The 55586-nt window shown below is 72.2% G+C and carries 54 protein-coding genes (1 of these 54 running past the window's edge); 26 read left to right on the top strand and 28 right to left on the bottom strand.

Features of this window, described 5'->3' with window-relative positions; genetic code table 11:
* The first annotated feature begins 27 nt into the window (after window positions 1–27).
* The 4 genes from LWJ43_RS05200 to LWJ43_RS05185 all read left to right on the top strand — a co-directional run bounded on the left by LWJ43_RS05200 (window position 28) and on the right by LWJ43_RS05185 (window position 2381).
* Entirely contained in the window at window positions 28–1029 is a 1002-nt protein-coding gene (locus LWJ43_RS05200; RefSeq protein ID WP_277331100.1) for a TIGR03842 family LLM class F420-dependent oxidoreductase, read from the top strand.
* Between the two features lie 389 nt (window positions 1030–1418).
* Window positions 1419–1646, top strand: coding sequence for a hypervirulence associated TUDOR domain-containing protein (locus LWJ43_RS05195; RefSeq protein WP_277331099.1), 228 nt, complete (start codon window positions 1419–1421; stop codon window positions 1644–1646).
* Window positions 1643–1984: a DUF3140 domain-containing protein gene (locus LWJ43_RS05190; protein ID WP_277331098.1), complete on the top strand. Its 342-nt coding sequence runs from the start codon at window positions 1643–1645 to the stop codon at window positions 1982–1984. The genes LWJ43_RS05195 and LWJ43_RS05190 overlap by 4 nt, the downstream gene beginning before the upstream one ends.
* 163 nt (window positions 1985–2147) lie before the next feature.
* Window positions 2148–2381, top strand: coding sequence for a cold-shock protein (locus LWJ43_RS05185; protein ID WP_277331097.1), 234 nt, complete (start codon window positions 2148–2150; stop codon window positions 2379–2381).
* Between the two features lie 50 nt (window positions 2382–2431).
* Here LWJ43_RS05185 and LWJ43_RS05180 read toward each other — a convergent pair whose 3' ends face one another.
* The 6 genes from LWJ43_RS05180 to LWJ43_RS05155 form a co-directional block, all read right to left on the bottom strand.
* Window positions 2432–4051 carry a phytoene desaturase family protein gene (locus LWJ43_RS05180; RefSeq protein WP_277331096.1) on the bottom strand — a complete coding sequence of 540 codons (1620 nt, stop codon included), beginning with the start codon at window positions 4049–4051 and terminating at the stop codon, window positions 2432–2434.
* A 68-nt stretch (window positions 4052–4119) separates the two neighbouring features.
* Window positions 4120–4602: an SRPBCC family protein gene (locus tag LWJ43_RS05175; RefSeq protein ID WP_277331095.1), complete on the bottom strand. Its 483-nt coding sequence runs from the start codon at window positions 4600–4602 to the stop codon at window positions 4120–4122.
* Window positions 4603–4777: 175 nt separating this feature from the next.
* Window positions 4778–5962, bottom strand: coding sequence for an alcohol dehydrogenase catalytic domain-containing protein (locus tag LWJ43_RS05170; protein ID WP_277331094.1), 1185 nt, complete (start codon window positions 5960–5962; stop codon window positions 4778–4780).
* 353 nt (window positions 5963–6315) lie between these two features.
* Complete coding sequence (locus tag LWJ43_RS05165; RefSeq protein ID WP_277331093.1) at window positions 6316–8145, bottom strand: ABC transporter ATP-binding protein; 1830 nt, start codon at window positions 8143–8145, stop codon at window positions 6316–6318.
* A complete protein-coding gene (locus LWJ43_RS05160) occupies window positions 8142–9923 on the bottom strand; it encodes an ABC transporter ATP-binding protein (protein WP_277331092.1) in 1782 nt (593 codons plus the stop codon). Before LWJ43_RS05160 ends, LWJ43_RS05165 begins: the two co-directional genes overlap by 4 nt.
* Window positions 9924–10279: 356 nt before the next feature.
* Window positions 10280–11041, bottom strand: a complete 762-nt coding sequence (locus LWJ43_RS05155) for a hypothetical protein (protein WP_277331091.1) — start codon at window positions 11039–11041, stop codon at window positions 10280–10282.
* 198 nt (window positions 11042–11239) lie between these two features.
* Between LWJ43_RS05155 and LWJ43_RS05150 the strand changes: the two genes are divergently transcribed.
* Together LWJ43_RS05150 and LWJ43_RS05145 are read left to right on the top strand one after the other, a co-directional pair.
* Window positions 11240–11599 (top strand): hypothetical protein, encoded by a 360-nt coding sequence (locus LWJ43_RS05150; protein WP_277331090.1) that lies wholly within the window; start codon window positions 11240–11242, stop codon window positions 11597–11599.
* Between the two features lie 237 nt (window positions 11600–11836).
* A complete protein-coding gene (locus tag LWJ43_RS05145; RefSeq protein WP_277331089.1) occupies window positions 11837–13318 on the top strand; it encodes an amidase in 1482 nt (493 codons plus the stop codon).
* A gap of 142 nt (window positions 13319–13460) precedes the next feature.
* On the opposite strand, the gene LWJ43_RS05140 is transcribed toward LWJ43_RS05145, so the two are convergent.
* Entirely contained in the window at window positions 13461–14441 is a 981-nt protein-coding gene (locus LWJ43_RS05140; RefSeq protein WP_277331088.1) for a carboxymuconolactone decarboxylase family protein, read from the bottom strand.
* Between the two features lie 168 nt (window positions 14442–14609).
* Here LWJ43_RS05140 and LWJ43_RS05135 point away from each other — a divergent pair, with 168 nt between their 5' ends.
* The 3 genes from LWJ43_RS05135 to LWJ43_RS05125 all read left to right on the top strand — a co-directional run bounded on the left by LWJ43_RS05135 (window position 14610) and on the right by LWJ43_RS05125 (window position 18754).
* The gene (locus LWJ43_RS05135; protein WP_277331087.1) at window positions 14610–15746 is read left to right on the top strand and encodes a sensor histidine kinase; all 1137 of its coding nucleotides are present in this window, start codon (window positions 14610–14612) and stop codon (window positions 15744–15746) included.
* Complete coding sequence (locus tag LWJ43_RS05130; RefSeq protein ID WP_277331086.1) at window positions 15743–16435, top strand: response regulator; 693 nt, start codon at window positions 15743–15745, stop codon at window positions 16433–16435. Before LWJ43_RS05135 ends, LWJ43_RS05130 begins: the two co-directional genes overlap by 4 nt.
* A 99-nt stretch (window positions 16436–16534) precedes the next feature.
* Window positions 16535–18754, top strand: a complete 2220-nt coding sequence (locus LWJ43_RS05125) for an NADP-dependent isocitrate dehydrogenase (RefSeq protein WP_277331085.1) — start codon at window positions 16535–16537, stop codon at window positions 18752–18754.
* Window positions 18755–18849: 95 nt separating this feature from the next.
* Here LWJ43_RS05125 and LWJ43_RS05120 read toward each other — a convergent pair whose 3' ends face one another.
* The gene (locus LWJ43_RS05120) at window positions 18850–19914 is read right to left on the bottom strand and encodes a lipoate--protein ligase family protein (RefSeq protein ID WP_277331084.1); all 1065 of its coding nucleotides are present in this window, start codon (window positions 19912–19914) and stop codon (window positions 18850–18852) included.
* A gap of 298 nt (window positions 19915–20212) precedes the next feature.
* Between LWJ43_RS05120 and LWJ43_RS05115 the strand changes: the two genes are divergently transcribed.
* The 3 genes from LWJ43_RS05115 (at window position 20213) to LWJ43_RS05105 (ending at window position 23841) form a co-directional block, all read left to right on the top strand.
* Window positions 20213–21052, top strand: a complete 840-nt coding sequence (locus tag LWJ43_RS05115; RefSeq protein ID WP_277331083.1) for a maleylpyruvate isomerase family mycothiol-dependent enzyme — start codon at window positions 20213–20215, stop codon at window positions 21050–21052.
* An 86-nt stretch (window positions 21053–21138) separates the two neighbouring features.
* Window positions 21139–22944 (top strand): gamma-glutamyltransferase family protein, encoded by a 1806-nt coding sequence (locus LWJ43_RS05110; RefSeq protein WP_277331082.1) that lies wholly within the window; start codon window positions 21139–21141, stop codon window positions 22942–22944.
* Between the two features lie 45 nt (window positions 22945–22989).
* Window positions 22990–23841 (top strand): inositol monophosphatase family protein, encoded by an 852-nt coding sequence (locus LWJ43_RS05105; RefSeq protein WP_277331081.1) that lies wholly within the window; start codon window positions 22990–22992, stop codon window positions 23839–23841.
* A gap of 310 nt (window positions 23842–24151) precedes the next feature.
* Here LWJ43_RS05105 and LWJ43_RS05100 read toward each other — a convergent pair whose 3' ends face one another.
* Window positions 24152–24973: a nucleotidyltransferase domain-containing protein gene (locus tag LWJ43_RS05100; RefSeq protein WP_277331080.1), complete on the bottom strand. Its 822-nt coding sequence runs from the start codon at window positions 24971–24973 to the stop codon at window positions 24152–24154.
* Window positions 24974–25058: 85 nt separating this feature from the next.
* On the opposite strand from LWJ43_RS05100, the gene LWJ43_RS05095 reads away from it, so the two are divergent.
* The gene (locus LWJ43_RS05095) at window positions 25059–26474 is read left to right on the top strand and encodes a phytoene desaturase family protein (protein WP_277331079.1); all 1416 of its coding nucleotides are present in this window, start codon (window positions 25059–25061) and stop codon (window positions 26472–26474) included.
* Window positions 26475–26478: 4 nt separating this feature from the next.
* Here LWJ43_RS05095 and ssuE read toward each other — a convergent pair whose 3' ends face one another.
* From ssuE to LWJ43_RS05045, 10 genes are all read right to left on the bottom strand, one after another.
* The gene (ssuE, locus tag LWJ43_RS05090) at window positions 26479–27036 is read right to left on the bottom strand and encodes an NADPH-dependent FMN reductase (RefSeq protein WP_277331078.1); all 558 of its coding nucleotides are present in this window, start codon (window positions 27034–27036) and stop codon (window positions 26479–26481) included.
* A 66-nt stretch (window positions 27037–27102) separates the two neighbouring features.
* Entirely contained in the window at window positions 27103–27873 is a 771-nt protein-coding gene (locus LWJ43_RS05085; protein WP_277331077.1) for an alpha/beta hydrolase, read from the bottom strand.
* A 48-nt stretch (window positions 27874–27921) separates the two neighbouring features.
* Window positions 27922–29262, bottom strand: coding sequence for an NtaA/DmoA family FMN-dependent monooxygenase (locus tag LWJ43_RS05080; protein ID WP_277331076.1), 1341 nt, complete (start codon window positions 29260–29262; stop codon window positions 27922–27924).
* Between the two features lie 56 nt (window positions 29263–29318).
* On the bottom strand, window positions 29319–30179 hold the full coding sequence (locus LWJ43_RS05075) for an ABC transporter ATP-binding protein (RefSeq protein ID WP_277331075.1): 861 nt from the start codon (window positions 30177–30179) through the stop codon (window positions 29319–29321).
* On the bottom strand, window positions 30176–31075 hold the full coding sequence (locus LWJ43_RS05070; protein WP_277331074.1) for an ABC transporter ATP-binding protein: 900 nt from the start codon (window positions 31073–31075) through the stop codon (window positions 30176–30178). The genes LWJ43_RS05075 and LWJ43_RS05070 overlap by 4 nt, the downstream gene beginning before the upstream one ends.
* Window positions 31072–31959, bottom strand: a complete 888-nt coding sequence (locus LWJ43_RS05065) for an ABC transporter permease (RefSeq protein WP_277335814.1) — start codon at window positions 31957–31959, stop codon at window positions 31072–31074. Before LWJ43_RS05065 ends, LWJ43_RS05070 begins: the two co-directional genes overlap by 4 nt.
* A 2-nt stretch (window positions 31960–31961) precedes the next feature.
* Entirely contained in the window at window positions 31962–32990 is a 1029-nt protein-coding gene (locus tag LWJ43_RS05060) for an ABC transporter permease (RefSeq protein WP_277331073.1), read from the bottom strand.
* 32 nt (window positions 32991–33022) lie between these two features.
* A complete protein-coding gene (locus LWJ43_RS05055; protein ID WP_277331072.1) occupies window positions 33023–34594 on the bottom strand; it encodes an ABC transporter substrate-binding protein in 1572 nt (523 codons plus the stop codon).
* A 483-nt stretch (window positions 34595–35077) separates the two neighbouring features.
* On the bottom strand, window positions 35078–35986 hold the full coding sequence (locus tag LWJ43_RS05050) for a DsbA family oxidoreductase (RefSeq protein ID WP_462100863.1): 909 nt from the start codon (window positions 35984–35986) through the stop codon (window positions 35078–35080).
* On the bottom strand, window positions 35983–36417 hold the full coding sequence (locus tag LWJ43_RS05045; protein ID WP_277331071.1) for an RrF2 family transcriptional regulator: 435 nt from the start codon (window positions 36415–36417) through the stop codon (window positions 35983–35985). Before LWJ43_RS05045 ends, LWJ43_RS05050 begins: the two co-directional genes overlap by 4 nt.
* Window positions 36418–36570: 153 nt before the next feature.
* On the opposite strand from LWJ43_RS05045, the gene LWJ43_RS05040 reads away from it, so the two are divergent.
* Window positions 36571–37083: a cupin domain-containing protein gene (locus LWJ43_RS05040; RefSeq protein ID WP_277331070.1), complete on the top strand. Its 513-nt coding sequence runs from the start codon at window positions 36571–36573 to the stop codon at window positions 37081–37083.
* A 211-nt stretch (window positions 37084–37294) separates the two neighbouring features.
* Window positions 37295–37663 (top strand): nuclear transport factor 2 family protein, encoded by a 369-nt coding sequence (locus LWJ43_RS05035; RefSeq protein WP_277331069.1) that lies wholly within the window; start codon window positions 37295–37297, stop codon window positions 37661–37663.
* 7 nt (window positions 37664–37670) lie between these two features.
* On the opposite strand, the gene LWJ43_RS05030 is transcribed toward LWJ43_RS05035, so the two are convergent.
* The 5 genes from LWJ43_RS05030 to LWJ43_RS05010 all read right to left on the bottom strand — a co-directional run bounded on the left by LWJ43_RS05030 (window position 37671) and on the right by LWJ43_RS05010 (window position 42582).
* Complete coding sequence (locus LWJ43_RS05030; protein ID WP_277335812.1) at window positions 37671–38489, bottom strand: helix-turn-helix domain-containing protein; 819 nt, start codon at window positions 38487–38489, stop codon at window positions 37671–37673.
* 135 nt (window positions 38490–38624) lie between these two features.
* Complete coding sequence (locus LWJ43_RS05025; protein WP_277331068.1) at window positions 38625–39233, bottom strand: SUKH-4 family immunity protein; 609 nt, start codon at window positions 39231–39233, stop codon at window positions 38625–38627.
* 284 nt (window positions 39234–39517) lie between these two features.
* Complete coding sequence (locus tag LWJ43_RS05020) at window positions 39518–39856, bottom strand: P-II family nitrogen regulator (RefSeq protein ID WP_277331067.1); 339 nt, start codon at window positions 39854–39856, stop codon at window positions 39518–39520.
* On the bottom strand, window positions 39853–41175 hold the full coding sequence (locus LWJ43_RS05015) for an ammonium transporter (protein WP_277331066.1): 1323 nt from the start codon (window positions 41173–41175) through the stop codon (window positions 39853–39855). The genes LWJ43_RS05020 and LWJ43_RS05015 overlap by 4 nt, the downstream gene beginning before the upstream one ends.
* Window positions 41176–41388: 213 nt before the next feature.
* Window positions 41389–42582, bottom strand: coding sequence for a right-handed parallel beta-helix repeat-containing protein (locus LWJ43_RS05010; RefSeq protein WP_277331065.1), 1194 nt, complete (start codon window positions 42580–42582; stop codon window positions 41389–41391).
* A gap of 308 nt (window positions 42583–42890) precedes the next feature.
* On the opposite strand from LWJ43_RS05010, the gene LWJ43_RS05005 reads away from it, so the two are divergent.
* Complete coding sequence (locus LWJ43_RS05005; RefSeq protein ID WP_277331064.1) at window positions 42891–44363, top strand: AlkA N-terminal domain-containing protein; 1473 nt, start codon at window positions 42891–42893, stop codon at window positions 44361–44363.
* 20 nt (window positions 44364–44383) lie between these two features.
* The gene (locus LWJ43_RS05000; protein ID WP_277335811.1) at window positions 44384–44899 is read left to right on the top strand and encodes a methylated-DNA--[protein]-cysteine S-methyltransferase; all 516 of its coding nucleotides are present in this window, start codon (window positions 44384–44386) and stop codon (window positions 44897–44899) included.
* A 47-nt stretch (window positions 44900–44946) separates the two neighbouring features.
* Here LWJ43_RS05000 and LWJ43_RS04995 read toward each other — a convergent pair whose 3' ends face one another.
* Window positions 44947–45531, bottom strand: coding sequence for a TMEM165/GDT1 family protein (locus LWJ43_RS04995; RefSeq protein ID WP_277331063.1), 585 nt, complete (start codon window positions 45529–45531; stop codon window positions 44947–44949).
* Window positions 45532–45848: 317 nt separating this feature from the next.
* Between LWJ43_RS04995 and LWJ43_RS04990 the strand changes: the two genes are divergently transcribed.
* The gene (locus tag LWJ43_RS04990) at window positions 45849–46262 is read left to right on the top strand and encodes a (2Fe-2S) ferredoxin domain-containing protein (protein WP_277331062.1); all 414 of its coding nucleotides are present in this window, start codon (window positions 45849–45851) and stop codon (window positions 46260–46262) included.
* 128 nt (window positions 46263–46390) lie between these two features.
* A complete protein-coding gene (locus LWJ43_RS04985; protein ID WP_277331061.1) occupies window positions 46391–46822 on the top strand; it encodes a hypothetical protein in 432 nt (143 codons plus the stop codon).
* Between the two features lie 11 nt (window positions 46823–46833).
* Here the strand turns inward: LWJ43_RS04985 and LWJ43_RS04980 are convergent, their stop codons facing one another.
* Entirely contained in the window at window positions 46834–47643 is an 810-nt protein-coding gene (locus LWJ43_RS04980; RefSeq protein ID WP_277331060.1) for an SIR2 family NAD-dependent protein deacylase, read from the bottom strand.
* A gap of 70 nt (window positions 47644–47713) precedes the next feature.
* On the opposite strand from LWJ43_RS04980, the gene LWJ43_RS04975 reads away from it, so the two are divergent.
* Window positions 47714–47914, top strand: a complete 201-nt coding sequence (locus LWJ43_RS04975) for a type II toxin-antitoxin system VapB family antitoxin (RefSeq protein ID WP_277331059.1) — start codon at window positions 47714–47716, stop codon at window positions 47912–47914.
* A 4-nt stretch (window positions 47915–47918) separates the two neighbouring features.
* Here LWJ43_RS04975 and LWJ43_RS04970 read toward each other — a convergent pair whose 3' ends face one another.
* Window positions 47919–48416 (bottom strand): NUDIX domain-containing protein, encoded by a 498-nt coding sequence (locus tag LWJ43_RS04970; RefSeq protein WP_277331058.1) that lies wholly within the window; start codon window positions 48414–48416, stop codon window positions 47919–47921.
* 294 nt (window positions 48417–48710) lie between these two features.
* Here LWJ43_RS04970 and LWJ43_RS04965 point away from each other — a divergent pair, with 294 nt between their 5' ends.
* Window positions 48711–49826: a glycerate kinase gene (locus tag LWJ43_RS04965; protein WP_277331057.1), complete on the top strand. Its 1116-nt coding sequence runs from the start codon at window positions 48711–48713 to the stop codon at window positions 49824–49826.
* A 121-nt stretch (window positions 49827–49947) separates the two neighbouring features.
* On the opposite strand, the gene LWJ43_RS04960 is transcribed toward LWJ43_RS04965, so the two are convergent.
* Window positions 49948–50703 (bottom strand): PucR family transcriptional regulator, encoded by a 756-nt coding sequence (locus LWJ43_RS04960; RefSeq protein WP_346771971.1) that lies wholly within the window; start codon window positions 50701–50703, stop codon window positions 49948–49950.
* A 183-nt stretch (window positions 50704–50886) separates the two neighbouring features.
* Between LWJ43_RS04960 and LWJ43_RS04955 the strand changes: the two genes are divergently transcribed.
* The 5 genes in view from LWJ43_RS04955 to LWJ43_RS04935 are tightly spaced (each overlapping or abutting the next) and all read left to right on the top strand, a layout consistent with a single transcriptional unit that may run on beyond the window.
* Window positions 50887–51684: an ABC transporter ATP-binding protein gene (locus LWJ43_RS04955; protein WP_277331056.1), complete on the top strand. Its 798-nt coding sequence runs from the start codon at window positions 50887–50889 to the stop codon at window positions 51682–51684.
* Window positions 51672–52457 (top strand): ABC transporter ATP-binding protein, encoded by a 786-nt coding sequence (locus LWJ43_RS04950; protein ID WP_277331055.1) that lies wholly within the window; start codon window positions 51672–51674, stop codon window positions 52455–52457. Before LWJ43_RS04955 ends, LWJ43_RS04950 begins: the two co-directional genes overlap by 13 nt.
* Window positions 52454–53344, top strand: a complete 891-nt coding sequence (locus tag LWJ43_RS04945) for a branched-chain amino acid ABC transporter permease (protein WP_277331054.1) — start codon at window positions 52454–52456, stop codon at window positions 53342–53344. Before LWJ43_RS04950 ends, LWJ43_RS04945 begins: the two co-directional genes overlap by 4 nt.
* Window positions 53337–54455, top strand: coding sequence for a branched-chain amino acid ABC transporter permease (locus tag LWJ43_RS04940; protein ID WP_277331052.1), 1119 nt, complete (start codon window positions 53337–53339; stop codon window positions 54453–54455). The genes LWJ43_RS04945 and LWJ43_RS04940 overlap by 8 nt, the downstream gene beginning before the upstream one ends.
* Window positions 54452–55586 carry the 5' portion of an ABC transporter substrate-binding protein gene (locus tag LWJ43_RS04935; RefSeq protein ID WP_277331051.1) on the top strand. The gene runs 125 nt beyond the window's last position, so the window shows 1135 of its 1260 coding nt (coding positions 1–1135); it begins with the start codon at window positions 54452–54454; its stop codon lies off the right edge, out of view. The genes LWJ43_RS04940 and LWJ43_RS04935 overlap by 4 nt, the downstream gene beginning before the upstream one ends.

The raw sequence follows: 55586 nt of genomic DNA, 5'->3' as shown, positions 1-55586 counted from the left end.
CGCCAGCACCGGACCAGGAGCATCTGTATGGATTTCGGACTCGTCCTCCAGACCGATCCGCCCGCCTCGGCCGTCGTCGGACTCATGCGCCGCGCGGAACGTAACGGCTTCCGCTACGGCTGGACCTTCGACTCGACCGTGCTGTGGCAGGAACCCTTCGTCATCTACAGCCGGATCCTGGAGCACACCGACCGGATGATCGTCGGGCCGATGGTGACGAACCCGGGGACCCGCACCTGGGAGGTCACGGCCTCCACGTTCGCCACGCTCAACGAGATGTACGGAAACCGCACCGTCTGCGGCATCGGGCGCGGCGACTCCGCGATGAGAGTGGCGGGCCGCAGACCGAACACCCTGGCCAGACTGGGTGAGGCCATCGAGGTGATCAGGGACCTCGCCGAAGGGCGCGAGGCCGTCGTCGACGGACAGCCGGTCCGGATCCCATGGGTGAAGGACGGCAGACTGCCCGTCTGGATGGGTGCGTACGGGCCCAAGGCCCTCGCCCTGGCGGGGGAGAAGGCGGACGGCTTCATCCTCCAGCTGGCCGACCCCTACCTCACCGAATGGATGGTGAAGGCGGTACGCGACGCGGCCGCCGCGGCCGGCCGCGACCCGGATTCCGTCACCGTCTGCGTCGCGGCACCCGCCTATGTGGGCGAGGACCTGGACCACGCGCGGGAGCAGTGCCGCTGGTTCGGCGGCATGGTCGGCAACCATGTCGCCGATCTCGTCTCCCGTTACGGCGAGCACTCCGGTCTCGTGCCCGAGGCGCTCACGGCGTACATCGCCGGACGCTCCGGATACGACTACAGCCACCACGGCCGCACCGGGAACCCCGACACCGCCTTCGTCCCCGACGAGATCGTGGACCGGTTCTGCCTGCTGGGCCCCGCCGACGCCCACATCGAGAAGCTTCAGGTCCTGCGTGAGCTGGGCGTCGACCAGTTCGCCGTCTACAACATGCACGACGCCCGGGAGGCGACCATCGACGCCTACGGCTCCACGATCATCCCCGCGCTGTCCGCCTGAACCCCACACACCCGCGGCGGCCGCCCGGTCACCGCGCCCCGCCCGGCGTCCGGCCCAGTCGAAAGGACTTCTCGCCGGTCTCGACATCCGAGGGTCAGTCCCTCCACCGTTTTCCGGCGGTGCCGGTCCATAGTGGTTCTTCACCTGAGTGTCGTGTGCTGAGGACTGCCCACCGTCGCACAGGCGGTACCCGGTGCGCCGCCCGACATGCACGGTGGGAAGGCCTCCTCCCCGGAGCTGTGCACGCGGTGATTCCCTGACCGGATGACCGGCCGAAAGCGGTGACCGGCCCGTGGAGGCCGGCGGGCGGCGGGAGATGCGGCGAATGCTGAAGAAAGAGACAGTGAGACCCGGTGTCGTGGAACCAGCCGACTGAGGGAGTGTGCGGGATGGCCGAAGAAAAGAAACTGAAAAAGGGCGACAGCGTCTCCTGGCAGAGTCACGGGCATTCCGTGCAGGGGAAGGTGAAGCGGAAGATCACGAAACGAACCGAAGCGGCCGGGCGTACGGTTGACGCCTCGAAGGACGAACCGCAGTACGAGGTCGAGAGCGACGAGACCGGTCGTCGGGCGGTGCACAGTCCGGATTCGCTGCGCAAGAAGGGCACCTCGTCGTGAGCGAAGAGAGCGAGTCCAGCCGGAAAGAGGCTGCCGACGAGTTCGGTGAGGCGGTCAACATGACGTCCGGGCGGCTGGAAGCATGGCTGGCCACAGACGATTCCAAGAGCGTGGGCCAGTCCGAAGGGGACGGCGAATCGGTGGGGCACGCCTCCGGCAGGCGCATCGTCGAGCTGCTCGACAAGAACAGGGCCGACCTCTCCGACGACGACATCGCTCATATGCGAAAAGTCGTCAGCTACGTGCACCGGCACCTCGGGCAGCGCCCCGAAGGTGATGTGACGGACACGCGGTGGCGATATTCCCTCATGAACTGGGGGCACGATCCGCAGAAGTGAGGGGGCGCGGTCCGCCTGCTGTTTCCGGACAGGTACGGGCGCAGTGCGACTTCCCCCTCTCGTCGGTTCCGTTGTTCCGCCGGCGGACATCGACGGCGCCGCGCGGTCGATGTCCGCCGGCGAACGCACACGCACGAGCGTGGAAATCCTGGAGAGGTAGGAAATGGCCGAGGGCACAGTGCAGGTGTTCAGTGCTGAGAAGGGCTACGGATACATCCGTCCCAGTGCGGGCGGGCCTGAGATCATCGTGCATTTCTCCGCGATCATCGAGGCGTGTCCCGTGGGGCTCACGGCGGGACAGACGGTGAGCTTCGACGTCGTCCAGCGTCGGCGCGGGCCCGAAGCCGAACGGGTGAAGGTCGCGGCCCGGCTGAGCGCGGACCGAGGAGGGCGCTGAGCGGAACGCCCACCACGCCCGGTGCCGGCGGCCGGACCGGGCGCCCCTTGTCAGAGCCGCCGTCCCTCGCGGTCACGGTGGGTGAGCCGGTTCTGGAGCAGGGACAGGGCGCCGGTGCGCTGCCCCCGCAGGGCCGCTCTCGCCGCGTTGGCCCCGGGCGCCCCGTGGACTCCTCCCCCCGGGTGCGCGGAGGCGGATGCGAGGTAGAGGCCGGGGAGGGCGGTCTCCGGCCGGCCGGTGCCCGGGGAGGGGCGGAAGACCAGTTGCTGGTGCATGGCGGTGGTACCGCCGTTGATGGCGCCACCGTGGAGGTTGGCGTCCATGCTCTCCAGCGTGGGCGGGGCGAGGACGCGCCGCGCCCTGATGAGGCCGCGGAATCCGGGGGCATAGCGCTCGACCTGGACCTCGACGCGGTCGGCCATGAGCTCCTGCTCCCGCGCGTCCCACGCACCGGACAGCCCCTCGTCCCCGGCGTCCCCCCGGACGCGGTGCGGTACGTGCGTGTAGGCCCACGCGGACTCGGTGCCCCGGGGCGAGCGGCAGGGGTCGGTCGTGGTCATCTGGCCGAAGAGGGCGAAGGGCCGGTCGGGGACACGGCCCATGGCGATCTGCGCCGCGAAACGGGTGAGGGCGTCCACGCCTTCCGCCAGATGCACGGTCCCGGCGTGTGCGGCCTCCGGGCAGGTCCAGGGCACCGGGCCGTTCAGTGCCCAGTCGACCTTGAACGTGGCGAAGTCCCACTGGAAGCGTTTCAGGTCGCTGAGCAGCCGTCCGGGCAGGTGCTGTTCGGCCACCAGGGAGCCGTAGAGGGCCGGTGCCGACACATCGGCCAGGACCGCCCTGCGGGCAGGTACCTCCTCGCCGCTCCTCGTGCGGACGCCGACGGCCCGCCCGCCGCGGACGACGACCTCGGTGACCTGTTCCCCGCAGCGGACGGTGCCGCCGCGGCGTGCCAGACGGCGGACGAGCGCGCCGGTGAGTGCCCCGGAGCCACCCGTGGGCACGGGGAAGCCGTAGGTCTGCCCGAGCATGGACATGAGCCAGCCGAAGCCCCCGCTGCCCGCCGACTCCGGGGAGAGGTCCGCGTGCAGGGCATTGCCCGCGAGCAGGAGCCTGCCGCCCTCACCCCGGAACTCCTCCTCGCCCAGCCGCCGCACCGGCAGCACCATCGTCCTGGCCAGCCGCAGCCCACCGGCGGCGCGCAGCCGCAGCGCCAGCCGCGCCCCGGAGCGGAGCGGAGGGAAGGGCGTGAACAAGGCGTCGAGGATGTCGGGCCGCAGCGTCTCCCAGACCTCCCGCAGCTCCCTCCACGCCGCCCCGTCCCCGGGAGCGAACGTCTCCAGGCTGGTGGCGGTCTCGTCGGGGTCACGGCTGAGAACCGCGCAGCGGCCGTCCAGCAGGGGGTGGGCGAGTACCTTCGGCGCGTGGCTCCAGCCCAGGCCCTCCCGTTCCAGATGCAGACCGGCCAGGACGGGGGACGCGGCAGCGAGGGGGTAGAAGGAGCTGAAGAGGTCGCTCGCGAAGTCCGGGTCGACTCCGCGGTCGTGCCGGACCGCGCCCCCCGGCTCGTCCTGGGCCTCCAGGACCTCCACGCTCCAGCCCGCATCGGCCAGGAGGTTCGCGGCCACCAGCCCGTTGGGTCCCGACCCGATCACTACGGCGTCCGGCATGACTCGCTCCTGGCTGTGTACGCGGTCCGCACATCGTGGCGGCTGATTCCGGGTCTCTGGGTGCGGGCTCAGGTGCCGTGCTGCCGCAGGCGCCCGGCGTCGGCACCGGCCGAGCTGCTCCCGGCGTCCTCGCACACCCGGGCGAGCCGCCCGAGCATCGCGCGGTGCCGCACCTGTTGTGCCACGTCCAGGAGGCCGTTGTGCAGGGCGCCCCCGGGACCGCGCAGCGGGTGCTCGTCGAAGATGAGCAGAGTGTGGCGTCCCCAGGGCCGCAGTTCCATCGCGATCCTGGCCGTTCCCAGCGGTCCGCTGTCCGCCTCCAGTTCGAGGACGGCCGTCGGTTCGCTGCGGCGCACGACGGTCCGGTTGTGCAGGGTCAGCGGTCCGACCTTGATCTCGTAGCGGAGGGCCGCCCCCACTCGGGGCCACTGCCCCTCGTCGTGCTCGGCCCGGGACGTACCGACGACCCAGTCCCCGTAGCGTTCGGGATCGGAGAGCACCTCCCAGACGTCCTCGGGCGATCTCTTGATGAGGCGGTGTCGTACGGCCATCTCTTCCTCCGCCGCTTGAAGTGCCGCGCCGCTCGCTGCGCGTTCCCACGCTAGGCCCCCGCGCACACTCGCGCGCGGGGACGACAGCCCGCCGCTGCCCCTCGGCGGCCACCGGGCGGCACCGGGCCGTGGGCGTCCGTACAGCGCCGTCCGCCCGGGTGGACGAGGCCTCCGTTCAGGGGACGAGCAGGGTCTTGATCATGCCGTCGGCCTTCTTCTGGAACGTCTCGTACGCCTGCGGACCCTCTTCGAGCGGCAGGTGGTGGGTGGCGAAGGTGTCCACGCCCAACGGGTCGTCGTCCACGAGCAGGGGCAGCAGGTCGTCGACCCAGCGCCTGACGTTGGCCTGGCCCATACGCAGCTGGATCTGCTTGTCGAACAGTGTGAGCATCGGCATCGGGTCGACGGACCCGCCGTACACGCCGGAGACGGAGACGGTGCCGCCCCTGCGCACCGCGTCGATCGCCGCGTGCAGGGCCGCCAGGCGGTCGATGCCGGCGTTCTCCATCAATCGCTGCCCGATGGCATCGGGCAGGTAGCCGACGGCCGTGTGTGCCGCCTTCGCGAGCGGCGAGCCGTGGGCCTCCATGCCGACGGCGTCGATCACCGCATCCGTGCCGCGCCCCTGGGTGAGGTCCCTGATGGCGTCGCCGATGTTCTTTCCGTACCGCCGAACGTCCAGACACGTGGCTCCGTACGAGCTCACCCGGTCGAGACGCTCGGGGACGAGGTCCACGCCTACGACCAGGCCCGCGCCCCGGTGGAGCGCGATCCTCGCGGCCATCGCCCCGATCGGTCCGAGACCGAACACGGTGACACTGCCGCCCGGCGGAACGGCCGCGTACTCCACCGCCTGCCATGCCGTCGGCAGTACGTCGGACAGGTAGACGAACCGGTCGTCCGACGGGCCGTGCGGGACCTTGATCGGCAGATCGTTGCCGAAGGGCACGCGCATGTACTCGGCCTGGCCGCCGGGAACCTGTCCGTACAGCTTGGTGTACCCGAACAGGGACGCCCCCGTGCCCCGCTCACGCACCTGGGTGGTCTCGCACTGGGAGTACAGCCCCCTCTCGCACATCCAGCAGTGGCTGCAGGACACGTTGAAGGGGATGACGACACGGTCACCCGGCGCGAGGGAGGTGACCTCAGGACCGACCTCCTCCACCACGCCCATCGGTTCGTGTCCGAGGATGTCACCGGGGTCGAGGTAGGGGCCGAGTACTTCGTACAGGTGCAGATCGGAGCCGCAGATCCCGGTGGAGGTGATCTTCACGATGATGTCGGTGGGATCCTGGATCTTCGGGTCGGGCACTGTCTCGACCCGCACGTCCCGCTTCCCCTGATAGGTCAGTGCGCGCATGATCGCGATCCTCTCGACGACGAGATGTGTGTGTGAGCGGGCGTTGCCGCCTCCCGGGGCCCTCCGCGACGAGCCCGCGAGGGCAGGTGGGGACTCCGTGACTCCGTGCAGGGGGACCGCACTCGCCTGACCAGCATGGAGTTCTCGGGTGGGCGGCCATGGAAACGCGGGGCCGGCGTGTCGTGCTCGACCGGTCCGGGCGAGATCGGAACGCGCGAGCACCGGCATCATCATCGCCGCGAACGCCGCCCCGTGCCGCCGCCACACCGAGTGGTCGGTCATGTCGCCGCCGATTCCCCCGGATCAGCCGTCACCCGCCACGTCCGTCGCACCACTGACCCCGGGACCGGCCATCAGGGGGAGATGCCCCGAGGGGGCTGACGGTGCTCATCGGCGGGCGGCCGGCCGACGGTCGGCGGCCCCCCGCCCTGACCGTTCCAGGAACGCCACAGAGCCGCGTACGCGCCGTCCGCGGCGATCAGTTCGTCGTGAGTACCGAGCTCGACGATCCGGCCGGCCTCCATGACGGCGACCCGGTCGGCGTCATGCGCGGTCTGCAGGCGGTGCGCGATGGAGATCACCGTGCGGTCCGCGCGTACGGCGGCCATGGCGCGCTCGGCGTGCCGCGCCGTCGTGGGGTCGAGCAGCGCCGTCGCCTCGTCGAGGATCAACGTGTGGGGGTCGGCCAGATCCACCCGGGCGAGGGTGAGCTGCTGGGCCTGTGCGGCGTCGAGCCGGACGCCGCCGGGGCCGAGACGGGTGTCCAGGCCGTCCGCCAGTTCCCCGGCCCAGTCGGCCTCCACCCGGGCGAGCGCCGCGAACATGGCGCTGTCGTCGGCGTCGGGGGCCGCGATCGCGAGGTTCTCCCGCAGGGTTCCCAGGAACACATGGTGCTCCTGGGTGATCAGGATGATGCGGTTGCCGAGCTCACCCGCCGCGGCGAGGGCCGCCACCGGGACGCCGCCCACCGTGACCGTCCCCGTACGGGGCGCCCCGACGCCGGACATCAGCTTGCCGAGGGTGGACTTGCCCGCCCCCGAGGCCCCGACCAGCGCCAGTCGCTCACCGGGCCGCACCGTCAGATCGATGTCGTGCAGCACGTCGTGCGTACCCGAGTAGGAGTAGCGCACCCCGGAGACCTCGATGCGGTCGTCGGCGGGCCGACGGGTGTCGGGGGCGGTCTCGTCGGTGACCAGGCCGATGCCCTTGATCCGGGCCAAGGACGCCCCGCTGCGCTGGAGCTGTTCCACCCAGGTGAGTGCCCGGTCGAGGGGGTCGACCAGCTGCCACATGTAGAGGCTGCCCGTCACCACCACACCCAGGTCCACCGCTCCCTCGAGATAGGCCAGGCCCCCGGCCAGCAGCACCAGCGCCAACGGCAGCGTGTGGGCGAAGCCGGTGACGGGGAACAGCACGGTGCGCAGGAACAGGGTGCGCCGGCCCGCGCGGTACGCCGAGTCGACCGCCCTGTCCGTGTGGAGCACCCTCTCCGCGCTCAGGCCGAACGCCTCGACGGTGTGGGCCCCTTGGGCCGTGGCGTTCAGGGCCTCGGCGACGTCGGCCCCGGCCGCGCCCTCCGCGAGGTACGCGTCGCGGGCCCTGGCGAGGTACCAGCGGCTGACCCACCACACGAACGGCATACCGACGAGCGCGCACAGCCCCAGCAGCGGATGCAGCAGGAAGACCGCGACGAAGATGAAGAGGACCTGTACGGCGGCGAGGAACACGTCCGGTGCCGCGTTCCGCAGCGTCGAGGCCACCGTGCCGACGTCCACGGACGAGCGGGTCACCAGATCGCCGGTGCCGACCCGTTCGACCACGCGGGCCGGCAGGGAGAGGGTCCGGTCGAGGACCTCCTCACGCAGCCGCGCCAGGGCGCGCTCGCCGAACCGGTGGGAGTGGTAGCGCGCGTACCGGGTCAGCACCAGCTGGGTCACGGCGAAGCCGAGCACGCCCAGGGACAGCAGGTCGACCCGGGAGCCGGTGATGTCACCCTGTTCGACCCCGGTGACGATGTCGCCCAGCAGCCACGGGCTCGCGAGGCCCGCGAGCGAGGCGAGGCAGGTCAGGAGGACGATACCGGCCATCGCGCGTCCGTCGTCCGTGATCAGACTCCGGACGGCGCGGCGGACGGTCGCACCGTCGGCGACCGGGAGCCGGGGTACCTCCGGTGAAGCGCTCATCGGCTCATTCCTTCCTGGGGGCGGGCCGCAGGGACGGACGGCAGGTCTCCACCGGCGCCGCGGAAGACCAGTGCGCGGTACCGGGGCTGTCGTTCGAGCAGTTCGCCGTGGGTCCCCACCGCCACGACCCGGCCGTCAACGAGGAGCGACACCTGGCTCGCGTGACCGAGCACCAGCGGGGACGTGCTGACGACGAGGGTGGTGCGATCCCGCCGCGCGGTGTCGACACGTGCGGCGACGGTCGCCTCGGTGTGCGCGTCCAGGGCCGAGGTCGGCTCGACCAGCAGCAGGACCTCGGGGTCGGCGAGCAGCGCCCGCACGAGCCGCAGACGCTGCCGCTGGCCACCGGAGACGTCGAGACCGCGGTCGCTCAGGCGGGAGCCCAGTCCCTCGGGCAGCGACTCGACGATGTCCTCGGCCACGGCGGTGCGCAGGGCCCTTTTGACGTCGTCGTCGGAGTGGTCGCGGACGGAGACGGCCGCGCGAACCGAACCGCTGAACAGGTACGAGTCGTTGCCGGCGAAGAGGATGCGGCGGCGCACCTCCGCGAGCTCCATGCCGGACAGCGGGACGCCGCCCCACGTGGCGTCGGAGTCCGTGTAGCGACCCAGTCGGTCGACCACGGCGCGCGCCTCGTCGAGCCGGGCGCTCACCAGCGCCGTCATCCGGCCCGCGGGGACGACCAGCCCGGAGGCCGGATCGTGCAGGTCGGCGGGACCGCTCGGCGGGGGCACCGGGGTGCCGCTGCTCTCGACGTCGGGCGACAGCGCCAGGATGTCCGTCACCCGTCGTGCGGCGACGAGTCCGCGGGGGAGGTCGTCCGCGCCCTCGATGAAGAACGTCACGGGGGCCAGGAGCGCGGCGACGTATCCGTAGACGGCCACCAGGTCTCCGACCGTGATGGCGCCGTCGGCCGCCATCCGGGCGGCGATCCATGTGACGAGGGCCAGGAAGAGGATCGGCAGGCAGGTGCCCAGGGCCTGCACCCAGCTGGTCAGCGAGGCGACGCGGTACCCGTCGGACACGAGAGCCGTGGACCGCTCCCGGTACCTGCGGATGAACATCGGCTTCCCGCCGATGCCGTTCAGCACGTTCAGGCCGGTGACGACGTCCACGGCCTGGGCGGTGAGGTCCCCCTGCTTCTGCCGGTAAGCACCCTCGGCGCCGTGCAGCCTCTGCAGCAGCGGGCCGACGGTCACGGCCAGCAAGGGGACGCCCAGCAGCACCACGAGCGCCAGCAGGGCGGAGATGCGGAAGAGCAGCACGGCTGCCGCGGAGTAGGCGATCACCGCGCCCACCCCGGGCCCCGTGACGGTCAGGGTCTGCGCGATCCGGCTCGTGTCCCCGGCCTGCAGGTGCGTCAGCTCACCCGCCGACACCTTGCCAGGCAGGGCCGCGCCGAGCCGGGTGACCTGCCTGACGACGACCTGCACCGTGCGGTAGGCGGCATCGACCCGGATCAAGGTCATCGTGCGGTGGCGCAGGATGCCGAGGCAGGCGATGAGCGCACCGACCGCGAGGACGGCCGACACCCAGAGAACCAGCTGCTCCCTGTCCTCCGCCCTGAGCCCGCGGTCGATCGCCTGGGACATGAGGTACGGCGGCAGCATCAGCGCGCACATCCAGGAGCTGCCCCACAGGGCCCCCAGAAGGACTCGCCTGCGCTGCATCGTCACCAGCCACCACAGGAACCGTGCCGGGCCGCGGAAATCCGGTACTCCGGGATCGGTGTGGGGAACCCGGTGCGGATACGTGCGCAGGTCCGGTCCTTCGGTCATCTCGGTTCCTCACATCGGTTCGACGAGCGGACTCGTGCCGCGCCGGACGGCCTCGGCCCGGCGACGGCGTGCCGGCGGCGTGGGAGAACGCCCTCGACGCCGGTCTCCGGAGGACGGCCCATCGTTCAGCGCGCCGGGAGCGCCGGGAGCCCGCCGGGCGGCTCGCACTCACCGGCCGTCAACTGTGTGCCGCGGAGCCTGCACGGAGAGATCATTCCGGTCATGCTTTTAGCTCCCCGCGGGCTTGTCAAGGCCGCGGGGAGACACCCCCGGCGGCTTCGACGACTGACGCCGCGCTCAGCGGGTGCCGGACAAACCCGTTCGCAGGGGGCGGGAGTTCGACGGGCGGGGCCCCTTCACGACTGCGCCGGGCCCCTGCCGAGTACGGCGCCGACGTCCACGGAGTCGTCCGCGGAGGGCGTGCCCGTGGGGACCGGCTCGTCGAAGCCGGAGAAGTCCACGGCGGCGTCCGCGCCGTCGCCGTGGACGGTGATCCGCACGGGGTGGTGCTCGCCCCCGGTCTCCACGTACGCCGTCAGTTCCTGTCCGTGCAGTGTCCTGGTGACCGGGACGGTGCGCACGCCGTCGACCGTCGTCACCTCGCCCTTGGTGTACGTCCCGGCATTCGAGTCGGCGTTGTCGGAGACCAGCCTCTGGAAGGTGTCCAGATCGCACGCGTCCACGACGGGCCGCAGCCTGGAGTCCGACGCCGAGCCCTTCAAGTACCGCCCGGCGAGGACGGACTCGAAGGCGGAGCCGCCGACCGGTACCTGGTTCTCCCAGAAGTCCGCGTCGGGTTTCACCCAGACCGAGTCGCCTCGCTTGATGATCTCCACCTTGCCCTTGTCCTCGCCCAGGTCGACGCCGCCCACGCAGTCGCCGCTCCGGTCCAGGCTGAGGTCGACCGTCATCGGGGCGCGGTTCTTCCCCAGGTCGCCCCGCGCACGCAGGTGCAGGGACCCGGCGGCCAGCAGGGCGTCACGGGAACGGCCTGCGATCTGTTCGGCCGGAAGCGATTCGATGTCGTCGTCCGCCTGCGCCACCGTGCCGCCGGTGACGGCGAGCAGGGCGACCGCCGCGCACGCGGCGGCCCGTGTGGCGATGCGCTGTCCTGCCACCGCGCCTCCTCGGAAACGTCCCTGTTCAGCGCCTTTTCGACCCGGATTCACTCCCCAGTGCGAGCGTACGCCCGCGCACGGTTGCCTGCGCGGCGGGCCGGGAGTACGGAGGGTGAGGTTCGGCGCTGTTTTCGGCTACGGACCGTGGGGGAGAGCAGCCCTGAAGATCACCGGAACTCACCGGAACCAAGGGGAGACATGAAGAAGCTGTTCAAGGGGAACGCCGTACGCGCACTCGTCCGGGGGGCGGCCGTCACCGGTCTGGCCGCCGCGCTCGCCGTTCCGGCCACCGCGGCGGTGGCCGTCGCGCCGGCGGCCGCCGTTCCTCCCGGCCTGTCGTGCAGCACCGGCAAGCACGCGATCGACGACTACACCGGGTTCGCGCTCTGCAGGAACAACGGGTCGGCCACCCAGACCTTCTGGGTCCACCTGGTCTGCGGGTGGTCCCCGGACGTGGACGGTGAGCACGTCACGCTCAGGCCGGGCGAGTCCGGGCAGTCGACCGCCCACTGCGCGGGCCTCGGTTCGGGGATCGGCGAGATCCACGTGCGGCCGTAGTACCGCCTGCCGGGCACCTCGTCGCCGCAGGGACGTCGTCCCGCGCGCGCCCGCGGGTGCCGCAGGTCCCCCGCCCCGCGCGGGGCGGGGGACGGGGCCGATCCGTGCGCGGGGTGCTTGAGCGGCGGTGCTTGAGCGGGCCCCCACGCCTCGTTACTCTCCAGTAGAACCGCTCGGGCGGACCCACGGGCGGGCCCGGGGCCGGTGTTTTCCGGCGGACGCGAGGAGGCGGTGGCGATGTCCTCAGCAGACCCCACGGAGCGGACCGGACCGCGTGTGCCGGTCGAACCGTCAGCCGCTCCCGGGCTGGTGGACTGCGCCCGCGAGCTGGCCGAGGGCCGGACGACCTCGTCCGGACTGGTCGCCGCGGCGCTCGCGCGCGTCGAGGCGAGCCGGCACACCCTCAACGCCTTCCGGCAACTGCGCGCGGAGGCCGCGCTCGCCGAGGCCGCGGAGGCCGACCGCCGGCTCGAGGCCGGGGAGCGCCTTCCGCTGCTCGGGGTGCCGGTCGCGGTCAAGGACGACACCGATGTCGCCGGCATGCCCACCTACTTCGGCTGCGACGGCGTACTGCCGCCCGCGACCGCCGACAGCGAGGCCGTCCGCAGGCTCAGGGCCGCCGGGGCCGTCGTGGTCGGCAAGACCAACTCCTGCGAGCTGGGGCAGTGGGCGTTCACCGAAGGGCCGGCGTTCGGCGCCACCCGCAACCCCTGGAGCACCGCTCACACGCCGGGCGGTTCGTCCGGAGGCTCCGCGGCGGCCGTAGCCGCCGGACTGGTCCCCGCCGCGCTGGGTTCGGACGGTGCGGGCTCCATCCGCATCCCCGCCGCGTGGACCCACCTCGTCGGCATCAAACCCCAGCGGGGCCGGATCTCCGTCCACCCCCACAGCGATGCCTTCCAGGGCCTCACGGTCAACGGTCCGCTCGCCCGTACGGTCGCCGACGCCGCCCTCCTCCTGGACGCCGCGGCAGGACCGCACCCCGGTGACCCGCACCGCCCGCCCGCCGTCGACGCGTCCGCCGCGGCCCGCCGCGACCCGGGCAGGCTGCGCATCGGCCTGTCCCTGCGGCCGCCGCTCACCCTCACCCGCAACGCACCCCACCCGGAGGTGGTGCGTGCCGTCACCGCGCTCGCCGAAGCCCTCGCCCGGCTCGGCCACCACGTCGAGGAGGCCAGGCCCCGCTACGGACTGATCGGCCTCTCCTTCGTGCCCCGGGCCACCGCGGGCATCGCCGAACTCGCCGCGCTCCACCCCGAACCCGGACTCCTGGACCCGCGCACCCGCAGCGCCCTGCGCACCGGGACCCGCCTCGGTGGCCGTGTCGTGCGGGCCGCCCGCGCGCGGGAGGTGCGCCAGCACGCCAGGATCGGCGCCTTCTTCGACACCGCAGGCGGCGGCCCCGGGTACGACGTGCTTCTCACCCCGACCACGGCGGCCCCGCCCCCACGGGTCGGGGCCTTCGACCACCTCAGCGCCTGGCGCACCGACCTCGCCATGACGTCGGCCTGCCCCTACGCCTGGCCCTGGAACGTACTCGGATGGCCTGGCGTCAACGTCCCGGCAGGCTTCACCCGCGACGGCCTGCCCCTCGGCGCCCAGCTCCTCGGCCCGTCCCGCAGCGAGGCCCTGCTCGTCTCGCTCGCCGCCCAACTGGAGGCGGACCGCCGCTGGTACGAGCACCGCCCGCCGGAGCTCAGTGCGGCCGGCGGGCGGTGACCACCCACGTGCCGGCCTCCAGCAGGACGCCCTCAGGAGTCTCGTAGGACCGGAAGACGTCCGCCGTCGCGGCGCGCCTCCCGTCCGCGACCGGTGGCCCCTGCGTGGCGGCCGAGAGCCCCGTTCCACGCCTCGGCCGCCGTCACGGGAGCTCCCCGGCAGGAGCCCGCAGGAGGGCCTCCACGCGCTCGACGGCGAGGATCGCACCGAAGGCGACCAGATGGACCAGGCAGTGATCCGTGAACGGCGGAACGCGCCAGGCCGCGACGTCCTCGTCGGTGATCCGGTACGGGGCCCGCGCCGCGAGCAGCGCGAGCCGGGCTCCCGGCCGGTCCGCCCTCTCCGGCAGCGGCGCGGCCAGGGGCAGCGGGGTGACACCGTCCCAGCCCGCCACCGACTCCCGTACGAACGCGGCGTCCCGGGTGCTCAGAAGGCCCGCCCCCTGGTGCGCGGCCGTGCGCAGCGCACCGTAGGCCGTTCCGACCGGGCCCTCGGCCGCCCACGCGGGCGGCTCGCCGGCCGTGCCGAGCAGCGGCAGGGAGGTGCCGGGCGTCAGGTCCCGGCGCACGGTGGCGGCCAGCGAACGGCCCGCGGTGCTCCGCACCAGCCGGTACTTCTCCACACCCCCGGGCAGCATCTGTTCGGACAGCAGCGAGGACACCACCCGGTTGATGAAGTGGAAGGCGAGGGCCGTCCCCACGTACTCGTCCGTCTCGTGCGCCGGGAACGGCGGCGGCCCGCTCATGTCCTTGCCCCAGGCGAGCAGCCCGCGCTCGCCGGGATCCTCCGGTTCGTCGCCCCGGAGCACGGTCTCGGCGAGCCGGTGATCGCCCGTGGCGTGCAGCAGGACCGCGTGCGCGGTCGCGCAGAACGGGCACCGGTTGGCCAGCGAGACCCCGGCGGCCACCAGTTCCTTCCCGGTACGGGAGGCGCGGCCGGCGAGCAGGGACTCCCGCATCAGCGCCCAGGTGGCGGTGAGAAGGGGAGGGGAGGCGGACAGGACGACGAACGTCGAGGCGTTCCTGATGCCGAAGTCGGCGGCCAGCTGCGTGTAGACGTCCGCCACCTCTCCGGTGGCGGACTGGGGCGGGTCGGGCGAGGTGTAACGGAAAGGTCCGGTCATGGCGACGATGCTGGCCCGCGACGCCCGTCCGTGGCGTCGTACGGCGGGCGACAGTTGTGGCTGCCCCCGGGGGACGGGCGCCCGCCCGCACTACTTCCCCGGGAGCAGCCGGCACCCCGTCCTCCAGGACGACGCGCCCACCGGCGTGGGGGAGCTACTGTGCCGCTCATGCGGGGGGACATCGACCGGCGGACAGTGCTGGACACAGCGGGCGCGGCGGCCGTGGGGGCTGCCGTCGTCACGGCGGCATGCGTGGCGTCCTCACCCGGAGCCCTCGACGTGCTGCTCGTCGCGGTGGGTTCCCTGGCGCTCGCCGCGCACCGCCGGGCCCCGCGCCTCGTGCTCGGCGTGACCACGCTCTGCATGTTCGGGTACGCCGTCCACGCGCATCCGGGGAGCTGGGTGGCGCTGCCCGTGGTGGTGGCCGTCCACGCGGCCGCCCGCAGCGGGTACCGCGCCCAGGCGGCCGGGGTGGGGGCGGTGTTCCTCGTCGCCTACTCCGTCGTGCTGCTCGTCTCCGTGCCGGGCCTGCGGGACACCGTGGAGCGCGTGCTGCTGCTCGCGGGCTGGTTCCTGTGCGCCGGTGTCACCGGCCTGATCGACAAGAACTGGCAGGCCTATCTGCGCCAGACCGAACAGCGCGCCGTGGACGCCGAACGCACCCGGGAGGAGGCCGCCCTGCGTCGCGCCGGTGAGGAGAGGCTGCGCATCGCCCGCGAACTCCACGACTCGCTCACCCACTCCATCTCGATCGTGAAGCTCCAGGCCGGTGTCGCCGTCCACCTCGCCCGCAAGCGGGGCGCCGAGGTGGAACCGGCGCTCCTGGCCATCCAGGAGGCGAGCGGCGAGGCAATGCGGGAACTCCGCTCCACGCTGGAGGTGCTCCGCACGGACGTGGTGGACCCCCGGACCGGCCTCGCCCGGATGGACGAGCTCGCCGGGCGGGCCAGGGCCGCGGGCATCGAGCTGACCGTCGACGTCGAGGGTGACGTCCGGCGCCTCCCGGCCGAGGTCGACGGCGCCGCCTACCGCATCGTGCAGGAGGCCCTCACGAACGTCGCCCGGCACGCAGACCGGGCGGGGACGTCCGTGCGGTTCACCTACGCGGACACGGCGCTCGTCGTGCTGGTCGACGACGAGGGCCCCTGCCACTCCGGTGACCGGGTCACCCCCGGCACCGGCCTGACCGGCATGCGCGAGCGCGTCACCGCCCTCGGCGGCACCCTCCACGCGGCGCCCGCGGCCCGAGGGGGCTTCTCGGTCCGCGCGGAACTGCCGCTGGCGCCCCGGACGGCCTCAGGATGATCCGCGTCGGGATCGTCGACGACCAGGCGCTCATGCGGGCCGGATTCCGTGCCCTGCTGGACGCGGAGGAGGGCATCGAGGTCGTCGGGGAGGCCGCCGACGGACGGGCGGCCGTGGAACTGGTCCGCGCGTACGTCCCGGACGTGGTGCTCATGGACGTGCAGATGCCCGTCATGACCGGAATCGACGCCACCCGGGAGATCGCGGCCGATCCCGACCTCGCCCGTGTCCACGTCGTCATCCTCACCAACTACGGACTCGACGAGTACGTCTTCGACGCCCTGCGCGCCGGGGCCGCCGGGTTCCTGCTCAAGGACACCGAACCGGCCGAGCTGCTCCGCGCCGTCGAGGTGGCGGCCGACGGTGAGGCCCTCCTCTCGCCCGCCGTCACCCGCCGGCTCATCGGCGCGTTCGTGTCCCGGCCGCCGGACCGTGCCACCGCCCGCGGCCTGGAGACACTCACCCGGCGTGAGCGTGAGGCCACGGCGCTGGCCGCCCGGGGGCTGACCAACGACGAGATCGCCGTCCACATGGTGGTCAGCCCCTTCACGGCGAAGACCCACATCAGCCGTGCCATGACCAAGCTGCGCGCCCGTGACCGCGCCCAGCTGGTCGTCTTCGCGTACGAGTCCGGGCTGGTCGAGGCGAGCAGACCCCCCGGCGTTCCGGGTCCCGCCGGACAGGAGTGACCGGTTCCGCCGGAATGGGCGCGGGCCACTGTGGAGAGGGGACCGGTCAGGAGATATCTTGATGTCAAGCAATGTTGCAGACGTGGAGCGGAGCACCCGGTGACTGACTCGACCATCATCTATACGCACACCGACGAGGCCCCTGCCCTGGCGACGTACTCGTTCCTGCCCGTCATCGAGGCCTACGCCTCGACCGCGGGTGTCACGGTGGAGCGCCGCGACATCTCCCTGGCGGGGCGGATCATCGCCGGCTTCCCGGAGCGTCTCGAGGCCGGCCAGCGTATCGATGACGCGCTCGCCGAGCTCGGTGAGCTGGCCAGGACTCCCGGCGCGAACATCATCAAGCTGCCCAACATCTCGGCCTCGATCCCGCAGCTGAAGGCCGCGATCGCGGAGCTCCAGGCGCAGGGCTACGCGCTTCCGGACTACCCGGACGACCCGCGGACCGACGAGGACAAGGACGTCCGCGCGCGGTACGACAAGGTCAAGGGCAGTGCGGTCAACCCCGTCCTGCGTGAGGGCAACTCCGACCGTCGCGCCCCCGCCTCGGTCAAGAACTACGCCAAGGCCCACCCGCACCGCATGGGTGCCTGGAGCGCCGACTCGAAGACGAACGTCGCCACCATGGGCGTCGACGACTTCCGCTCGACGGAGAAGTCCGTCGTCATCGAGGAGGCCGGTTCCCTGCGCATCGAGCTCGCGGGCGACGACGGCACGACCACCGTGCTGCGCGAGTCCGTACCCGTCCTGGCGGGCGAGGTCGTGGACGCCGCCGTCATGCGCGTCGCCGCGCTGCGTGAGTTCTTCACCGCCCAGGTCGCGCGCGCCAAGGCCGAGGACGTCCTGTTCTCCGTGCACCTGAAGGCCACGATGATGAAGGTCTCCGACCCGATCATCTTCGGCCACGTGGTCCGCGCCTTCTTCCCGAACACCTTCGCCAAGTACGGCGACGTGCTCGCGGCGGCCGGCCTGACCCCGAACGACGGCCTCGGCGGCATCCTCAAGGGCCTCGACTCCGTGGACGCCGGCGCCGAGATCAAGGCGTCCTTCGAGGCCGAGCTCTCCGAGGGCCCCGCCCTGGCGATGGTCGACTCCGACAAGGGCATCACCAACCTGCACGTGCCGAGCGACGTCATCGTCGACGCGTCCATGCCGGCCATGATCCGCACCTCCGGCCACATGTGGGGCCCGGACGGCAACGAGGCCGACACCATCGCGGTCCTCCCGGACAGCAGCTACGCCGGTGTCTACCAGGTCGTCATCGACGACTGCCGCGCCAACGGCGCCTTCGACCCGTCGACCATGGGTTCCGTGCCCAACGTCGGTCTGATGGCGCAGAAGGCCGAGGAGTACGGCAGCCACGACAAGACCTTCGAGGTCCCCACCACCGGCACGGTGCGGGTCGTCGACGGCAAGGGCGACGTCCTCCTGGAGCAGACCGTCGGCGCCGGTGACATCTTCCGGATGTGCCAGACCAAGGACCTGCCGATCCAGGACTGGGTCAAGCTCGCCGTCACCCGCGCCCGCGCGACCGGCAACCCGGCCGTGTTCTGGCTCGACGAGGGCCGCGCGCACGACGCCAACGTCATCGCCAAGGTCAACACCTACCTGGCCGAGCACGACACCGAGGGCCTGGACATCTCCATCCGCACGCCGGAGGAGGCCACGGCGTTCTCCCTGGAGCGCATCCGCCGCGGTGAGGACACCATCTCGGTCACCGGCAACGTGCTGCGTGACTACCTCACCGACCTGTTCCCGATCCTCGAGCTGGGTACCAGCGCGAAGATGCTCTCGGTCGTCCCGCTCATGAACGGCGGCGGACTGTTCGAGACCGGTGCCGGCGGCTCCGCGCCCAAGCACGTCCAGCAGCTGGTCAAGGAGGACTACCTGCGCTGGGACAGCCTGGGTGAGTTCCTCGCCCTCGCGGTCAGCTTCGAGCACCTCGCGACCACCACGGACAACGCGCGCGCCCGGGTGCTCGGTGCCACCCTGGACCGGGCGACGGGCACCTTCCTCAACGAGGACAAGTCCCCGAGCCGCAAGCTCGGCGGCATCGACAACCGCGGCAGCCACTTCTACCTGGCGCTCTACTGGGCCCAGGAGCTGGCGCGGCAGACCGACGACGCCGCGCTCGCCGAGGCGTTCGGACCGCTCGCCAAGACGCTGTCCGAGCAGGAGCGGACCATCGTCGACGAGCTGATCGCCGTCCAGGGCAAGCCCGCCGACATCGGTGGCTACTACCAGCCCGACCCGGCGAAGGCGGAGGCCGTCATGCGTCCGTCGGCCACCTTCAACAAGGCCATCGCGACCCTGGGCTGACCCCCGGACCGCACCCCGCACACACGACCGCCCCGGCGGGCATCCCCGCCCGCCGGGGCGGTCGCGTGTGCGGGCTCTGGCTCCGTGTCCCCCGGCTACGGCACCCGCGCGGTCCACTCCTCGGTGGCGAACTTCGTCTGCACCAGCTCCTCCGCCCGGGCCAGTTCGTCCGTGGTGACCGCGCCGGTGGCCAGCCCGTAGCGGTCCCGGAAGGAGCTGATCATGCGCTCGATCACCTGCTCACGGGCGAGCCCCGTCTGACGCCGGAGCGGGTCCACGCGCTTCTGGGCGCTCCTGGTTCCCTTGTCGGACATCTTCTCCTTGCCGATGCGGAGCACCTCGAGCATCTTGCCGGCGTCGATGTCGTACGACATGGTCACGTGGTGCAGGACGGCTCCCGGACCGCCGGCGGGGCCCACCATCCGCTTCTGGGCGGCCCCGGCGATCTTGCCGACATCGGTGGCGATGTCGTTCAGGGGCTGGTACCAGGCCCTGATGCCCATGTCGCCGAGTGCGCCCAGGACCCAGTCGTCGAGGTACGCGTAACTGTCGGCGAAGGTCAGGCCCGACACCAGCGACTCCGGCACGGAAAGCGAGTAGGTGATGGTGCTCATGGGCTCCACGAACATGGCCCCGCCGCCGGAGATCCGCCGCACCACGGTCATCCCGTGCCTCGCCGCCCCGTCGGGGTCCACCTCGTTGCGCAGCGACTGGAAGCTGCCGATGACCACGGCGGGCGAGGCCCACTCCCACACCCGCAGCGTGGGCGCCCGGCGCCCGGCGGCCACCTCGGCGGTGAGGACCTCGTCGAGCGCCATGTGCAGGGCCGGTGGCTGAGGCTCCATGTGCACCAGCTGCCAGTCGAATTCGCCCCACTCCCTCGCGTGGGCCAGCGCCCGCCGGACGGCGACGCCGACGCCCTCCGCGGTCAGGCCCAGCATGACGGCCGACTCCGGCAGGGCCGCCGTGATACGGGCCGCCAGACCGGCGGCGTCCGTCGAGGAAGGGGCGCCTTCCAGCGCCCCGTCGATCGAGAGGATCGCCTCGTCGGGCTCCAGGAAGAAGTCCCCGGCGACGCGCACGTCACGCAGCACGCCCTCCCGGACGTCCAGATCCACGACGACAAGCTTGCCGCCGGGCACCTTGTACTCGCCATGCACGGCCTCGTCCCCTTCCCGTGTGCGATCGGGAGTCCGGGCCTGATGCGCGGCATCCCGGCATACGCACACATACGTCGCACCGCACCTTAACGCCCGCCCGTGACGAGCGGCGGCGCCGCCCTGCCCGGCGACCGTGCGGCAGCGCGTGCGAACCGACCGGCCGGGACGAGTGCCGCGCCCACCTCCGCGCGCCGGCCCCTTGCCGGGAACCCGTGCGAACTGTTCTTGTGTACGCGCGGGCCACAGGCGCGGGCGACCGGCTCGGGTGACGGGCGGCGTTCGAGGGAGCGGTTGCGGGATGGGTTCGGAGACGGATCAGGGGCAGGACCTCCAGGACGCGCCTTCCGGGCGCCTGCCCGAGGGGCTGGCCGACGCGCTCCGCGCGACCGCGGAGGAGATCGCGGAGCTGCTGCGTGGCGCCCCCGACACCCGCGCCCCCGTGCCGGGGCTGGTGTGGACGGTGGGGGAGGTGGCCGCGCACCTGGCGCAGGCGGGCGAGCTGATGGCGGAGGTGGCGGCGGGGCGTTCCCGTCCTCACGGCGACGGCACCCCGCAGGGCATAGCCGCGGCCAACGAACAGGCGCTCGCCGTGTTCCGCGAACGGGCGGCGCGACCACTGGCCGCGATGATCGTGACGCAGACCGAGGCATACCTGGACGCGGTGGCCGAGCACCCCGCGCAGGAGACGCTGCTGACGCCGATGGGCCCGATGAACCGCGTGGTCCTCGGTTCCTACCTCCTGACGCACATGCTGGGACACGGCTACGACCTGGCCCGCGCACTGGGGCGTCCGCACATGGTCGACCGGGCACGGGTCGCGCTGACACTCCCGTTCATGGTCGAGGCCATGCCGTGGGTGACCGACGCCGCCGCCACGGCGGGGCTCAACGCCCGGTACGCCGTCCGGCTGTGGGGTGGCGGCCGGTTCGGAGTGACGTTCACCGACGGCACGGCGACCGTGGGCCACGAGTTCCCGGACCGCCCGGACTGCACGATCTCCATCGAGCCCGTGACCTTCCTGCTGATGGCCCTCGGCCGCTGCTCGCCGGCGGCCGCCATGGCCCGGGGGCGGGTCCTCGCGTGGGGACGCAGGCCGTGGCTGGGGCCGCGTTTCCCGGAGTACTTCACGGCTCCGTGAGGGAGCGGGCCGCCGTGCCGCACCACGGGCCCCGGGGCCGACGATCCCCAAGCCACCACCGAACGCCGCAGCGAGGAGCAGCACCCGTGTTCACCACCCGCCCCACCCTTCAGGGCACCTTCGGCATGGTGTCCTCCACCCACTGGCTCGCCTCGCAGTCCGCGATGGCCGTCCTGGAGGACGGTGGCAACGCCTACGACGCGGCCGTCGCCGCCGGCTTCGTCCTGCACGTCGTCGAACCCCACCTCAACGGCCCGGCCGGCGAGGTCCCGATGATCCTCGCGCCGAAGGACGGCGACGTGCGGGTGCTGTGCGGCCAGGGTCCCGCCCCCGCCGGCGCGTCCGCCGCCCACTACCGCTCGCTCGGCCTGGACCTGGTCCCCGGCACCGGGCCGCTCGCCGCCGCCGTGCCGGGCGCCTTCGACGCCTGGATGCTGCTGCTGCGCGACCACGGGACCAGGTCCCTCGCCGAGGTCCTGCGGTACGCCGTCGGATACGCGGAGGACGGCCACGCCCCGGTGGAGCGTGTCGGCCTGACCGTGGAGACCGTCCGCGAGCTGTTCGAGACCGAGTGGCCGGCCTCCGCCGAGGTCTACCTCCCCGACGGGAAGGCGCCCGAGCCCGGCCGGCTGTTCCGCAACCCGGCCCTCGCCGCGACCTGGCGCCGTCTGACGGCCGAGGCGGAGGAGAAGGGCGGCGAGGACCGTGTCGCCCAGATCGAGGCGGCCCGCGAGATCTGGCGCACGGGCTTCATAGCCGAGGCGCTGGCCCGTCAGGCCGCCGTACCCACCATGGACACCAGCGGAACCCGCCACACCGGCACCCTCACCGCCGCCGACCTGGCCGCCTGGTCCGCGACGTACGAGGCACCCGCGACCTACGACTGGAACGGCTGGACGCTGGTCAAGGCCGGCGGCTGGAGCCAGGGCCCCGCCTTCCTCCAGCAGCTCGCGCTCCTCCCGGCGGAGCTCCCGGCGTACGGCTCGGCCGCGTACGTCCACCTGCTCGTCGAGGGCTGCAAGCTCGCCATGGCCGACCGTGAGGCCTGGTACGGCGACGCCGCCGACGTACCCGTCGAGACCCTGCTCTCCGCCGCGTACAACGACGAGCGGCGCGCCCTGATCAAGGACACCGCGTCCCTGGAGCTGCGCCCCGGCAGCCCGGAGGGCCGCCCCCCGGTCCTCAGCGCGCACGCCCGTGCCGTCGCCACAGGGGTGTCCGGCTTCGACGCCACGCAGGTCCCGGCCGCCGGAGCAGGCGAGCCGACCGTCGCGAAGGACGGTGCGACCCGCGGCGACACCTGCCACCTCGACATCGTCGACCGCTGGGGGAACATGGTCGCCGCCACACCGAGCGGCGGCTGGCTCCAGTCCAACCCGGTGGTACCCGAGCTGGGCTTCCCGCTCGGTACCCGGCTGCAGATGGCCTGGCTCGACGAGGGCCTGCCGAACACACTGACCCCCGGCCGGCGCCCGCGTACCACGCTGACGCCCTCCCTCGCCCTGCGCGACGGTGTCCCCGTCATGGCGTTCGGCACTCCCGGCGGCGACCAGCAGGACCAGTGGCAGCTGCACTTCTTCCTCGCCGTGGCGCTGCGGGACCGGGTCCGCGGCGGCCTCGACCTCCAGGGCGCCATCGACGCCCCGAACTGGCACAACGACAGCTTCCCCGGCTCCTTCCACCCGCGCGGGATGCGCCTGGGAAGCGTCACCGTCGAGGAGGGCATGGATCCCGAGGTGGTCGAGGAGCTGCGCCGGCGGGGCCACGACGTCACCGTCGGCGACCCGTGGTCCGAGGGCCGCATGTGCGCCGTCGCCCGGGACCCGGAGACCGGCGTCCTGTCCGCCGCAGCGAACCCCCGTGGGATGCAGGGATACGCCGTCGGCCGCTGACCACCTGCCCGTGGCGGCCCCGGCGGACCGTGCTTAGCTGGAGCCATGATCGATGACTTCCTGTACGGGACCGCCGGGCACGCCGGGGCGACTGCCGAGGTCGAGAGGGCGGTCCGGGCGGCGGCCGCCGCCGAGATCCTCCCGCGCTACCGGCAGCTGGCCGCGCACGAGATCGTCGAGAAGAGCGGCCCCCACGACCTGGTCACGGCCGCCGACCGGCTCGCCGAGGAGCACCTCACCGCGTCGCTGACCCGGCTGCTTCCCGGCTCGGTCGTCGTCGGCGAGGAGGCCGTGCACGCCGACCCCGCCGTCTACGACGCCCTCGGCGGCGACGCACCCGTGTGGATCGTCGACCCCGTCGACGGCACCCGCCAGTTCGTCCGCGGCGAACCCGGCTTCTGCACCCTGGTGGCCCTCGCCCGGCACGGCGAGGTGTACGCCTCGTGGACGTACGCCCCCGTCCTCGACGAGGTCGCCGTCGCCGTGCGGGGACGGGGTGCCACGCTCAACGGCGCTGCCCTGCACAGCGGTTCGCCCGCCCCCGGTGCCGTGCTCAAGGTGGCCATGTCCCACCCCGACTACACCTCCGACGCCCAGAAGCGCGCTCTGCTCGGCCTGCGCACCGAGGGCATCGACGCCCGCGCGTGCGGATCGGCCGGCCTGGAGTACCTCGCCGTCGCCTGCGGGGCGCAGGACGGCGTGGCCTTCAACTGGGAGTTCGCCTGGGACCACGCGGCGGGGCTGCTCCTCGTCACCGAGGCGGGCGGGACCCAGTCGACGCTCTCCGGCGCCCCGTTCCGCATCACCGGTGGGAACGACCTGCCCTTCACCGCCGCCAGGGACGAGGCGACCGCAGGGCGGATCCTCGACGCGCTGCGGGCCGGCCGTCAGGGCTGAGCCGGAGCCTTCCCGCCGCGTCGAGCGGTTCTCGTCCTCCCTCCCACCGTCAACGCGTTCGTGCGGTGGCGGTGGCGGTGGCGTCGGTCGCGGCGGCCCGGGCCACCCGTGTCGATCCGAGGACCTGCCGCAGACCCGTGTGACGGTCGCGACGGCCCTCACCGTCTTCCGGGGCGCGCCGGACCAGTGGATCGCACGGGGAGCCGGCGACGGTGCCCGCCTCATCGCCCTGTACAGAAGAGCCTCCGCCTTCATGGCGGTGGGTGACGTACACCCTCGACGGACGTACACCCCCGTCGTACCCCCCCCGTCAGGAGGCGGCGTCCAGCACGGCTCGCACCTCCCGTACGACACCGGCCGCCGCTTCCACCGCCGCAGCGTCCAGGCCGCGCAGGGCCGCCGACACCCGGTCCGTGAAGTCCGCCGGGGCGTCCGGCAGGGCGGCGGCGGCAGCGAGCGCGCCCTTCTCGTTGAGGCACCAGACGCGGTGGTGGGCGTGCAGGACCTGGGCGAGGATCCCGAAGGCCTTCGACAGGCAGAGAGCCACATGGAGCGTGTCCCCGGGCGGGGCCGACTTGCGCGCGGACGCCACGGAGAAGTCCGCCTCCCACACCGCCCCGGTCAGTGCGCGGCGCAGCGGCTCGGGATAGACGCGTACGGCCTCCTGAAGGGCTGTCAGCTCTCCCCTCGGGTCGTCGAGCACCTTGCCCAGCGCGACCTCTCCCACGTAGCAGGGCGACCAGAAACCCAACGGGTGGCCGGGCTGGATCCCCACCTCGAAACGGCCGACCCGGCAGTCCGACCACACCGACTCCACCCGGTCCAGATCCCGCAGGATCCAGTCGACGGCGACACCGTCCACCGTCAGCCACGCCCCGCCGTTCACCCAGGGGCCCCAGCCTCCCGGCCCCGCGACCTCGGTCGGCGCCCCCTGGGCCTCGGACGCCAGCGCGGTGAGGGCGGCCAGGTCCGGGGTGCCCCGGTAGTAGACGCCCAGATCCCAGTCGGAGTCGGGACGGTGGGTGCCGCGAGCCCTGCTTCCGCCCAGGACGACGGCCTCGACGGAGGGCAGCCGGGCGAGGCGGGAAGCCATCGCGCCGACGGCGGGAGAGGGTGCGCACGCGTTGTTCATCGTGCGGGAGGCTACCCGGGGGCCCGTCGTCCCCGCCCCCGAATATCCTGGGTCCCCGGCCACCGGCTGACAAAGGAGTCCGAAGGTGCCATCGATGCTGGATGCCGTCGTCGTGGGTGCGGGTCCCAACGGGCTGACGGCCGCCGTCGAACTGGCCCGCCGCGGCTTCGCGGTGGAGGTGTTCGAGGCCGGGGAGACCGTCGGGGGCGGCGCACGCACCGAGGAATTGACCCTGCCGGGCTTCCGCCACGACCCGTGTTCCGCCGTGCACCCACTGGCCATCGGATCCCCCGCCTTCAACGCGATGCCGCTCGACCGGCACGGTCTCGAATGGCTCCAGCCGCCGCTGTCCCTCGCCCACCCCTTCCCGGACGGCACCGCCGCCGTACTCACCCGCTCGGTCGGGGAGAGCGCCATGTCGCTGGGCCCCGAGGACGCGGGCGCCTACCGCAGACTGGTCTCGCCCTTCACCGGCCATTGGGACACCCTCGCCGAGGACTTCCTGCGCACCCCGTGGGACGGCCTGCCCCGCGACCCCTACCGCTGGGCCCGCTTCGGACTCGACGCCATACAGCCCGCCGCGCTGCTCTCCCGCCGTTTCCGGGGGGAGAAGGCGCGAGGTCTGATCGCCGGCCTCGCCGGGCACGCCATCGCTCCCACCAGCGGCTTCGCGACCGCGGGTATCGCGCTCCTCTTCGCGCTCGCCGCGCACGAGAACGGCTGGCCGGTGCCTCGGGGCGGCTCACAGTCGATCTCCGACGCCCTCGCGTCGTTCCTGCGCGAGCAGGGCGGCACCATCCGCACGGGCATCGAGGTCAAGCGCCTCGACGAACTCCCGCCGGCGCGCGCGTACGTCTTCGACACCTCGCCCACGGCGCTCGCCCGGATCGCGGGTCTCGGCGGCGCCTACGACCACTACCGCTACGGGCCCTCCTGCTTCAAGATCGATTACGCGCTCTCGGGTCCCGTGCCCTGGACCGCCGAGGAGGCCCGGCGGGCCGGGACCGTCCATGTCGGCCCCTCGGCCACCGAGATCGACGCGGCCCTGCGGGCGGCCGTGGGCGGGCGCGACCCGAGTGTCCCGTTCCTGATCACCGCGCAGCCCAGCCTCGTCGACCCGGGACGCGCCCCCGAAGGGCGCCACGTCTTCTGGGTGTACGGGCACGTCCCGGCCGGCTGGGAGGGTGACGCCACGGAGGTCGTCGAGCGTCAGCTGGAGCGGTTCGCGCCCGGCTTCCGTGACCTGGTCCTGGCCCGCGCCGTCGCCGGGCCGCCCCGCCTCGCGGCGCGCAACGCCAACTACGTCGGCGGCGACATCGCCACCGGGGCGTTCGCCGGGCTCCAGACGGTGATCCGGCCCCGGCTCGCCCGCGTGCCGTACGCCACCGCGCACCCCGCGGTCTTCCTCTGCTCGTCGGCCACCCCGCCCGGCCCCGGTGTGCACGGCATGTCCGGGCACCACGCGGCGAAGGCGGTGTGGCGGCGGCTGCGGGCGGCGTGAGCGTTCAGGCCGTCGCGGCCAGCACCGCCGTACGCCCGCCCAGCACCCGGGAGAACGTGTCGGTGACGTGGGTGAGGGCCTCGGCCGTGCCGGGTGCGACGGTCAGCGTGCCGTCCTCGCCGGAGGTGATGTCCTTGTCGAGCGTGAACCAGCCCGGCACGATGTGCGCCGCGCCCATGGAACTCAGCACCGGGCGCAGCGCGTAGTCGATCGCCAGCACGTGCGCCGTGCTGCCCCCGGTGGCCAGCGGCAGGACGGTCTTGCCGGTCAGCGCGTACTGCGGGAGGAGATCCAGCAGTGTCTTCAGCAGCCCCGAGTACGCGGCCTTGTAGACGGGCGTGCCGATGACCACGCCGTCCGCGTCGTCGAACAGCGCCGCGGCCTCGACGACGGCCGGGTGCCGGAAGTCGGCGCCGAGCAGCGCCTCGGCGGGAAGGGTGCGCACCTCCAGAGGCGTCACGTCGTGGCCCTGCTGCCGGAGCCGGTCATCCAGGTGGCGCAGGAGACGTGCGGTGCGGGAGGTGGCTGAGGGACTGCCGGAGACGGACAGGATCTTCGCCATGGTGGGGACCTCTCTCTACGGATCAGGAATGGGGGCGGTGCCGGACGCCGCCGGGGCCGACAGCGGTCACCACGCACTCGAATCGACCGTGACGACGGGCACCAGCCCGTTGCGCAGGGTCTCCAGGAAGGTGACGGTCTCCGCGGCCACCGAGCGGTGCTGCATGTCGTTCAGTACGTCGTGGTGGGCGTCCCGCACCACCGCAAGACGCGCGCGCGGCAGTGACTTCGCCGTCGCGGCGAGCGCGTCGCGGTCCGCGAGGGGATCGGCGTCACCGACGAGCAGCAGTGCGGGGATGTCGATCCCGCCGTCGTGCGCGGCCGTGAGCAGGGCCTCGGGAACCGCCTGGTCGAGCGCGCCGCGCCGTGTCCCGGTGTCCTCGGTGAGCGTGTCCCGATGGGCGGGGCAGGAGGTACGCACGTCGAGCTCGTCCTCCCAGCCGCCCCCGGCGGCGGCCCCGCCGCCGGGGATCCCCGCGAGGACGACGGCGTCCGGCCGCAGGGCGGACGGGACCCCGCCCCGGCCGAGGAGCGCCGCCACGGCGACGGCCCCGGTGTCCGCCCCCACCAGTACGAGGGGGCGTACGACACCGTTCTCCCCGGTGGCCGAGTCCTCGGCTGCCGCGGCGAGTTGTTCACCGAAGCGGGTCAGCGAGCCCTCCAGGTCGCGCTCGTCGAGGCCGAGGGCGTCGACGACACGGACACGGTAGGCGTCGGCGGCCAGCCGCCTGCCGAGCCGGCTGTAGGTCGCGCGGGTCTCGCCGCGGCCCGGCACCACGACGACGGTGCCGCGCGTGCGAAGGCCCTCGGGGGCGTGGTGGTCGGTGTACTCGGTCATCTCGGACTCCTGCGTGTGCGTGCGTGCTCGGGGGGTTCGCGGACCAGGTCAGCCGTTCACGAGCTCGCGCTCGGAGGTGTGGCGGTTCGCGGGAAGCGGCAGTCCGAGGTTGCCGCGCAGGGTGTCCGCCTCGTACTCGGTCCGGAACAGGCCGCGCTTCTGCAGGAGCGGCACCACACCGTCGACGAAGCGGTCGAGGTCGTCGTGGTTCCGGAAGGCCAGGTTGATGCCGTCCAGGGTGCCCGCGTCGTACCACTGCTCGATGGTGTCGGCGACGGTCCCGGGCGCTCCGACGAACGGTGAGCGGCGGAACGCGTTGACGGAGTCGGCGACCTGACGCAGCGACAGGTTCTCCGCCTTCGCCCGCTCGATGATCTTGGCGGCGCCCGTCCGGCCGCCCTTCTCCGCGAGGTGGGCGACGTCCGGGAACGGGGCGTCCAGGTCGTGCGCGCTGAAGTCGTACGCGCCGAACGAACGCCCCAGGAGCGCGAGATTGCTCGCGAAGTCGTTGTCCTCCTCGAAGATCTCCCGCTCGCGGCGCCGGGCCTCCTCGTCGGTCGCCCCCACGATCGGACCGCCGTGGATGAGGACCTTGATGTGGTCGGGGTTCCGCCCGTGTGCCGCGGTGCGCTTCTTGATGTCGGCGTAGTACTCCTGGGCCTGCTCCAGCGTGCCGCCCGGGGCGTAGACGCCCTCGGCGACGCGCGCGGCGAGGTCGCGGCCCTCTGCGGAGACCCCGGCCTGGAAGATGACGGGCTGGCCCTGCGGGGACCGGGAGATGTTGAGCGGTCCGGCGACCTTGAAGTGCTCTCCGGTGTGGTCCAGCGCGTGCAGCCTGGACGGGTCGAGGAAGACGCCGCGCTCCACGTCGGCCGGGAAGGCGTCGTCCTCGTAGGAGTCCCACAGGCCCCGCGCGACCTGCACGAATTCCAGGGCGCGGCCGTAGCGCGTGGCGTAGTCGAGGTGCTCGTCGAGCCCGAAGTTCTTCGACGTACCGGTGTCGAAGCTGGTCACCACGTTCCAGCCGGCACGCCCGCCGCTGATGTGGTCGAGGGAGGCGAACCGGCGGGCGAGGTTGAACGGCGAGTTGTAGGTCGAGCTCGCGGTGCCGACGAGGCCGATGTTCCTGGTGTGGGTGGCGACGGCGGAGAGCAGGGTGAGTGGCTCCAGCCGGTTCAGGTAGTGCGACGGGTAGGTCGCGTTGATGAACTGGCTGTCGACGACGAACAGCGCGTCGAACAGGGCGTGTTCGGCGGCCCGGGCCTGCTGGATGTAGTAGTTGATGTCGATGCTGGCGTTCTTCGCGACGGCCGGGTCCTTCCAGAGGCCGTGCTGGCCGGGGCCCCCGACGCCGTACGGGTGCAGTGCGAGATGGATCCTGCGGGACATGGGGTGTTCCTCTCAGTGGTGCTGCGGGGATGCGAAGGGGGCCGGAAACGCTGCTGTCAGCCGCTCAGTCGCGCGCGCAGGGCCTCGCGCTCGGACCGGGAGGCGGTCGGTGTGCGCAGCGTCGGCGCGGAGCCGACGAGCAGGCGTGTGTACGCGTGCCGCGGGTGGCTGATCACGTCACGGGCCGCTCCCACCTCGACGAGCTCACCCCTGTAGAGCACGGCGACGCGGTCGGCGGTCCCGGCGATGGAGCCGAGGTCGTGGGAGATGAAGACGAGGGACGTGCCGGAGGCGCGGAGCTCCTTCAGGATCTCCAGGACCTGGACGCGGTTGGCGGAGTCCAGGGCGCTGACCGGTTCGTCGAGGATGACCAGGGCCGGCTCGGTGACGAGGGCGCGGGCCACGGCGACGCGCTGGCGCTGGCCGCCGGAGAGCTCTCCGGGCAGCCGGCCGAGCAGTTCCGCGGACAGGTGGACCCGGTCGAGGAACGCACGGGCCCGCTCCACCGCCTCCGTGCGCGGCACCCCCTGGATGAGGAGCGGTTCGGTCAGGGAGTCCTCGACGGTGAGGTCCGGGTCGAGGCTGCGCAGCGGATCCTGGAAGACGTACTGGACGACGCCGCGTCGGCGCAGGCCGCGCCACTGGCGGTCGCCGAATCCGGTGACGTCCTCGCCGCCGACCCGGATCGAGCCCGCCGAGGGCCGTACGAGACCGAGCACGGCGCGAGCCAGCGTGGACTTCCCCGAGCCGGTCTCGCCGATGACGCCGACGGTCTCCCCGGGCGCGACGCTCAGCGAGACCCCTCGCAGCGCGCTACGGCCCCGGCGCCCACGGCCGTAACGGACCTCCAGGCTCTCGATGTCCAGGACGGGCGCCGCACGGCCGCCGGACCCCTTCTCCGGTGCGGTGACGGTCATGACGCCTCCTGGCCGGTGAGGAACCTGTCCAGGCCGTAGCTCTCGTGCTCGGCGATGAGCAGCCGGGTGTACTCGTGCTGCGGGTCGTGCAGGACGGAGTGTGTCGGGCCCTGCTCCACCACCTCGCCCTGCCGCATGACGAGGACCTCGTCGCAGAGCTGGGCGACCACGGCCAGGTCGTGGGAGACGACGACGAGCGCCAGGCCGGTGCGCTCGCGCAGTTCCGCCAGCAGGTCGAGGATCTCCGCCTGGACCGTGACGTCGAGTGCGGTCGTGGCCTCGTCGGCGATGAGGGCCCGCGGTTCGACGGCGATGGCCGCCGCGATCAGGACGCGCTGGAGCATGCCGCCGGACAGCTCGTAGGTGTACTGCCCGTAGACCAGCTCCGGGTCCCGGAGCCGTACCGCCACGAGGAGTTCGAGGGCCTGCCTGCGTGCCTCGCGCCGCTTCACCCCGTTCTTGACCCGGATGACCTCGGCGATCTGGGCGCCCACACGGATCGACGGGTTGAGGTAGGACGCCGGGTCCTGGAACACGGCGCCGACCGTGGTGCCCCGCAGGGACGTCCACTGACGTCGCGTCAGGGAGGCGATGTCGGTGCCGTCGATCTCGACACGACCGCCGGAGACCTCGAAGTGCGGCGGCAGGATACCGAGCACCGCACGGCAGGTGAGGGTCTTACCGCTGCCGGACTCTCCGACGATGCCGACCGCCCTGCCGGGGGTCAGGTCGAAGCCGACGCCGTGGACGATCTCCCGTCCGGTGACCCGGTCGCTGACGCGTACGTCCCGGACGGCGATCACCGGCGTGGCGGCCGGGGCGGCTGGGGAGCCGGACTCGGTGGCCGTGTACTCCTCGGCGCGGTCGGGGGCGGTGTTCTGGGACAGGGTCCTCATCGGGAACCTCCCACGGGGACGGGGGCGGATGTGCCGGTGCGGGCACGGGACTTGCGCCTGTCGACCAACGCCCGGCCCGCTTCGCCGGAGACGTCACGGATGGCGTCGGCGAGCAGGTTGCACGCCCAGACCGTGACCATGATCAGCAGGGCGGGTGCCACCGGGGCCCAGGGCTGGTGGCTGAGATAGCCCAGGTCGGAGGCGAGCAGACCGCCCCAGGTGGGTGCCGGCGGCTGGACGCCGATACCGAGGAAGGTCAGGCTCGACACGATGACGAAGCCCACGCCGATGGTCTGGGCGAGCGCCACCGCGATCGGCGGGAGCACCTTGACCCAGACGTGGCGGCGGACGACCCAGCTCACGGAGGCGCCGGAGATGACCGCGGCCTCCACGTACGGGGAGCGGGCCACGGCCAGGGTGGCGGCCCTGGACACCCGGTAGAAGAGCGGGGAGACCAGGGCGCCCGTGACGAGCATGGCCTGGGTGATGCCGTTGCCGAGCAGTGCGATCACCGCGATGGCGAACAACAGGAACGGCAGGGCGACCAGGGTGTCTGCCAGACGGAGGGTCAGCCATTCGAAGGCCCGCCCGGAATAGACCGACAGGATGCCGGGGACCGCTCCGACGACCAGGGCCGTGAGCGCGACCTCCAGCGATCCGAGCACGCTGATCCGTGAACCGTCCAGGAGGCGGCTGAACACGTCACGCCCCAGGTAGTCCGTCCCCAGCCAGTGGGTGCCAGAGGCCGAGGCCAGGGTGTTGTCGCTGGTCGCCAGGGGGTCCTGCGGGGCGAGCCAGGGTCCGCAGACCGCGAGCAGGGCGATCAGCACGAGGATCGCCACGGCGATCCGGCCGGATGTGAGTGAGAGGACGCGGCGCACCATCGTCATACCCCCCTCTGGGAGGCCGGCATCACACGCGCCAGCACCAGGTTGATGATCAGGTTGAAGGAGACGACCAGCACGATCGACACCACGAGCACGCCCTGCACGGCGGGCACGTCACCGGCCTGCGCCGAGTCGTTGGCGAACCGGCCGAAGCCCTGGAGGCCGAAGATCCACTCCGTGACCACGGAGGCGCCGACCAGGGCCGGGAACTTCTGGCCGATCGTGGCGAGGGCGGGCCCGAGGCCGTTGCGCAGGACGTGCCCGAAGAAGATCCGCCGAGGGCTCAGCCCCCGGACCACCGCGCCCGTCACGTAGTTCTCGCCGTAGGCGGCGATCAGGCTGGACCGCAGCTGACGGGCGACATCGGCGATGACGTCGAAGCTCAGCGCGAGCGCGGGGAGCGTGATGTGGGCGAGCCACGGACCGACTCCCTGCTCGGCCGGTGTGTACCCGGCCGAGGGGAACAGGCCGAACCCCACCGCGAGGACCGCCACCAGCACGATGCCGACGACGAAGGCCGGCATCACCGAGATCACGGTGACGAAGCCGGTGATCGCCCGGTCGACGACCGTGGTGCGCCGGAGCGCGGCCACCGTACCGAGGACGAAGCCGCCGACCACACCGATGAGCAGCGCGAAGGTGGCGACCGAGAGGCTGACTCCCAGTCCGAGGCCGATCAGTGTGGAGATGTCGGCCCCGTTGACCCAGCTGGTGCCGAGCTGTCCGCGCAGGACATCGGTGAACCAGTTCCAGTACTGCGTCAGGAAGGGCTGGTCGAGCCCCCACTCGGCCTCGACGCGCTGGATCGCCTCGGGGGTCGCCTCCTCGCCCAGCTGGATCCGTGCCGGGCTGAGCCCGCTCATGGACCGCAACGCGAACGTCACGAAGGTCGCCACCAGGAACACCGGAACGAAGATCGCCACCGACCGTCCCAGGGCGGCTGCCACCCGCCCCGCCGCGTGCCGGGCCGTGGCCGTGGCGAGCCGGCGGCGGCGCTCGGCGTCCACCTCCTGTGTGGTGGTCGTCATGGGGCTGCCCCCTCTCTGGAGTGGATGGGCGGTCAGGATCCGGCGGCGATCTTCACGCCGGTCCAGTCGATGTGGGCGGGGTTCTCCGGCAGGTCGGACAGGCCCTTGCTCTTGGCGAAGAGGTTGGGCGAGGAGAAGGTGAAGATCAGGGCCCTGCTCTCGAGGCCCGCGCGCGTGGCAGCCTGGAGGACCCGCGGGTATTCGGGCGCGTCCAGCGGTGTCCGGCGCACCTTGGCGACGGCCTCCTCGAAGCCCTCCGGTTCGTAGGGAGTGCTGAGGTTCAGCGGGCCGTCGGGGCCGAAGTGGGCGGTGAGGGTCTGCACCGCGGAGTCACGCCCCGTCGTCGAGTACAGGGAGAAGGCCAGGTCCTTGGCGAAGAAGGGGGTGGCCCAGTTCTTGTCGATCTTGATGGTGACCTCGACGCCCACGGCGGCCAGCTGTGACTGGACGATCTCGGCCTGCGGGTCCTCCGCGGGGATGACCAGGTCCAGCTTGATGTCGCCGGGCTTGTGACCCGCCTCGGCGAGGAGCTTCCTCGACCTCGCCGGATCGTAGGGGTAGGCGTTCTCCGACGCGGAGTCGTAGGCGACGTAGCCCTTCGGGAACGGCTGGTCGGTCGTCTCACCGTGACCGAACGTCAGCTTGTCGACGAACTCCTTGCGGTTGACCGCGTGGCGGAGCGCGTCGACGACCCTGTCGTCGTCGAACGGCGCCTTGTTGACGTTCAGGCTGATGTTGGAGGCGTTGAAGCCGGGCAGGGTGAACACGTCCAGCCCCGCTTTGCCGGCGGCGGTGGCCTGGCTCGGGTCGAGGTCGGCGAAGTTGTAGACACCGGTCTGGAGGCCCGAGACGACGGTGGAGGCGTCGGGGGCGGACACCAGCTCGACGTTGTCGATGTGGATGTTCTCCGCGTCCCAGTAGTCGGGGTTCTTCCGCAGGACCGCCTTGGTGCCCGGGACCAGCTGGTCGATGACGAAGGGCCCGGCGCCGACGGGGGCCTGGTCCAGCTCCGTGGGGTTCGCCGCCGCCTTCGGACTGGCGATCTGCAGGACGCGCTCACCGAGCAACTGCGGTATCTGGTAGTCGACCTGGGTGAGAGCGAGCGTGGCGTCCAGACCGTCGGCCGTCACGGATCCGATCGACGTCAGGTCACCGAAGAGCGCGGAGTTCTTCTGCTTCTGCGCACGCTCGACGGCGGCCTTCACGGCCGCGCCGTCCACCGGCTCGCCGTCGCTGAACGTCAGCCCGGGACGTACGTGGAAGGTGATCCGGTCACCCTTCTCGTTGTACTCCCAGCTCTCGGCGAGGTCCGGGACGGCCTTGCCCTCCCCGTCGGTTCGCGTCAACGAGGCGTACACCAGCGCGAGTTCGCGGAACTGTGCACCGCTCCCCGACACCACCGGGTCCCAGTGGCCCGGGAAATAGGAAGAGGCCCATTTCAGGGTGGCGCCGCCGGCCGCCGACGAGGCACTGCCGCCGCAGGCGCTCAGAGCCGGGACGAGCAGGGCGACAAGGGCGGTTCCGAGGGCTGCGGCCCTCAGGCCGCCCGTCCTTCGGGCCGACCGTACGTCCGGTCGGTGTCGGGGCGTGAGTCGTGCGGGCATCTCGATCTCTCTGATGAGCCCCCGGCCCGGAAGAGGGCAGGGGGAAGCGGGGGAGCGCGGGAAGGGCGGCGCGGCACTCGCACGGAACTGTCGTCGCGTGTGCCCGCATGCGTCATCGAGGCGACGGCGCACGGCTGGGCGGGAGCGGCCCCGGCAGGACGCCGAGGTGGCACGGCCCTGCACGGGGATACGACGAAAGACGCGACCGGGGGCGGGAAGCCTGCGCGGAGGACAGGCGCGGATTCAGCGGACCGGCGCGGGCCCGGTGCTGCCGACGGACGTCAGACAGCGCCTGTGGAAGGGGGGTGGTGGGCGGTCAGCGACAGAGTGCGCTGGAGGTGCGCCGCAGGTCCACGTAGCGGCACACCACACCGGGGTGCGTCGAAAGCATGGCCATATCCTTGCGGCAGCCGTCCACGCCTGTCAATGGACACCCATTGGTGTCTCATTCAGCGGGACGGGACTCAACCGCAGATCAGAGCGCTACGGAAGGCCGGGAAGGTCCGACGGATGCACTGACCGTTCGTCAGGATGCAGCCACATAGGGCCGTTCGCGGTGTCCAGCGGGACCGCACCCGCCGGGGGCCACGCCCCCGCCGCCAGCAGGTGGCGCTCCGGCCCGGTCAGGCTCCGGTGGCGCTCCAGCGCCTCCGACGGGGAGAGCGCGGGGGAGCCGTCCAGGAGCCCCGCGCAGAGCTCGTCGACGGCCCCCGCGTAGGCCGCGTACGGCCGCCATCCGGGGACCACGCGACGTCCCGACGGGGTGCGCAGCAGCAGCGTGGGCAAGGCGTACCGGTACCCGCCGTCGAACGTCTCCTTCGCCGCGCCCGGATGCGGCGATCCGCTCCGCACGGACAGGACTTCGGGGACCGGCCGCCGCGCCTCCGCACGGTCGGCACGCACCCGTTCCAGCACCCCGGGCGACCCCGCGTCCGACCTGAGCCGCACCGGGTCCAGGCCCTGGACGCCGCGCGTGGCGGACACCGCGGTCTCCATGGTGTCCGCCGGTTCACCGAGCACGAAGACGCTCTCCCGGAGCCGGCGCAGGGCCCGGTCGGCCACGTCCGGTCCCTGGAGCTCGGCGGCGGCGGCAACGAGCGACGACGGCCAGGAACTCGCCGCGACCCGGCTCAGCCGGGCGGCACGAGGCGCTCGGGTGTGCGCGGTGATCTCCTCGACGTACCTCGCGTAGTGGGCGGTCTCGGCAGCGGGATCGGGTGCCGGGTCGTCCTCGTCGTCGAAGAGGACCGCGTACGCACGCCGCCAGCGGACCCGGCCGTCCAGCGCGGTCCGCAGCCTGCGGAAGGCCGGATCCGAGCCCCACGCCCAGGGGCACATCGGATCGGTGTACTCCACCACCTCCATCAGCGGCGCACCCGGCCCGACGCTCACGCGGCACCGACCGCGGAGGGCCGTTCGCGTACGTCGGCGGGCAGCAGCGCCGCCAGCGTGAGCGCGCCGAGGACCGCCGCGGCCTCCGACTCGACCTGTCTCCACACCCCGGGCAGCCCCACCGCCGGGCCCGGGTAGTCGAGCGCGCTCAGCGACTCACCGCGCAGGGTGAGCAGTTCACCGTCGACGGCGCGCACGACGTCCAGCAGCGCGATCTCCTCGGCCGGTCTGCCCAGCCAGTAACCCCCCTCGCAGCCGCGCCGGCTGCGCACCAGCCCGGCCCTGCGGAGTTCGCCCACCACGGATTTCAGGAATCTGAACGGAATCTCCTGCGAGGAGGCGATGGCTTCACAGGAGAGCGGACGGCCGGGATCACTCGCGAGCTCCAGAAGGGCCCGCGTGGCGTAGTCCGCCTTCGCGGAGATATGCATACCCACATCATGCCCGGCGCGACGGCGGCGGGCGAGGCTCTCCCGGTTGCTCCGCTGCCACGCCCCGCTCCAGATTGCGGGAACATTGCCGCAGGTGAAGGGGAAAGGACACCTCTTGACATCCTTTTCACCGCCGACCTAGCGTCCCATGCCATGAGCGAGCCGTTGACGACCCCCGGAGAAGGCTTCCACCCCCATCTCCACGAGACCCCGGGCCGCGCGGCGGCCCCCCTGCGCAGCCGTCTGCACCACATCCGCGCGGACGCACTGGACGGGGACACGGCGCAGACCGGCGGGATGCGCAGGTTCGGCGCGGTGAGCGGGAAGACCGTCGGTTCCGAGAAGCTGTGGATGGGCCAGACGCATGTCGCCCCCTCGACGGCGTCCTCCGACCATCACCACGGCGAGTCCGAGACGGCCATCCACGTGGTGAGCGGACACCCCGAGTTCGTCTTCGTCGACGACTCGGGGGACGAGCCGGAGGAGGTGCGCCTGCGCACCTCGCCGGGCGACTACGTCTTCGTCCCGCCGTTCGTCCCGCACCGCGAGGAGAACCCGGACCCCACCGAGGAGGCCGTGGTCGTCATCGCCCGCAGCACCCAGGAGGCGATCGTGGTCAACCTGCCCCGCCTGTACGCCCTGGGGCAGGACACGGCGACCGGCTGACCCGACCACCCGTCCGCTCCGTCGTCCCGCGAGGAGGGGGACCGGGCGAGGTCCGGTGCGGGCCGGAGGATTACCTCGGCGGTAATCGACCCCCTGCCACACGTGCGGCACGCTGCCGGTACGCAGGGCAGGGCGGCACGCCGGTGGGCGGGAGCCCCGCCCCGCGGGGACGCCCCGCCCGGGTGCGCCCGTACCGACGAGAGGACACGCCATGACCATCCACGAGACCGCCGTCGAGCGCTACTTCGCCGCCTGGAACGCCGCCACCCCGGAGGACCTGGTCAAGGCGGTGGCCTCGGCGTTCACCGAGGACGGGACCTACACCGACCCGCTGGTCGAGGCCAGGGGCCACGACGGGATCACGGCGGCGATCGCCGGTGCCCAGCAGCAGTTCGCCGGATTCAGGTTCGAGCTCACCGGTACGCCGGACGCGCACCACGACCTGGTGCGCTTCACCTGGGACCTCGTCTCCACCGCCGACGGGTCCTCTCCCGCGGCCGGATTCGACGTGATCACGCTCGCCGAGGACGGCCGCATCATCAGCGTCGCGGGCTTCCTGGACCGCCTGCCGCAGGCGTGACCCTCGCTCAGCCCGCCGCGCGGAGAAAGGCGGCCGTCTCCGGATCGGCGGGCAGGAACGTCTCGACGGCCAGCTCCGAGACGGTCACATCCATCGGGGTGTTGAACGTCGTGGCCGTCGAGATGAACGACAGCACCTGCCCGCCCGCCTCGATCCGGAGCGGCAGCGCGTACGGGTGAGCGGCCGGAGACTGCCCGTCCGTCCGCCCGTCCGTGCCGGTGCGGGTGCCGCGGGCCGGCGCCGGGTAGGCGGCGACCTCCTCGTACAGGCCGCGCAACGCGTCCGAGGAACGCAGCGTGGCCTGCCGGTCCATCCGCTCCAGCAGATGGGCGCGCCACTCGCCGAGGTTGCGGATCCGCGGGGCCAGGCCCTGCGGATGCAGCGTCAGGCGCATGGCGTTCAGGGGCGGTTGCAGCAGATGGCCGGCCACCCCCTCGAGCAGCGTCCCCACACCCTTGTTCGCGGCCACCACGTCGTACATCCCGTTCATCACCAGGGCGGGGAACGGTTCGTAGGCCGTCAGCAACTGGTCCAGGCCGGCTCGGAGCGTTGTCATCGCCGGGGCTGTCAGTGACGTCTCGGGGTAGGAGGGGGCGTAACCCGCCGCCATGAGGAGCGAGTTGCGCTCGCGTACGGGAACGTCGAGATGTTCGGCGAGATGCAGCACCATGGAGCGGCTCGGCGTGGACCTCCCGGTCTCGATGAAGCTGATGTGCCGCGCCGAACTCTCGGCCTGCAGCGCGAGTTCGAGCTGGGTGACACCTCGCAGCCTGCGCCAGCCGCGCAGCAGGTCCCCGACGTTCACGTCATCGACCGTCCTGGTCATGGCAGTCGTCATGGTCAGGACGGTATCCGATCCGGGCGGCGGACCCGATGAACTGCCCACGGGCCCTGGCCGTGGGCCGGTCCGCACGAAGGACGGCCCGAGGGCCGCGCCGTGACCGAACGGCGCCGGCGGCGATCACCCGTGGAGCGAGCGGGCCCCCGGGCTGCCACCACTGAAGAGCTGTCCCATGGCGATCTCCTCGCCGATCACCGACCACAGGGTCCCGTCGTCACGGAAGGGGAGCGGGTCGACGCCGCTCGTCTCCTGACGGATGCGTTCGACCTCGCTCTCCAGGCGCTCGAACCCGGCTTCCTCGTCGTCGCCGAAGGTGAACTCCTCGAGCAGGCGGTGAAACCGGAGGGCGACCTGGAGGAGGGAGGAGACGTCCGTGTGGAGTTCCTGGGCGGTTCCCTCGTCGGGATCGAAGGCGTGCACCGCACCGGAAACGGGGTCGAGGGCCAGGTGGGCGTTGAGCAGCCAGCCGATGACCGGCCAGCCGCCCGCGGCCTCGGAGGCGTCCTCGACGTCCTCGATGTGGACGACGTCCTGGACGAGAGGCAGCCGGCCGGAGCCCTCGTCGGGCTCGCGCAGCCAGAGCGACCCGGAGGGCACGCCGACGCTCTGCAGGAGGCGCGCGCCCTCGGTGGACGCGGCGGAGGGCGGGAAGGCGGTCGCGGGCAGGGTCGCGACCCGGTCCTCGCCGAGGAGGTCGGCGAATTCCCCCGGGATGACGTCGAAAAGCACTGCCGAACTCCGAACTCGGCGGCGGCACGCTCGCCGTGGGAATCGTGGTGGACGGAATCGGCCACCACGACAGCGTCTCAGACCGCGGCGTCCGCCGGGAATCGGGGTTCCGGCGTCCGGCCGGCACGGCCTGCGCTTCTGCGCTCGATGACGCGGTGGGTCCGACGCGACGGGCGCCGGCTACGCCCGCCCCGGCGAACCGATCGCCGTGCGATCCGGCAGCGGCTGCAGTCCCCGGTGCGGACGGTCGGGGACTCGGCCCGGCCCGGCCGCCCGGCGAGGTCTCATATGGCTTCCGGCCCCCGCTCGCCCGTGCGGACCCGCACGGCGGTCTCCACGGGCAGGGCCCACACCTTGCCGTCGCCGATCTTGCCGGTGCGGGCGGCGCGGACCACCGCGTCCATGACCGGCTCCGCGTCCGCGTCCTCGACGAGCACCTCGATGCGGATCTTGGGGACCAGGTCCACCCTGTACTCGGCACCCCGGTACACCTCGGTGTGGCCGTGCTGGCGTCCGTACCCGCTGGCCTCCGTGACGGTCATCCCGTTCACGCCGAGGTCCTGCAGAGCGGTCTTCACCTCGTCGAGGCGGTGCGGCTTCACGACCGCGGTGATGAGCTTCATGGGGCGGTGCTCCTGTCCTGGAGGCGAAGTGCGGAATGGCCCGGGGTCTGCGCGGCGGCATGACCCAGGCCGCCGTGATCGTAGGCGCTCTCCGCGTGCACCGTCTGGTCCAGGCCCGTGAGTTCCTCCTCCTCCGAGGCCCGCACACCCATCAGCCGGTCGATCCCCTTGCCGATCCCGTACGTCACCAGGAAGGTGTACGCGGCCACGGCGAGCACCGCGACGGCCTGCCGGGCGAACTGGCCCGCTCCGCCGCCGTAGAGGAGACCGTCCACGCCGCCGGTCATCGCGGCCGTCGCGAACAGCCCTACGAGCAGCGTGCCGACGACGCCTCCCACGAAGTGCACACCGACGACGTCCAGGGAGTCGTCGTAGTCGAGGCGGAACTTCCAGGCGACCGCGTACGAACAGACGACACCTGCCACGAGCCCGACGACGGTGGCACCGAGCACGCCGACGGTCCCGCACGCGGGAGTGATCGCCACCAGTCCCGCGACGACGCCGGACGCCGCGCCGAAGGTGGTCGGGTGCCCGTCGCGTCGCTGTTCGACGAAGAGCCAGCCCAGCAGACCGGTGCAGCCCGCGACGAGGGTGTTGAGGACCGACGCCGCGGCCAGACCGTTGGCGCCGAGTGCCGAGCCGCCGTTGAACCCGAGCCAGCCGAACCACAGCAGCCCCGCGCCGAGCATCACCATCGGCAGGTTGTGCGGACGCATCGCGTCCTTCTTGAAGCCGATCCGGGGTCCGATCACCAGGGCGAGGGCCAGGCCGGACGCTCCGCACGTGATCTCCACGACGAGCCCGCCGGCGAAGTCCAGGGCGCCGAGCGAGTCCTTGATCCACCCGCCGGGTCCCCAGACCCAGTGGGCGACGGGAACGTATACGAGAAGGGTCCACACCGGCACGAAGGCCAGCCACGCCGCGAACTTCATGCGGTCCGCGATCGCCCCGCTGACCAGTGCCGCGGTGAGGATCGCGAAGGTGAGCTGGAACGTGGTGAACAGCAGGGTGGGCACGCTGCCGGTGAGATCGTCCGGACCGATGCCGACCATGCCGGCATGGCCGAGTCCGCCGATCAGTCCCGCGAACGTGTCGTCGCCGAACGCCAGCGAGTAGCCGGCGAGCAGCCAGACGACCGTGACCAGAGCGATGGACACGAAGCTCATCATCAGCATGTTGAGGACGCTCTTCGTGCGGACCATGCCGCCGTAGAACAGGGCGAGGCCAGGTGTCATCAGCAGGACGAGAGCGGTGGCGGCCAGGAGCCAGGCGGTGTCGCCTGTGTCGAGGCCTGCCGCGGCCAGGGTCACGGGGGTCAAGAGAGGGTCCCTCCTCGGGGCGGCGTGGGGTCCGGCCCAGAGAGAGTCGCGGGCGTGCGTTTCACATAGGACGCCGTCGCGTTTCCGGAATGTTTCATTGCGTGAAGGTGACCGAAACCTCACTGTCCCGCAGTGGGCGCGACCGTGCCCCGCCGGTCCGCCCGGGCGGGGCGGACGGACCGGCGGGGGTGTGGTGGCCACGGACGTGTGCGACTACGGCGTCACCCTGTTGCCGCCGAAGGTGACGACGAGGGAGCCGTCCCCGGCGAAGGACCAGTCCATCGCGCCGGAGTAGGCGGAGCAGGCGGACCCGTTGGAGCCGGTCCAGAACTGGTTGGAACCGTCGGCGTCACCCACGGTCTTGTCGTTGGAACCGTCGTCGTCACGGCACGAGACGTTGCCGCGGAACACCGAAGTGCCCTTGTCGAAGGAGAAGTTGCGCTCGGCGTTGTCGATGCTGACGTTGTCGGACACCGCCATCGAGCCGGGGTTGCTGTTGTAGGTGAACCCGTGGTGGCCGTTGCCGTAGGCGATGTTGCGCCGGACGATGTGGTCGACCTCGATGCCGTCGCCGCCGAGCTTGTAGCCGTTGCGGTCGCCGTCGGAGTTCACGGTTCCGTCGGAGAGGGTGCCGTTGTCGTAGGAGAGGGAGTCCTCGATGGTCACCGGCCCGATGGGACCCGTCTCCGACTTGGTGTAGAGGTCCCAGCCGTCGTCGATGTTGTTGTGGGACACGGTGTACCGGAAGACGTTCCCGGGGCCCGACGTGAGCTTCGAGGCGAAGCCGTCCGCGTCCTCGCCGTCGGAGTCCGCGTTGTCGTGCGATTCCGAACTCAGGACGAGGTTGTTCGCCGGCCACTCGGCGTCGGGGGTGTCGGAGGCGATCCGCGAGATCTGGAGGCCCGAGTCGTGGTTGAAGCGTGTCACGACGTGCTCGATGACGTTGTTGCTGCCGCCGACGAAGATCCCGTTGTCGCCGGCGTGCTCGACGACGATGCCGTCGACGTGCCAGTACGCGCCGTTCACCGCCAGGCCCCGGTTCGCCGGGGCCTCGCTCATGGCGGCGAAGTTCAGGACCGGTGTCTCGTCCGGGTAGGCGGCGAGCGTCGTGCGGGCGGCCGAGGTGCCGTCGTTGCCCGGCGGGATGGTGACCGTCTCGGAGTACGCGTACGTCCCGCCGCGCAGGTAGATCGTCCCGCCCGGGGAGACGCGGCCGATCGCCGAGGGCAGGGTCGTCGGGTCGGACTGCGTTCCGGCGGCGTCGTCGTCGCCGCCCGGTGCCACGTACAGGGCGTCGGCGGTCGGGGCGCTGAGGGGCGTGGAGGTGGCCTGGGCCATGGTGCCGGACAGTGCGAGGAGTGATCCGGACAGCAGGCCGATGCAAGCGATGACGGGCTTCTTCAACATGGGGGTGGCCCTTCCTGTCGGGGCACGGTGCGGCAACGCGTCCGTTCGGGTTTCTGAACGAACGAGCAGGCCGACACCGCGCCCAAGTGAGGGGAAAGCGCTTTCTCGGACCGTAGAGTCCTGTCGTGAGCGCGTCAATAGATTGGTACGTGATTACAGTTCATTGACGTGAATGATCTGGAAGGGTCCCGTTGCCTCGCGGCCGGACCCGGGAGGGAGGGATGGCGCGAACTCGAGTCGGATTTCCGCGCGAGGTCCATGTCGGATTTCCGCCAGCCGTCCCGCCCCCGGTGCCCGATGCTTGGACCATGCACACCGACACCGAGCGCTGCGTGCGGGCCGTCCGCTCGAAGGACGCCCGCTTCGACGGCTGGTTCTTCACCGCGGTCCTGACCACCCGGATCTACTGCCGTCCCAGCTGCCCGGTCGTGCCGCCGAAGGCCGGGAATATGACCTTCTACCCCAGCGCGGCCGCCTGCCAGCAGGCGGGATTCCGCGCCTGCAAGCGCTGCCGGCCCGACACCAGCCCCGGCTCGCCGGAGTGGAACGCCCGCGCCGACTCCGTAGCCCGGGCCATGCGCCTGATCCAGGACGGGGTCGTCGACCGCGAGGGTGTACCGGGGCTCGCCGCCCGGCTCGGCTACTCCGCCCGGCAGGTCGAGCGCCAGCTCCTCGCCGAGGTGGGCGCCGGCCCGCTCGCGCTGGCCAGGTCCCAGCGTGCCCAGACCGCCCGGGTCCTCATCGAGACCACGGGACTCCCCATGGCCGAAGTCGCCTTCGCCGCCGGGTTCTCGTCGATCCGCACGTTCAACGACACCGTGCGGGAGGTCTTCGCCCTCGCCCCGGGCGAACTGCGTGCCCGCGCGTCACGAGGCCGCCGCACCCCGGGGGCCCCCGGGGGCATCGCCCTCAGGCTGCCGTACCGTTCCCCGCTCACCCCCGGCAACCTCTTCGGACACCTCGCCGCGACGGCGGTCCCCGGCGTGGAGGAATGGCGTGACGGCGCCTACCGGCGCACGCTCACCCTCCCGCACGGGCACGGCATCGTGGCGCTCACCCCGAGGCCAGGCCACATCGACTGCCGGCTCTCCCTGACCGACCCCCGCGACCTCACCCAGGCCATCAGCCGCTGCCGCCGGCTCCTCGACCTGGACGCCGACCCGGTCGCCGTGGACGAACAGCTGCGCTCGGACCCGGTGCTCGCCCCGCTGGTCGACGCCGCCCCCGGACGCAGGGTGCCACGCACGGTCGACCCGGCTGAGTTCGCCGTACGCGCGGTGCTCGGACAGCAGGTCTCCACGGCCGCTGCCCGCACCCACGCGGCCCGGCTGGTCAGGGCACACGGGACGCCGGTGGAGGACCCCGGAGGCGGCCTGACCCATCTCTTCCCGACGCCCGGGGCGCTGGCCGGTCTCGACCCGGAGGCGCTCGCGCTCCCGCGCAGCCGGCGCACCACGCTCACCACGCTCGTGGCCGCCCTCGCAGACGGGTCCCTGCGACTGGAGGAGGGCACCGACTGGGAGAGGGCACGCGCGGAACTGGCCGCTCTGCCCGGCTTCGGACCCTGGACCGTCGAGGTCGTCGCCATGCGGGCCCTCGGGGACCCGGACGCCTTCCTCCCCACCGACCTCGGGATGCGCAGAGCGGCCGGACAACTGGGCCTGCCGGCGACCCCCGCGGCCCTCACCGCACGTGCCGCGCGGTGGCGCCCCTGGCGGGCCTACGCCGTGCAGTACCTGTGGACCGTCGACGACCACCCCATCAACCATCTGCCCGCCTGAGGGCGTGAGGACGAACCGTGATCACCACACCCACGACGACCCGGCGGCACACGGTCGTCGACAGCCCCTACGGGGCACTCACCCTGGTCGCGACCGACGGCGTGCTGTCCGGTCTCTACATGACGGGCCAGCGGCACCGGCCGCCCGAGGAGACCTTCGGGGTACCCGATACGCGGCCCTTCGCCGAGACCGCCCGTCAGCTGGACGCCTACTTCGCGGGGGAGCTGACGGAGTTCGACCTCCCGCTGAGCCTGGCCGGCACACCGTTCCAGCGGAGCGTCTGGGCCGAACTCGTACGGATTCCGTACGGCGGGACCCGCTCCTACGGCGAACTCGCCGAGAACCTCGGCAAACCGGGCGCCTCCCGCGCCGTGGGCCTCGCCAACGGCAGGAACCCTGTCGGAATCATCGTCCCCTGCCACCGAGTCGTCGGAGCCTCGGGGAGCCTGACGGGCTACGGCGGCGGGCTGGACCGCAAGCAACGGCTGCTCGCCTTCGAACGAGGGACGGAGGGTGAGGCGCCGGCCCTGTTCTGAGCGCCGGCGGCCGGGCCGGGCCGGGCACCCCGGCCCGGCCCGCACGGTCAGCTCGTGAAGATCTCGACGACCGACCAGATCGCCAGGCCGAGCATGCACAGACCGCCGATCCGCTGCACGGTCTTCAGCGGCACCCGCTTGGCGATGAACCGGCCCGCGAGCAGCGCCAGCGCGGACACCGACATGAGGGCGATCGCCGACCCGATGGCCGTGGACCATGCACCGTTGCTCGCGGCGAGGTTCGCGGTGGTGATCTGGGTCAGGTCGCCCCACTCGCTGATGAACACCGCCATGAAGGCCGTCGAGTAGACCGGCCAGAAGCCGGTGACGGTCTTGATCTCCTCGTCCTCGTCCTCGTCACCCGAACCGCTGCGCAGCAGCATGAACGCGCCGAACGCGAAGAGGGCGGCCGAGACCAGCTTGACGGTCCAGTCGGGCAGCAGGCCGATCAGCCCGCCCGCTCCGACCGCGATGGCGACGTGCACGATGAACGCGGACGAGGTGCCGAACCAGACGTAGAGCGGCCGCATGCGGGTGCCCATGGCCAGCGAGGCGAACATCGTCTTGTCGGGGAGCTCCGCGAGGAAGATCAGGCCGAAGGCGGTGAGAATCGCCAGGAGGTCGAGATGCATTCCGGGTGGCTTTCTGTGAGAGCCGGGCCCCGGGCCTTCCGCGAAGTGCCGCTCGGGCTTTTTCGGAGGACCACTCGGCCCGGCATGACGGCGCCGCCCGCAGGACGCGGACGTGTCATACCTGACCGAAGGTCTCGCCCACCCGTAAGCATCTACGAGCCCGGCCACCGGGAACCCGAAGGCTCCAGTGTGTCGACGACCGGTTTGCGGGGCTACTCCCCTTCGCAGCCGTCAACGATACCCCATCGGACCTGCGGGTGAGTGGCTCGGTACAGTCCTGGGGTGATCGTCCACGCCGTCCCCGGGAGTGCCCCCGCATGAGCCGTCGCCCCCGCAAGGCCGCCGCGACGGGGCCGTCCCGGCCCACGGTGAGCGTCTGCCGGGGCTGCTGCTGCGGCACCCCGAAGATCCCCGGCGTGGACCACGCCGGACAGCTCGCGCAGCTGCGCGGGTCCCTCGACGGGGCCGCCACCGTGCGGGCCGTGGAGTGCCTGGACGCCTGTGAGCACGGCAACGTCATCGTCGTACAGCCCTCGGCCGAGGGCCGCCGCGCGGGCGGCCGCCCCGTCTGGCTCGGACTGGTCAACGACCCGCAGGCCGTCGCCGACATCGCCACGTGGGCGGCGGAGGGCGGCCCCGGCCTCGCCGACCCGCCGGAGATCCTGGACCTGTACGCCTTCAGCCCTTCCCGCCGCATCCGCGCCGGGCTGGAGGAGAAGGACGACCGGTGACCCGGGCCGGAGTGCCTCCGGCGGCAGCGGGAACAGGGACCCGACGATCCTCGTTCCTACTGCGCCGAGGCACTTCCGGGTCACCTGACCACCCGTCGGACAGTTGGCTTCATGAAGGCGCAGGACTGGTGTTACACCTCATCTTCGCAGTTCCCCTCCTGGCCGTCCTGGCACGGCTGCTGATGCTGCGGCGCGGCGCGGGACGGCGTCCGCGATGGCACAAGCGGCCTGTGGCGCTGATCGGTTCCGCCCTGATCGCCGGCGGCCTCACCGTCATGGTGTGGGGCATCGGCGTCTTCGCAGGAGGTCTGGACGTCCGGGAAACCTGCGAACTCACCCTGCACACCACATATGACCAGGCGTGGCGCGACCGCACGGGAGCGGATGGCACGTCCTACTTCCCGTTGGCGGACGCGTGCAACGAGCACGTCGGTCTCGTGCCCGTTTGGGTGAACCCGACCATCGTCGTTCTCGCCGTCCTCACCGTCAGTGCTCTTGGCCTTGCCCTGTTCCGGATCGCCCGAGCGCTTCTCCGCAGGAAGAAGCCGGTCTCCTCGTGAAGCGACCGGCGTCAGTCAGCCGTGCTGCGGTCGTATGGAGCAAGTCCCTTACCGGCAGACGTCGATGACGACACGTCCGGTCGGCGCGCAGACTCTCGACCGCCCGCGGACAGCCGTTCCAGCAGTGCGGGCAGCGCCGTCCCGATGGGTTCGCGCACCGTCTCCTCGGCCAGCTCGTCGTACGGCGTCGGCTCGGCGTTCACCACGATGAGCCGGGCCCCGTGCTCCACCGCGATCCCCGCCAGCGAGGCCGCGGGCTGCACCTGGAGCGTCGTACCCACCGCGATGAACACCTGGCTCGCCTTGGTGATCGCCATCGCCTCCGCCAGAACCTGGGGATCGAGGCGCTCGCCGAACATCACCGTCGCCGACTTCAGGATGCCGCCGCAGACCGAGCAGGGCGGATCCGCCTCCCCCGCCTCGACCCGGGCCAGCGCCTCCTCCATGGCCGACCGTGCGTGGCAGCGGGTACACACCACTTCGCGGGCGGTGCCGTGGAGTTCGACGACCTTACGGGCGGAGAGCCCCGCCCTCTGGTGCAGTCCGTCGACGTTCTGCGTGATCACCCGGACCGGAGTGCCCGACTGTTCGAGCGCGGCCACCGCACGATGGGCGGCGTTGGGCTCGGCGTTCCACGCCGCGGCGTCGCGGCGCATCAGCCACGAGCGGCGCCGGATGTCCGGGTCGGACATGTAGAAGTCGTAGGTGACGAGCTTCTCCGCCTCCGGATCCTTCCGCCAGAGGCCCTGCGGACCGCGGTAGTCGGGGATGCCGGAGTCCGTGGAGACACCGGCGCCGCTGAGGATCGCGACGAGAGTCATGGCCCGAGCCTACGGACGGGGTCGTCCCGCCGCGATGACATTTCCGCGGTCACCCCATAAGGTCCGGGCCATGGCCAAGGTCAATGTCAGTCTGGACGCGGAACTCGTCGTGGAAGTCATGGTGCTCGCGGGCGTCGGCAATCCGCAGGACGCCGTCGAGCTGGTCGTACGCGACTACATCGCGCGCGGACACCGCACCGAGGCGCGCGCCGCCGCGCAGGACGACGCGCGGAGGGAGGCCGACGCCAGGCCGCAGGACCACCAGGGCTGACTCCTCACCACGTGACCCGTGCGCCGTCCTCCAGCTCGGCCGCCCCCGCACCGGAGTCCAGTACCTCCAGCGCCGCCCCGATGCGCAGCCCCAGCCGGCCGTGCAGGTGGCCGGCGAGGTCGGCGCGGTCCACCAGCCGCCAGGAGAGCAGTTCGTCCTCCTGGATCCGGATCGCGTCGAACTGCTCCTGTTCCAGCACACCGCCGTCGTAGACGTAGGCGACGATCGGCGGACGCGCGGGGCCCCGTGTCCAGTCCACCGCGAGCAGCCGGCCCGGCGCGAGGTCGAGGCCGATCTCCTCCGCGGTCTCGCGGCGCGCGGCCTGCCGGGGGCTCTCGCCGTCGCCGGACTCGATGGTGCCGCCGGGAAGCACCCAGCCCTCCCGGTAGTTCGGCTCGACGAGCAGGACCCGTCCCCGCCCGTCCCGGAAGAGAGTGGCGGCCCCGGCCAGTACGCGGGGGAGTCCTGCGATGTAGGTGGCGTAGTCATCAGAGGTGGTCACAGAGGCAGCGTAAGGGCTGTCCCGTGATCCCTGGCGGGCGCACGACGACAGCTACGGCACCTCGCGCGTTGTCGGAACGCCCGAACACATCCGGTATGCGGGCGTTCTTCCGCCTTGCGATGCGCCGCATCTGACGCCGTGCGCCGACCCACCGGGGATCACGGGACAGCCCTCAGGGGCCGTGCACGTGCTTTCGGACAGCCATGGGCAGATCAGGGGTGGTCCCGATATGGTCGGGGCGGCGCGACTGCCTGTTCGAAAGCAAAGGGATGCAAGGTGACGGACGGAGCAGCGATGGAGACCCCCCACGTGCTCGTGGCGGCGGACAAGTTCAAGGGCTCGCTGACGGCAGTGCAGGTCGCGGAGCGGGTGACGGCCGGGCTCCGGCGTGTCGTACCCGGGGCGAGGGTCGAGACCCTGCCCGTCGCGGACGGCGGGGACGGCACGGTCGCGGCGGCGGTGGCAGCCGGGTTCGAGCGCCGGGAAGCGCGGGTGACCGGCCCGCTGGGGACCCCGGTCACGGCGGCGTACGCGGTGCGCGACACCACCGCGGTGGTGGAGATGGCCGAGGCCTCCGGCCTCCAGCACCTGCCGGCGGGGGAGTTCGCCCCGCTCACGGCGACGACGTACGGGTCGGGCGAACTGCTGGCGGCCGCGCTCGACGCGGGCGCCCGGACGATCGTGTTCGGTGTCGGCGGCAGCGCCACGACGGACGGCGGCGCGGGCATGCTCTCCGCGCTCGGGGCACGCCTCCTGGACGGCGGCGGCAAGCCCGTCGGCGCGGGCGGCGCCGCGCTCGCGGAGCTGGCCGAGGCCGACCTGACCGGGCTCGACCCCCGGCTCGCGGACATCGACCTGATCCTGGCCAGCGACGTGGACAACCCGCTGACCGGCCCCAAGGGTGCCCCCGAGGTCTACGGACGGCAGAAGGGGGCCACCGAGGACGACATCGCCGTCCTCGACGCGGCTCTCGTCCACTACGCGTCCGTGCTCGGCCCCGAGACCGCCGGACTGCCCGGAGCGGGCGCCGCCGGAGGGATCGGCTACGGCGCACTGGTCGCGCTCGGCGCACGCTTCAGGCCCGGCATCGAGGTCATGCTCGACGTCCTCGGCTTCGCCCCCGCGCTGGCCCGCGCCACACTCGTCGTGACCGGTGAGGGTTCGCTCGACGAGCAGACACTGCACGGCAAGGCCCCGGCCGGCGTCGCCGCCGCGGCGCGCACCGCAGGAGTGGAGACCGTCGCGGTGTGCGGACGCCTCGCCCTGCCGCCGGAGGCACTCGTCCGGGCCGGTATCAGCCGGGCCTACGCCCTGACGGACCTGGAACCGGACCCCGCCGTCTGCATGGCGCAGGCCGGCCCCCTGCTGGAACGCGCGGCGGAGGCGATCGCCCGCGACTTCCTGTCCTGACGCGCCGCCTGTCCTGACGTACCGCCGGTCCTGACGCGCCGCCGGTCCTGACGTACCGCGGTCCTGACGTACCGCCGGTCCTGACGCGCCGCCGTGAGGGGAGGCCCGCCCGGCCTTCCCCTCACGGGTGCGGCGCGGTCAGCCTGAAGGCGTCCAGCGCCAGCATCATCTCGATCAGTTCGCGCGGCCGTGACAGCGACCTCGAGGTCAGCCGCTCCAGCCGCCGCAGGCGGTTGAGCACGGTGTTGCGGTGGCAGTACAACCGCCCGGCCGCCCTCCCCGCCGACCCTCCGCACTCCAGCCACGCCTCGAGCGTCCGCACCAGCAGCGCCCGGTCCGCCGGGGCCAGCGCCAGCAACGGGCCGAAGACGTCCGCGACCAGCCGTGCCGCCAGCTCCGGCTGGCTCACCACCAGCGCCGTGGGCAGCCGTTCCTCCAGCCGTACGAACTCCGTCGTGCCCGGCGGACACGTCTGCAGCGCCAGCTCCGCCAGCCGCCGCGCGGCCCCCAGCCCCGCCAGGCCCTCCGCCACCGGGCCGACTCCGCCGGGGCCCGCGCAGCACCGCACCAGCAGCGCGAGGAACGCCGCCGGATCCAGGTCGCCCAGGGCGACGACGACGAACTCGCGGTCCGCCCGCCTCCTCCGGAAGAACCGCAGTCCTTCCGCCTCCATCGCGGTGCCCGCCGGTCCGCCCTCGCCCGCCCGCAGCACCGCGACCGCGTAACGCCCCTGCTCCGGCAGGTCCAGACCGCCTGCCGCGCGCGCCGTGAGGCCCGGCTCCGACCGGCCCTCCAGCAGGGCGTCGAGCAGCGCCCCGCCCCGCTCGTCACCGCGCCGCCGCATGTTGTCGCTCCGTCCCGCAGCCGAGCCGCTCATGGCTGGTGAGGATGCCACCGGCCGGCCCGGGGACGGCGGCGCGCCACCTCCCTCTGTGCACGCGCACAACCCGGCCCTTCGAAGACTGGTCACCCGCAGCGAGTGCGCCCGGGGCCGTGGACGCGCGCCGTGCCCGCTGCTGGTCTGTGGCACCACGACGACCAGTCGGAAGGAGGAGGACGCATGGCAACGCTCGAGATCCGCGAACTGTCCGTGGGCTACGGCCCGGTACGGGCACTGCGCGACGTCTCCGTCGACGTGCCGGCCGGCGCGATCACCGCGGTACTCGGCGGCAACGGCGCCGGCAAGACCACGCTGCTGCGGGCCGTGTCGCGGACCCTCGGCTTCCACCGCGGGACGGGCACGGGCACCATCCGCTTCGACGGCCGGCCCCTGGACGGGCTCCGCCCCGCCCAGGTGGTGGCGGCAGGAGTGATCCAGGTGCCGGAAGGGCGGCAGGTGTTCGCCCGGATGACGGTGGCGGACAACCTGCGGGCGGGCGCACTCGGGGCACGCGGCGGCCGCAAGGCGGCGGCCGCCGCCCTCCACCGGGTACACGAACTGTTCCCGGTGCTCGCCCAGCGCGCGCACCAGCGGGCCGGACTGCTGTCCGGAGGCGAGCAGCAGATGCTGGCGATGGGCCGCGCGCTGATGGCCGGCCCCCGCCTGCTGCTCCTGGACGAGCCGTCCCTCGGCCTCGCCCCGCTGATGGCGGCCAGGATCGCCGAGACGATCCAGGAGATCAACGCGAGCGGCACCTCCGTGATGCTCGTCGAGCAGAACGCGGCCATCGCGCTGCGGCTCGCCTCCACGGCGTACGTCCTGGACGTCGGCGAGGTCGCACTCGACGGCCCCGCCGACGAGCTCGCCGCATCCGACGAGGTACGCCGCCGCTATCTCGGCGTCGTCGACGAGACCGCCGCCGAGGACGCCGCACAGGCGGAGGGCGTCACCCGCACGCTGAGCAGGTGGTCCGCGTGACGACCTCCCCGGCCCCCCTCACCGTGCGCGACGTGACCGTACGCTTCGCCGGACTCACCGCCCTCGACGCGGTGTCCTTCACCGTCGAACCGGGCAGTGTGCACGCCGTCATCGGACCCAACGGCGCGGGCAAGTCCACCACCTTCAACGTGCTCTCCGGCGTCTACCGCGCCACCTCGGGCAGCGTGCACCTCGGCGACACCGAACTCACCGGACTCGCCCCGCACCGGATCGCCGACCTCGGCGTCGCCCGCACCTTCCAGAACCTGGCGCTGCCGCCTCACTCCACCGTGGCCGAGAGCCTCATGCTCGGACGGCACCGGCTCACCCGCGCCGGGTTCGTGGCCTCCGGGCTGAGGCTGCCCTCCGCGACCCGGGAGGCCCGGCGCCATCTCGAACGGGTGCGGGAGATCGCGGAGTTCATCGGCCTGGACAAGGAACTCGACTTCCCGGCCGGAGCCCTCCCGTACGGCAAGCAGAAGCTCGTCGAACTCGGCCGCGCCCTGTGCATGGAGCCCGAGGTCCTGCTCCTGGACGAACCCATCGCGGGCATGACCGCCGACGAACGCCGCCGCACCGCGGCCGTCGTCGCCGGTGTGCGCGACAGCCTCGGCATCTCGATCGTCATGGTCGAGCACGACATGGGGGTGGTGATGCGGCTCGCGGACGCGGTGACCGTACTCGACTTCGGACGCAGGATCGCGGGTGGCACGCCCGCCGAGGTGCAGAACGACCCGGCCGTCGTGCAGGCCTACCTGGGGGCACAGGAATGACCACCTTCATCGAACTCCTCCTCGGCGGCCTGTCCATCGGTTCGGTCTACGCACTGATCGCCCTGGGCTTCGTCGTCATCTTCAAGGCGACCGAGGTCGTCAACTTCGCCCACGCCTCGCTGCTCCTGGCCGGCGGATACGTCACCGCCGTACTCCACGACGACATCGGCTTCTGGCCCGCGCTCGGCGTCGGGATCGCGGGCGCGGCCGTCGTCGGTTCGGCGGTCGAGTTCCTCGTGATGCGCCGCTACCGGGGGAGTGACCAGAGCGTCCTGGCCATCGTCACCATCGGCGTCGACATCCTCCTCACCACCGAACTGGTCCGGCGGATGGGGACGGACGTCATGTCGCTCGGCGACCCGTGGGGCGACGACGTCGTCACCGTCGGGGGCGTCACCCTCGCCGAGACGCGCATCGCGGCGTTCCTCGTCGCGGGGCTGCTCATCACGGCCTTCCTGCTCGCCTTCCGCTTCACCTCGTGGGGCGTCTCCATGCGAGCGGCGGCCGAGAACCCGCAGACCGCCGCGCTGATGGGCATCCGCCTCGGCCGCGTCTCCCTCTCCGCCTGGGCGGTCGCCGGGGCGCTCGCCGCCGTCGCCGCACTCTTCCTGACCGTGTTCCCGACCCCGGGCCTGGAACGGGCCACCTCGCTCGCCGCCCTCAAGGCGTTCCCCGCCGCGATCCTCGGCGGTCTCGACTCGACGACCGGGGCGCTCGTCGGCGGACTCCTCGTCGGAGTCACCGAGTCACTCGCCACCGGCTACCAGAGCGACCTCTCCTTCCTCGGACGCGGCATCGGGGACCTCGCGCCGTACCTGGTGATGGTGGTCGTCCTGCTCGTCCGGCCGGCGGGACTCTTCGGTACGAAGGAGCTGTCCCGTGTCTGAGGCAACCAAGGACCCCACCGCGCCGGTCACCACGGCCGGGGCAGCCCCCGCGACAGGGGTGTCGCTGCGCCGGCCCGCCCCCTACCTCTGGCTCGCCGGCTCGGTCCTGCTCCTCCTGTTCCCCTTCTACCTGGAGCGCTTCTGGCTCCAGGCCGGGCTGTTCGCGATGGCCGCCGCGATCGGGGCCATCGGGCTCAACCTGCTCACCGGCTCCACCGGCCAGCTCTCCATGGGCCACGCCTTCTTCCTCGCGGTGGGCGCGTACGGCTACTGCGTCCTGGCGGGGGAGAGCAGCACGGAGAACGGCCACGCCATGACCGGCCTGGGCCTGCCCACCTGGCTCGCGGCCGTCCTCGCCGTGCTCCTCGCGGGCGCCGCGGGCGGGCTTTTCAGCCCCATCGCGGGGCGGCTGAGCGGTGCCTACCTCGGCATCGCCACGCTCGCGCTGATCTTCATAGGCCAGCACGTGCTGTTCAACGCGGGCTCGCTCACCGGCGGCTTCAACGGCCGTCCGGTACCGCCCCTCTCGCTCTTCGGGTTCACCTTCGACGACGCCGAGGTGGTCGTGGCCGCGGTGCCCTTCCAGTCGTCCGAGAAACTCTGGTACCTGGGCCTGGCAGCCCTCCTGGCCGGCGGGCTCTTCGCCCGCGGGGTGCTGCGCGGCAGGCCCGGCCGGGCGCTCAACGCCATCCGGGACCACCGGATCGCCGCCGGAGTGATGGGGGTGCCGGTGGCCAGGTACCGGGCCGGCGTGTTCGTCCTGTCCTCCATGTACGCGGGCCTCGCGGGCGTCCTGCTCGCGCTGGTCTTCCAGCGGACCGTGCCCGAGTACTTCGGCATGATCCTGTCCCTCGAATACCTCGCCATGATCGTCATCGGCGGGCTGGGCAGCGTCGCGGGAGCCGTCGTCGGCGCCGCGTTCGTGTCGCTGCTCCCACAGGTGCTCACCCACTACAGCGACTCCCTCCCCCTGGTGTCCGCCCCTGGTACGGGCGGCATCGCACCGGGCGAGGCGTCCCGCTATCTGTACGGCGCCGCGGTCGTCGCGGTCGTCCTGTTCCTGCCCGGCGGCATTGCGCGTCTGAAGACTCCAGGGGAGAAGAAGAAATGAAGTCACGTGTTGTCGGAGCCGTCGCGGCGGCTCTCACCCTCACCCTCGCCCTCGCGGGATGCAGCGGGAAGGCCAAGTCGTCCGACGACGGCTCCGCCGACAAGAGCGGGGTGAAGACCGGGGAGGGCGTCACCGACTCGAAGATCACCCTCGGCGCCCTCACCGACATGACCGGCGTGTACGCCTCGCTCGGCAAGAGCGTCACCCAGGCCCAGCAGCTCTGGGTCGAGGAGACCAACAAGGCGGGCGGCATCTGCGAACGGCAGATCGAACTGACCGTCCGAGACCACGGATACGACCCTCAGAAGGCGATCGGCGCCTACACCGAGCTCGAACCGGACGTGCTGGGCTTCACCCAGTTCATCGGCTCCCCGTTCGTCTCGGCCGTGGAGTCGCGCATCGACGGCCAGGACAAGGGCATCGTCCTGCCCCAGGCGTGGTCGGCGAACCTGGTCGGGTCCAAGTACGTCCGCGTCATCGGCGCCACGTACGACGTCGAGACGATCAACCTGGTCGACTTCCTGCTCGACGAGAAGCGCATCGCCAAGGGCGACAAGATCGGTCACGTCTACTTCGAGGGCGACTACGGCGAGAACGCCCTGGCCGGCTCCAAGCACGCGGCGAAGGAGGCGGGCCTCACGGTCGTCGAGCAGAAGATCAAGCCGACCGACAACGACATGACCGCCCAGGTCTCCGCGCTCAAGCAGGCCGGCGTGAAGGCGGTGATCGTCAGCGCGGGTCCCCGGCAGGCGGCCTCGCTGGTCGGTGTCGCCGCCGCCACCGGCTTCGCTGTCCCGGTCGTCGGCAACAACTCGGCGTACGCCCCTCAGCTGCTGGCGACCCAGGCGGGGGCGGCCCTGCAGAAGGACTACTACATCGGTGCCTCCACCCTGCCCATCGGTGACGCGGGTGCGGGCCCGGCGAAGCTCGCCGAGGCATACGCCGCCAAGTACCCCAAGGACGGCCTCGACAACGGCGTCATCGCCGGATACAACGCGGCATCCGTCTTCGGCGAGGCGCTGAAGAAGGCCTGCGAGTCGAAGGACCTGACCCGTGAGGGCGTCGACAAGGCGCTGCTCACGGTCAAGGACTTCGGTGGTGACTTCGGGATCTCGCACGACTTCACCGACC

The organism is Streptomyces sp. JH34 (genome assembly GCF_029428875.1).
Lineage (GTDB): Bacteria > Actinomycetota > Actinomycetes > Streptomycetales > Streptomycetaceae > Streptomyces.
Note: the sequence above shows the minus strand (reverse complement) of the source record. Positions and strands in the feature narration are given on the sequence as shown.

Excerpts from the sequence above, each read along its gene's own strand:
- LWJ43_RS05200 (WP_277331100.1), top strand. The coding sequence starts at position 28 with ATGGATTTCGGACTCGTCCTCCAGACCGATCCGCCCGCCTCGGCCGTC.
- LWJ43_RS05195 (WP_277331099.1), top strand. The coding sequence starts at position 1,419 with ATGGCCGAAGAAAAGAAACTGAAAAAGGGCGACAGCGTCTCCTGGCAG.
- LWJ43_RS05185 (WP_277331097.1), top strand. The coding sequence starts at position 2,148 with ATGGCCGAGGGCACAGTGCAGGTGTTCAGTGCTGAGAAGGGCTACGGA.
- LWJ43_RS05180 (WP_277331096.1), bottom strand. The coding sequence starts at position 4,051 with ATGCCGGACGCCGTAGTGATCGGGTCGGGACCCAACGGGCTGGTGGCC.
- LWJ43_RS05175 (WP_277331095.1), bottom strand. The coding sequence starts at position 4,602 with ATGGCCGTACGACACCGCCTCATCAAGAGATCGCCCGAGGACGTCTGG.
- LWJ43_RS05170 (WP_277331094.1), bottom strand. The coding sequence starts at position 5,962 with ATGCGCGCACTGACCTATCAGGGGAAGCGGGACGTGCGGGTCGAGACA.
- LWJ43_RS05165 (WP_277331093.1), bottom strand. The coding sequence starts at position 8,145 with ATGAGCGCTTCACCGGAGGTACCCCGGCTCCCGGTCGCCGACGGTGCG.
- LWJ43_RS05160 (WP_277331092.1), bottom strand. The coding sequence starts at position 9,923 with ATGACCGAAGGACCGGACCTGCGCACGTATCCGCACCGGGTTCCCCAC.
- LWJ43_RS05150 (WP_277331090.1), top strand. The coding sequence starts at position 11,240 with ATGAAGAAGCTGTTCAAGGGGAACGCCGTACGCGCACTCGTCCGGGGG.
- LWJ43_RS05145 (WP_277331089.1), top strand. The coding sequence starts at position 11,837 with ATGTCCTCAGCAGACCCCACGGAGCGGACCGGACCGCGTGTGCCGGTC.
- LWJ43_RS05140 (WP_277331088.1), bottom strand. The coding sequence starts at position 14,441 with ATGACCGGACCTTTCCGTTACACCTCGCCCGACCCGCCCCAGTCCGCC.
- LWJ43_RS05135 (WP_277331087.1), top strand. The coding sequence starts at position 14,610 with ATGCGGGGGGACATCGACCGGCGGACAGTGCTGGACACAGCGGGCGCG.
- LWJ43_RS05130 (WP_277331086.1), top strand. The coding sequence starts at position 15,743 with ATGATCCGCGTCGGGATCGTCGACGACCAGGCGCTCATGCGGGCCGGA.
- LWJ43_RS05115 (WP_277331083.1), top strand. The coding sequence starts at position 20,213 with ATGGGTTCGGAGACGGATCAGGGGCAGGACCTCCAGGACGCGCCTTCC.
- LWJ43_RS05105 (WP_277331081.1), top strand. The coding sequence starts at position 22,990 with ATGATCGATGACTTCCTGTACGGGACCGCCGGGCACGCCGGGGCGACT.
- LWJ43_RS05100 (WP_277331080.1), bottom strand. The coding sequence starts at position 24,973 with ATGAACAACGCGTGCGCACCCTCTCCCGCCGTCGGCGCGATGGCTTCC.
- ssuE (WP_277331078.1), bottom strand. The coding sequence starts at position 27,036 with ATGGCGAAGATCCTGTCCGTCTCCGGCAGTCCCTCAGCCACCTCCCGC.
- LWJ43_RS05085 (WP_277331077.1), bottom strand. The coding sequence starts at position 27,873 with ATGACCGAGTACACCGACCACCACGCCCCCGAGGGCCTTCGCACGCGC.
- LWJ43_RS05080 (WP_277331076.1), bottom strand. The coding sequence starts at position 29,262 with ATGTCCCGCAGGATCCATCTCGCACTGCACCCGTACGGCGTCGGGGGC.
- LWJ43_RS05075 (WP_277331075.1), bottom strand. The coding sequence starts at position 30,179 with ATGACCGTCACCGCACCGGAGAAGGGGTCCGGCGGCCGTGCGGCGCCC.
- LWJ43_RS05070 (WP_277331074.1), bottom strand. The coding sequence starts at position 31,075 with ATGAGGACCCTGTCCCAGAACACCGCCCCCGACCGCGCCGAGGAGTAC.
- LWJ43_RS05065 (WP_277335814.1), bottom strand. The coding sequence starts at position 31,959 with ATGGTGCGCCGCGTCCTCTCACTCACATCCGGCCGGATCGCCGTGGCG.
- LWJ43_RS05060 (WP_277331073.1), bottom strand. The coding sequence starts at position 32,990 with ATGACGACCACCACACAGGAGGTGGACGCCGAGCGCCGCCGCCGGCTC.
- LWJ43_RS05055 (WP_277331072.1), bottom strand. The coding sequence starts at position 34,594 with ATGCCCGCACGACTCACGCCCCGACACCGACCGGACGTACGGTCGGCC.
- LWJ43_RS05045 (WP_277331071.1), bottom strand. The coding sequence starts at position 36,417 with ATGCATATCTCCGCGAAGGCGGACTACGCCACGCGGGCCCTTCTGGAG.
- LWJ43_RS05040 (WP_277331070.1), top strand. The coding sequence starts at position 36,571 with ATGAGCGAGCCGTTGACGACCCCCGGAGAAGGCTTCCACCCCCATCTC.
- LWJ43_RS05035 (WP_277331069.1), top strand. The coding sequence starts at position 37,295 with ATGACCATCCACGAGACCGCCGTCGAGCGCTACTTCGCCGCCTGGAAC.
- LWJ43_RS05030 (WP_277335812.1), bottom strand. The coding sequence starts at position 38,489 with ATGACCAGGACGGTCGATGACGTGAACGTCGGGGACCTGCTGCGCGGC.
- LWJ43_RS05020 (WP_277331067.1), bottom strand. The coding sequence starts at position 39,856 with ATGAAGCTCATCACCGCGGTCGTGAAGCCGCACCGCCTCGACGAGGTG.
- LWJ43_RS05010 (WP_277331065.1), bottom strand. The coding sequence starts at position 42,582 with ATGTTGAAGAAGCCCGTCATCGCTTGCATCGGCCTGCTGTCCGGATCA.
- LWJ43_RS05005 (WP_277331064.1), top strand. The coding sequence starts at position 42,891 with ATGCACACCGACACCGAGCGCTGCGTGCGGGCCGTCCGCTCGAAGGAC.
- LWJ43_RS04995 (WP_277331063.1), bottom strand. The coding sequence starts at position 45,531 with ATGCATCTCGACCTCCTGGCGATTCTCACCGCCTTCGGCCTGATCTTC.
- LWJ43_RS04990 (WP_277331062.1), top strand. The coding sequence starts at position 45,849 with ATGAGCCGTCGCCCCCGCAAGGCCGCCGCGACGGGGCCGTCCCGGCCC.
- LWJ43_RS04980 (WP_277331060.1), bottom strand. The coding sequence starts at position 47,643 with ATGACTCTCGTCGCGATCCTCAGCGGCGCCGGTGTCTCCACGGACTCC.
- LWJ43_RS04975 (WP_277331059.1), top strand. The coding sequence starts at position 47,714 with ATGGCCAAGGTCAATGTCAGTCTGGACGCGGAACTCGTCGTGGAAGTC.
- LWJ43_RS04965 (WP_277331057.1), top strand. The coding sequence starts at position 48,711 with ATGGAGACCCCCCACGTGCTCGTGGCGGCGGACAAGTTCAAGGGCTCG.
- LWJ43_RS04960 (WP_346771971.1), bottom strand. The coding sequence starts at position 50,703 with ATGAGCGGCTCGGCTGCGGGACGGAGCGACAACATGCGGCGGCGCGGT.
- LWJ43_RS04955 (WP_277331056.1), top strand. The coding sequence starts at position 50,887 with ATGGCAACGCTCGAGATCCGCGAACTGTCCGTGGGCTACGGCCCGGTA.
- LWJ43_RS04945 (WP_277331054.1), top strand. The coding sequence starts at position 52,454 with ATGACCACCTTCATCGAACTCCTCCTCGGCGGCCTGTCCATCGGTTCG.